The sequence below is a fragment of the Achromobacter sp. ACM05 genome (assembly GCF_019218915.1).
Classification (GTDB): Bacteria; Pseudomonadota; Gammaproteobacteria; order Burkholderiales; family Burkholderiaceae_B; genus Achromobacter; species Achromobacter animicus.
The window spans coordinates 1-53803 of record NZ_JAHUWQ010000001.1 but is presented as its reverse complement, the minus strand read 5'-3'; the positions used below and the strand labels follow the sequence as shown (position 1 = coordinate 53803).

Below are 53803 nucleotides of genomic sequence, written 5' to 3'. Positions count from 1 at the left end.
GGCCTGGTGCTGGCCAAGTTCGACGCATCGGGGCTGCCGGTGCTGTACGCCAACGCCGAAGAGCTGGCCGAGCACGAAGCTTACGTGGCTGCGCTGGACAAGAGCGTGGGCGGCGAGAGCATCTGGCGCAAGCTCGATGCGCCTATGGCGGCGTCCGCCTGAAAGTTTTCCCGAGGCGACTTGCACACGTTCAAAAATTCGTGCTATTATTTCGCCTCTTTCGGGGTGGTTAGCTCAGTGGTAGAGCACTGCCTTCACACGGCAGGGGTCACTGGTTCGAACCCAGTACTACCCACCAAAGACCTTCTAGGGCTTCACAGCCTTTGAAGAGCCCCAAAAGACAACGCCCATGTCGTAGCAGTAATGCAGCAGTAATTAGCGATATCGGTTTTGTTCTTCGGGCAGTCAGTATTTCGGGCAGTAATGCTCAAGCAAAAAGCCAACCTTCATCGGTTGGCTTTTTTGTTTTCGATTCATTAATCTTCTTCTGATCTGTCGCAATCGGCCAGCTTTCGGTTGCGCCAAGCCTGTTCCACGCCTGTCTATCATCGATAAAACGGCGAATGACTGCCGAGCAAAACAGGAGAAGGCCATGGGTCCGCATACCAACACCATGCTCATCATCATTTGCACCGGCGTGGCGCTCATGTTGATCGGCTTCGGGTTTCGTGACCGCAATCTCGGCATGACCCTGATGGGCCTGGGCCTTGTCACCGCGATCGGCGCGATCATCTACAAGGCATACATCACCTTTTACTGACCGCTGATAACTGACCGCGGGCCCTGCCGGCGGTTTTCAGCTTTTCTGCGCCTGCTGGCGGGCCACCCGCGCGAGCAGCGTGTCGAGCTGGTTCGCGAACGCCTTGCGGTCGGACTGGCTGAACGACGACGGGCCGCCCGTGTCCACGCCGCTGGCGCGCAGTTCTTCCATCATGTCCCGCATCACCAGCCGTTCGCGGATGGTTTCCGGCGAATAGCGTTCGCCGCGGGGATTGAGCGCCATCGCGCCTTTTTCCAGCACCTGCGCAGCCAGCGGAATGTCGCCGGTGATGACCAGGTCGCCTTTTTCCGCCCGCTCCACGATATGCGCGTCGGCCACGTCAAAGCCGCGTGGCACCTGCACGGCCCGGATCAGCGGCGACGGCGGCGTGTAGAGCGCCTGGTTGGCCACCAGCGTCAGGGGCACCTGCCAGCGCTGCGCGGCGCGGAACAGGATGTCCTTGATGACGGCGGGGCAGGCGTCCGCGTCGACCCAGATGTGCATTGCGCTTACTTGCTCAGCGCTTTCTCAAGCGCCTCGGCCACGAGGTCGTTGGTCGACACGCCGCGTTCGGCGGCGGCGGCGCGCAGCTTGTCGGCCTGCGTCTGCGACAGCTTCAGCGGGAAGGGCACCAGACCGGCGGCCTGATCCAGCTTGCGCTGCTCGCGGCGGTCGGGCACTTGGGACGAGGCGCCAAAACGGTCGGGCGTCGCCGATTGCTTGAGTTGGCCGGCCAGCTTGAGGGCCTGGTTCTTTTGAAGATCGAATTTGTTCATCGGAATTCCTGATAGGGAGCGCCATCATAGACGCAACGCGCGTCAGCGCGGTTTGCCGTGCTCCAGTTGGGCGATACCTTCCTCGGCGCCGTCGTGCAGCGGCACGCTCAGGCCGAGCCGGGCGGTGGCCGCCGATACCTGCGAGCCCTGCGTCGAACCGGCCGCCAGCAGGTCCTGGCCGGCCTGGTAGACCGCGCGCACGACCACAAGCGCTTCGTCGCGCGTGAGGTCGGTGGTGGTCAGCATCAGCGCCGCCACGCCCACCGTGGGGATGCGTTCCTGCTGATTGGGATACGTGCCGGCCGCGATGTCCAGCGGCATCAGCACGCTGTCGCCGGCCGTGAGGGTTTTGATCGCCTCGGCATCGAGCGGCAGCAGCTTGAGCTGCGCGGGAATCAGCGCGTCGCGCAGCGGCGTGGCCGGCACGCCGATCACCTGGGCGGCGGCGTCGACCGCCCCGGATCGCAGCAGCGGCAGGGCGGCAACAAACGGGGTGTCGGACACTTGGTAATCGCGCCCGGCCTGCAGGCCATGCGCTGCCAGCACAGTTTGCAGGGTAGCGCGCACGGCTGACCCTTCGGGACCCAATGCGATCGTCTTGCCCTTCAGATCTCGCACGCCACGCAGAGCGGGATCGTCGCGCACGACGATGTGGACCATCTCCGGATACAGGCTGCCCAGCGCACGCAGGCCGGGAAACGGCCCCTGACCCGCGAAGGGACCCGTGCCCTCGTAGGCCATCTGCGCGGTATCGGCCTGCGCCAGGCCGACGACGGCGTCGCCGCTGCGCAGCAATGCGATGTTGTCGGCGCCGCCTCCGGTGATGAGCGGCGACACCCGGATCTGGCGCGCGCGCGCCACGTCGCTCAGGGCGCGCGAAAAGGCCAGGTACTCGCCGCGGTCCGGACCGCCGGCCAACGGATAACCCTGCTGGAGCCGGGAAAGCCGGCCATTGATGCGCGCGACCGAGCGTTCCAGCTCCTGCTGGACCACATGCTGGGCCGTGCTGGACGCGCTGTAGGTTACCGAGTGGGTGATCTGGTCGAGCGTGTCCAGCAGCTGGCGCGTGACGGGCGGCGGCGCCCCGGTATCCAGTGACGGCGCCTCGGCCGCCTTGAAGCCTGCGGGCGTCACCAGCTTCCACGCGCCGTCCGCTTCGCGGTAGATGGCGCTGGCGTGGGCAATGATGCGATCGCCGGCCTTGTTGCCGCCGGACTTCACGCCGCTGATGCTGCGCGGACCGGCGCCCAGCAACGTCACCAGCGACGCCGCGCCGGGCTGATCCCATGCGCCCAGCGAAATGTCGCGGGTCAGTTCCAGGTCGATGTCGTAGTACACGACGCGCCGGGTTTCGCCCGCCGGGGCGGTGCTGTCCGTGGCCGACCCCATGCGCTTGAGATCCGCGATGCGGAACAGGTCCTGCCCATAGGTCGCATCCAGGCTGCGCGTGACGTCCACGCGCAGGGCGTCCGCGTCGGGCGCGCGGCCGCACGCGGCCAGCACCGCGCACAGCAGGACCATCAAGAGTCTTTTGAACATGGCTACATCCCTCCCACGAACGGCAAGGAAATCAGCGAACTCAGGACGATCACGTTCAGGATGTCCACCAGGAAGGCGCCGGTGACGGGGACCACGATGAAGGCTTCCGGCGCCGGACCGTGGCGGCGCGTGAGCGCCTGCATGTTGGCGATGGCGGTGGCGGTGGCGCCCAGCGCGAAGCCGCAGAATGCCGCGGACATGATGGCGGCCTCGTAGTCGCGCTTGAGCAGCCGGAACACCACCCAGGCGGCATACAGCGCGCAGACCAGCGTCTGCACCGCCAGCATCAGCGCCAGCGGGCCGGCCAGACGCGCGACGCTGGACAGGTCCAGCGTCATCATCGTCATGCCCAGAAACAGCGATAGCGAGATCGTGCCGATGATGTCGGTGGCGCGATCGTCGAGCCGGATGCCCACCAGCGGCCCTGCATTGCGGATGAGTACCCCGGTCGCAAGGCACCACAGGAAGTTGGGCAGGCTGACCGGGGCATCTTCCACCAGCGCTGCCAGCATGCCGCCGACGACCAGGCAGACGAACGCGGCGGTCATGGACAGGATGAAGGTACCCGGGGTGGGCGGCTGATGCGTTTCATTCAGGTCGGCGGCCTGGTGGCCTTCGGCCGCGGTGTGGTCCAGGCTGCCCGACACTTTGTGGCGGCGCATGATCCATTCCGCCACGGGGCCGCCCACCACGCCGCCCAGCACCAGTCCCAGCGTCGCCGCCGTCATGGCCAGCGGCATGACGTCCTGGATGTTGTTGAAGTCGGCAAAGCGCGTCGCGTAGGCCGCGCCGGTGCCGTGACCGCCCACCAGCGTGATCGTGCCGCCCAGCAGACCCATGAGCGGATGCATGTCCAGCAGCCATGCCATGCCCAGCCCCACGGCGTTCTGCAGGACCAGAAACGGAATCAACGCGAGGAGAAAGGCGATGAGACGGGGCCCGCCGCGCGCCAGCAGCTTGAGGTTGGCGGTAAGCCCGATGCAGCCGAAGAACAGCAGCAGCAGCGTGGGCTTGATGCTGGTCTCCAGCGAGACGGCGACGCCGCCCCAGGTGGACAACAGATAGGCCAATACGGCGAACAGCAGGCCGCCTACGATGGGGTCCGGAATGCTGTAGCGCGCCAGGACGCCGATGCGCGTGGTCATGACCCGTCCGATGACGAGCACGAGGCAGCAGGCGAGGAGGGATTGGACGGGCGAAAGGGAGATCATATGAACCTTCGCGCCCCGCCGGGGCGCAGCAAGACTAGCTGTTCAAACCCGATGTTCAAGCCCGCTGTTCAGGCCATCTTCCGCCGCATCGTTCGCGGACTGCGAAGCTATCTTACGTCCAGGCCAGTGCACCTGTACACGGGGTGGGGGACGCCGTCAGGCGCGCAACGGGCGTGCGGCGGGGAAGGGAAAGGCGCGGGACATGTAACTGGCGCCCTCGCCGTAGCCCGCCAGTTTTTCTGCGATACCCGGCGTTTGCGGCGCGAACGGCGCGTAGCCATGACGCAACCAATAGCCGGCCGCCGATGCCAGGGACACCAGGCTGGCGCGCGTCAGGCCGTTGTCCATGGCGCTTGCGGCGGCGGCGCCCACCAGCGCCTGACCCACGCCCGTGCCTTGCGCCGCCGGCACGACCGCGCAGTCATGCAGAAACCAGTGATCGGCCCGCGCCGGCAGCGCGGCTAGCGGCACGTCCAGGGCGGGGGGCAGGCCCGCGTCCCACGGGTAGGAAATCAGGTAGCCCAGCAACCCGCCCGAAGACATTGGCGTGCCGGGCTGGGCAACCCAGCAATATTGCGGCGCAAGCGCGAGACGGTTCAGGAAGAAGCCGGCGCCTTCCAGCAGGAACTGAGGATAGGCAAGGGCCTGGGCCTGCAGGATGGCGTCCACATCGCTGGCCCGCATGGGACGGACTTGGTATTGCATGACAACCCGAAGACTGGAGATGCCCGCCATTCTAGCGGCCAGGTGCGGGCCGGCATTTCATGAAAATTCGACGAGCCCCTGCGCATACTGCACCGCATCGTGTCCCGCATTCCATCATTGCAGAACCCCATGCACATCCAGTTCCGGTCCGACCCGCCAGCGCCGCAGGTGCTGGCAAAATCCCTGCCGCTCAGGTCCGTGTGGCCGCCGCAGGCCGCCGACGTGCCGTATGACATCCGCGTCACCTGCGTGATTCCGTGCCTGAACGAGTGCGAGAACCTGCGCGTGCTGCTGCCGCTACTGCGCAACCGCCTTTCCGCGCTGTGCACCAGCTGGGAGATCATCGTGGCCGACGACGGAAGCACCGACGGCACGGACGCGCTGATGGCCGAATGGACCGAGCACGAAGGCTTTCGCCACGTGCAGTTGTCCCGCAATTTCGGCAAGGAGGCGGCGCTGAGCGCAGGTCTGGAAGCCGCCAGCGGCAACGTGGTCATCTGCCTGGACGCCGACCTGCAGCATCCGCCCGCGTTGATCGAGCTGATGTTGGCGCGATGGGCCGCGGGGGCCGAGATGGTGTACGCCGTGCGGCGCGACCGCGCCGACGAATCCTGGCTCAAGCGCTCGGGCGCGCGCTGGTTCTATCAGTTGCTCAGCAACGCACGCGGCGTGCAGGTGCCAGCGCACGCCGGCGACTTCCGGCTGATGGACCGCAGCGTGGTCGATGCGCTGATCGCGCTGCCCGAGCGCACCCGCTTCATGAAGGGCCTGTATGCCTGGGTCGGCTTCAAGGGCGAGGCCGTGCCCTACACGCCGGACGAGCGCATGCACGGGACCAGCACCTATAGCGGGCTGCGCCTTTTTCGCCTGGCGCTTGACGGCCTGACGGCATTCACGACGTGGCCGCTGCGCATGGTCAGCCTGGTGGGCGTGGCGTTTGCCGTGCTGGCGCTGGCCTATGCGGCCTTTCTCGTGGGCGATTACCTGATGTCCGGCAACGCTGTCTCCGGGTGGACGACCATCGTCACCGCGGTGCTGTTCTTTGCGGGCGTCAATCTGATTTCGTTGGGCGTGGTGGGCGAATACGTGGCCCGCATCTTCGACGAGGTGAAGGGCCGTCCGCTGTTCGTCGTGCGGCGCAGCCGCGGCCGACCCGCTGGCAAGGCGCAGGGCTGATGATGGCGGACTACAGCACACCGGCGCGCTCCGAATGGACCCCGCCGGCAGGACGGTTCTTGCTGGCCGTCGGCATCTGGCTGGCCTGGCTGGCGTGGATGCGGCCGCTGACCTTGCCCGATGAAGGGCGCTATGCCGGCGTGGCCTGGGACATGCTGCGCAGCGGCTCACACGCCGTGCCGCTGCTGGACGGCATGCCTTACTTCCACAAGCCGCCGCTGTACTACTGGCTGACCGAGCTGTCGTTCTCGATGTTCGGCGTGCATCCGTGGGCGGCGCGCGTGCCGTCTTGGCTGGCCGCCTGGGGCGCCGCCGCCGGGTTGTACGTTTTCGTGCGGCGTCATCGCGATGCGTTTGCCGCCACGCTGACCGTGCTGGCGCTTTGCACCATGCCGTTCTTCTATGGGGGCGCGCAGTTTGCCAACCTGGATATGCTGGTTGCGGGCCTCATCACGCTGTGCGTCCTGGCCGCCGCTGAAACCGCGCTGCGCGTAGAACGCGGTGAAGGGGCGCGCGGGATGTCCGTCGCTGCCGCGGCGCTGGCCGCGCTGGCCGTGCTGGCCAAAGGGCTGATCGGGTTGGTGCTGCCGGGCGCCATCCTGCTGCTCTGGCTGGTCTGGGAACGGCGGTGGCGCGGGCTGGCGGCGCTGCTCTGGCCGCCGGCGCTGCTGGTGTTCGTGGCCGTCGCCGCGCCGTGGTTCGTGCTGATGCAGGTGCGGTATCCCGGCTTCTACGACTATTTCTTCGTCTATCAGCATTTCCAGCGCTTCGCCGCCAGCGGCTTCAACAACGCCCAGCCGTTCTGGTTCTACCTGCCGGTGCTGGCTGGCCTGAGCCTGCCGTGGTCATTGTGGGGCGGCGGCATCCTGCGCCGCGCCTACTGGGCACCCGGTCCCGCGCGCAGCCTGCGGCGCCTGGCGGCGGTGTGGTTCGCCGTGGTGGTGGTGTTCTTTTCATTGCCGCATTCCAAGCTGGTCGGCTATGTGTTGCCGGCGTTGGCGCCGCTGGCCTTTCTGCTGGCCGAGGTCATCCTGTCGGCATGGCGCGGCCAGACCGGCGTGATGACGCCGCGGCTGGTGCGCATCAGCGCCGCCGTCGCGGCGGGAATCTGCGTCATCGCGGTGGGTGTTGCGGCGTTCAATGCCCGAGGCAGCGCCGCGCCGCTGGCCACGCTGGTGCGGCAGGAGGCGCGGCCGGACGACACCTTTGTCTCGCTGCACGCCTACCCCTTCGATCTGGCGCTGTACGCGCGTGCGCCACGGCCCACGTGGGTCGTGGACGACTGGCTCAATCCCGAAGTGCCGGTGCGCGACAACTGGCGCAAGGAACTGTACGACGCCGCCAGGTTCGATCCGGTCACCGGGGCGCAGGTGCTGGTCAGCGCGGCCCAGTTCAATGCCCGTTTGTGCGCGGCGCCCGAGGGCTCGCGGTTCTGGGTGTGGGGCAATCATGGCGACGGCGCGGTCTACACGCCGCTGCAAGGCGTGAAGCCTGCCGTCGCCAGTGCCCGGCATGCAATGTGGTTACTGCAGGCGGACGCGGCGCTTAAGAACCGGCTTTGTGCCGGAACGCCCACAGCCGGCTAGCGATGAATGTCGCGAACGCCAGGCCGATCAGAATCAGCGCCAGCAGCGTGTCGTACGGCACGTCGGTGGCCTGCAACAGCCAGGCGTAGGCCGTTTCATTGATCAAGAAGCCGATCGCTGAAATGAAAAAGAAACGACGGGCCGCTACGGTCCAGGGGATGGGCGAATGTCGGAACGTGAGCCGGTAATGGCCGCTGAAGGACACCACGAAGGCGACCATCCAGCCGATCAGGTTGGCCGCCAGCGGGGGGGCGCCGAACGCTTCGACGCAGCCCACGGCAACGGCCCAATGCGTTGCCGCGGCGGCGCAACCGACGGCGATGAAAAGGCTGATTTGCCGGATGAGGGCGCGCATGTGGGATGTGGCGGACAGAAAGACGGAGAGGCGGCGATGAGCAAACGCGTCGTGGTGTGCGGTGATGATTTTGGCATGAATGCGGATGTCGACGAGGGCATGATTGCGCTGGCCGGCATGGGGCGCGTCAGTGCGGTCAGTTGCCTGACGCTGGGACCCACCTTCGCGGCCAACGCGCCGCGGCTCGCCGCGTTGGATGTGGACATCGGCCTGCACCTGAATCTGTCGGAAACGTTGAGCGCGGGCGCCGAACCGATGCCCGCGTTGGGCGCGCTGATCCTCAAGGCCTACGCCGGCCTGCTCGACGCGGCGTGGGTCGAGGCGCAGCTTGTCCGGCAGTTCGATGCGTTCGAGGCGGCGTTCGGCCGGGCGCCGGACTATGTGGATGGACACCAGCATGTGCATCAGCTGCCCGGCATCCGCCAGCGCTTGCTGGCATTAATGGCGCGACGTTATGGCACGCAGGCGGGCGCGCAGGCGCCCTGGCTGCGCCAGACCGCGCCCGGCATGCAGTGCGGGATGCCGCTGAAGGAGTCGGTGAAGGCGCGCGTGATCGGCGCGTTGGGGGCGTCGGCGCTGGCGCGCGAGGCCCGTTCAAGCGGCTTGCGGACCAACAGGCGGCTGCTGGGCGTCTATGCGTTCGACGGCGGCAAGCGCCGCTACGCGCACTTCTTGCAAACCTGGCTGTTCAACGCGCGCGAAGGCGATCTCGTCATGTGTCATCCGGCACTGGGCAGCGAGCGGGGCAGCGCCATGGCTCGCCAGCGGCGCGCCGAATTCGACGTGCTGGCCGATCCGAAGCTGGGTGAATGGCTGCGCGCCAATGGCGTCAGCATCACGCGCCTGGCATTGACGCACGCGGAGCCCTTGTTGCCCGTGGCGGCGCGCGCTATCCCTGCGTAAGGCTTTCCAGCAGCCAGGCGCCCGCTGGTCCCAGCGCGCGGCGGGTGGACCAGACCGCGTCGACATGGATGTGGCGCGGCCAACCCGGCACCTTCAATTCCACGAGCTGGTCGCGGCCGAAGCGCTGGATCATCCAGCGCGGCAGTTCGGTCCAGCCGAAGCCCAGGCTGGCCATTTCCAGCAGCATCAGATAGCCCGGCGCCGACCACGTCGAATGGGCCGGCGTGGCCTCCTTGTCGTCCAGTTCGTAGGTGCTCAGTCGCAGCTCGCGTTCGGTCTTCAGCTGATCGGACGTGACCGACGGCAAACTGGCCAGCGGATGCGAGCGCCCCACGCACAGGACGATTTCGGAGCGTTCCGCCAGGCACGCGTGGGCGACGTCCGGCGGATAGCTTTCCTGCGCCGCCATCAGCCCGACGTGCGCGCGGCCCTGCTGCACCAGCGCCACCACGTCCTCGTATTCCGCGATCAGGCATTCGAAGCGCAGCGCCGGATAGCGCGCGTCGATCTGGCTCAGCATGGCCTCGAACGTGCGCGACTGGAACGTGTCGGATAGCACGACCGTGAGCCGGGGTTCCAGGCCTTCGGATAATTGGCTGGCGCTGCGGTTCAGGCGATCGTTGGCGGCCAGCACCTGCAAGGCCTGCCCCAGCAGCACCTTGCCGGCGGCGGTCAGGGAAGGCTGGCGCTGACTGCGGTCGAACAGCGCGACGTTCAGGTCCACCTCGAGATTGGCGATGGTCTCGCTGATGGTGGACTGGCTCTTGCCCAGCTTGCGGGCCGCAGCCGAGAACGAGCCTTCAGAGGCGACCTGGGCGAAGGCGGCGAGGGATTCGAGTGAGTGGCGCATAAGTAGCCCGGCGGTAGGTGTATCGGTTTTTCCGATGGATATTATCTTTTTCGTACCGGAAATGTCGCGGACAATGCGGTCACTCTTCAGCAATCGACCGCAGGTGGGTCATGACCCAAGCCAAGAAAACCCTAAAAGAACGTTTCATCCACGCCTTCTTGTTCGAAATTATCGCCATCGGCCTGTGTGCGCCCGTGGCCGCGTGGGCCATGGGCAAGTCGCTGTTCGAAATGGGCGTGCTGACCGCGGTCATCGCCTGGATCGCGCTGGTCTGGAACATGATCTACAACGCTGGCTTCGACCGTGTCGAAAACCGCTTCGGCTGGACCCGTACGTTCCGCATCCGCGTACTGCACGCGTTCGGCTTCGAGTTCGGCCTGATCCTGATCGTGATTCCGCTGGCGGCCTGGTGGCTCAACATCAGCCTGTGGGAAGCCTTCGTGCTGGACATCGCGCTGGTGCTGTTCTATCTGCCCTACGCGTTCTTCTACAACCTGGCGTACGACCGCAGCCGTCCCCGCGTGATCGCGTGGCTGTCCCGCCGCAGCGGCGCCGCTGCCGCCGGCGTCTGACGCCTCGTCAACCCTTCTTGCGCTCGTATGCCTGGCTCGCGTCCTGCATGAAGGTTCTGACAGCGGTCTCATACTGTGTGCCGCTGCGGAAGGCGCCCGAATGCGAGGCGCCTTCTATTTTCACCAGCCGCTTCAATTCGGGCGCCACGTTGCGGGCAGCGGCAAAGAGTTCGTCGCTCATGGTATGAGGCACCACGCGGTCGGCCGTGCCGTGCATGAACAGCATGGGCGTGTGCAGCTGGGCCAGCTTGTCCACGGATGCGAACGGCTGCGTGACGAGCAGGCTGGCGCCGGGCACGTTGCCCCAGCGCAGCGTGGCCAGCATGGCGCCGATGCTGGTGAAGCTGGATTCCACGATCAGGCCCGCGAAGTCCGGTTGCTCGGGACGTGAGGCCAGATCGATGGCGATTGCGCCGCCCAGGCTATGGCCGTACACAAAGCGGCGCGCCGGATCGGGCTGCAGGCGCGCCAGTTCCTTCAGGCCCGCCATGGCGTCCTCTAGCGCGCTGTCTTCGGAGGGCAGACGCGGCGTGGACGCACCGAAGCCGCGGTAATCGATCGCCAGTATGGAATACCCCATACGGCTCCAGCCGTCGATGCGGAACGCGCTGCCATTCAGGTTCCAGCGCGCGCCGTGCAGATACAGCACGGTGGGGGCGCCTTTTTTGGGGCTGGCCAGATACCAGGCGCGGATCTTGTCGCCGTTGTCGAGCGTCAGGTCGTAGACCTGCGTTCCCGCGGCAGGGTCCCGCCACCAGGATTGCGGCTCGGACTGTGGCGAAAAAATGGTCTGGCGCTGCCAGGAATCCAGTTGAGAGCAGCCGACCACGCCGGCGGCGGCAAGCACGGCGGCGGCAAACAGGCGGCGGGCTGAGAGTCGGGGCAGGGCGGGCATGAATGATCTGACCCGGCAAGTCGGGCCGGGTTCCGGCATCAGCATACTCCGGCGCGGGCGCCGGAAGTTTGTCCCGATGTTTGCCGGTCCGGGCGCGGCCCGCCATCAGGCGGCGCCCGGGTGGACCTCGCGCGTCAACGCCAGCCATGCCTGCGCGGCATACGACAGATAACCGCCACGGCGCCACACCAGGACCATCTCCCAGTCCGTCCCCGAATCACGCAAAGGCACGCGAGCCACGCTCGCATGCAGTTCCTCGTTGGCCTTCATGCGCGGCAGAAACGCCACGCCCAGCCCCGCCGCCACCAGCGCCACGATGAAATCGATCTGACCGCTGCGCGCGGCGATGGTCGGGACGAACCCCGCCCGTTGGCACGCGTCGTGGATGATGCGGTTCAGGGCAAACCCTGTTTCGAACAGCACGAAGGGCGAGTCGCGCAGGTCGTGCAGCCCCACCGACTCGGCGCGGGCCTGTGGGTGATCGGCGGGCATCAGCGCCACCAGCGGTTCGCGTGCGACGGGCTGCCATTCGAAGTGGTCCGGCACGGGCTTGAGCGATCCCGCCAGTTCGATTTCACCGGCCATCACCATTTCTTCAAGCCGGCGGCTGCCGTGTTCGACCAGGCTGATCTCGATGCGCGGATAGCGGCTGCGAAAGCGCGCGAACATCGGCGCAAACAGCGAACTGCTGCCCAGCGGCGGCAGGCCCAGGCGCAGCACACCCCGTTTCAGGCCCTTCAGGTCATCCAGCTCGGCGTTCAGATCGTCGCGTTCGGCCAGCATGTTCAGGGCGCGCCGATACACGATCTCGCCCGCGGCCGTCAGCCGCAGCGGCTGCGCCTGCCGGTCCAGCAAGAGCATGCCCAGCTCGTCCTCCAACTGCCGAACGGCCTTGCTGATCGTGGGTTGGGTCGCGTGGATCACTTTGGCCGCCTGGGAGAAACCGCCTTGCCTGACGACCTCCACCAACGCGCGCAACGTTCGCAGTTCCATCGCTATGCCAGTTTGGAATAAATGGGATTCATCGAATTCATTTTATCTATGCGCCCACGAAGCGTAAAACAAGGGCTTGCCGCTGGATCTTCGTCTCATGCCCCGCTTTCGCTATTCCGTCCTCATCCGCAGCGCGCTGCGCCGCAGCCGTTTGCTGCAGATTGCATTGATCGTCCTTTTTTCCGTGCTGGGCCAGGCGATGGCGCAGGCCTCAGGGCTGCCGGTGCCGGGCGGCGTTATCGGAATGGCGCTGGTGCTGGTCCTGCTGGCGACGCGGCGGTTGCGCGTGCGCAACGTGCAGCGCGGGGCGAGCTGGCTGCTGGGGGAAATGCTGCTGTTCTTCGTGCCGGCGGTGATGTCGTTGCTGGACCATCGCGAGTTTCTCGGCCTGCTCGGCGTGAAGCTGCTCGCCGTGATCCTGCTCGGCACGGCGCTTGTCATGGCCGGCACGGCGCTGACGATCGATCTTTGCTATCGCTGGATGAACCGCCGTGCGGCCTGAATTCAACCTGCTGTTCTGGCCGGCGGCCACCGTCGCCGCGTATGTCTGCGCGCGCCTGTTCTACCGCCGCTTCGCCTATTGGTGGACATCCACCCTGGTCGTCGCGCCCGCGCTTCTGCTGACGCTGGCCATCCTGCTGCATACCGGCTATCGCGACTACATGTCCGGCTCGCACTGGCTGATGGCCATGCTGGGCCCGGTCATCGTGGCGTTCGCGCTGCCGCTTTACGAGCAGCGGGCGCTGATCCGGCGGTACTGGCCGGTATTGGCCGCGGGCGTGGCCGTGGGCAGCGGCATCGCGGGCATCAGCGCGTGGTTTCTGGGCAGCCTGCTGGACTTGCCGCCGGACCTGCGGCTCAGCCTGCTGCCGCGCTCGGTCGCCACGCCGTTCGCGATCGCGGTGTCTTCCCACGTGGGCGGGGTGCCTGACCTGACGGCGGTCTTCGTCATCGTCACGGGCGTCTTCGGCGCTGCCATCGGCCAGCTCATGTGCCGCTGGCTGCCGCTGCGCTCGGCGCTGGCGCGCGGCGCGCTGTTTGGCATGGGCGCACATGGCGCCGGCACGGCCAAGGCCCGCGAGCTTGCCGCCGAAGAAGGCGCGGTCGCGGGCCTGGTGATGGTGATGGCTGGCCTGTTCAACGTGCTGGTCACGCCGGCCGTCGTGGTGGGATTGCTGGCCTGAGCCGCTGTTCAGTGCAGCAGTTCCAGCGCGACCGGATACAGCGAGGCGACGAGCAGAAGAGCCATGCCCACATTGAAGGCGCGGATCGCGGCGGGCCGGTGCAGGACGCGGCGCAGGGCTGTACCGAACGTCACCCAGATGCCGATGCTGGGCAGGTTGACGATGCCGCAGACCAGCGTCGCGATCACCAGATTGGCAAAGAATCCGTTTTGCGGCGTATAGGTAGCCACCACGCCCACCGCCATCACCCAGGCCTTGGGATTGACCCACTGGAAGGCGGCGGCCTGCAGGAACGTGAACGGTTTGCCGCGCGCCTCGCCCTCGTCCAGCGGACCCGAGGTGGCGATCTTCCACGCGAGGTAAAGCAGATAGGCCGCGCCGGCATACTTCAGGATGGTGTAGAGGACAGGCGTCTGCTGAAACACCGAGCCCAGGCCCACACCGACCAGAAAAATCATCAGCGTGAAGCCCAGATTCACGCCCAGCAGGTGCGGCACGCTGCGCCGGAATCCGAAGTTCAAGCCCGACGACGCCAGCATCACGTTGTTGGGGCCGGGCGTGATCGAGCTGACCAGAGCAAACAGCGCCAGCGGACCCAGGAGGGAAAGCGAGGCCAGCGGGACGTCGGCCCAATTGGCGGGAAACAGGTTCATGTCGGGGTCCTTACGATGGCGCGGCGTCCGCCGGCAATAACGGCGATCACGGCGGCGGCAAACACGAACGTCGTCGCCTCCACGGTTTCGCCAAACAGCAAAGCAGCGGCCACGACGGTAAGGAAGGGTTGCAGCAATTGCACTTGTCCGACCCGGGCAATTCCGCCGGCGGCCAAGCCGCGATACCAGGCGAAAAATCCCAGGAACATTGAGCCGAAAGCCAGGTAGGCGAAGGCGGCAACCACATCGGAACTGGGCCAGTGGGGCTGCTGCGCCGCCATCCAGCCGACGGGCAGGGCAACCACCGGTGCGCTGATGGTCAGCGCCCAACATATTGTGCGCCAACCGCCCAGCGTGCGCGAGGCCCGCGCACCCTCCGCGTACCCCATTCCGCCCAGCACCACCGCCACCAGCAGCCACAGGTAGCCGGCCGTCAGCGTGCCTTCGCCCTGGCGCAGCGCATAGGCGGTGACCAGCGCGGCGCCGGCGACGGCCCAGCCCCAGAAGGCGGCTGACGGACGCTCGCCGCTGCGCAGGGCGGCAAACGCGGCGGTGGATAGCGGCAGCAGGCCGTTGAAGACAGCGCCCTGCGACGAGGGCACCGTCTGCATCGCCATCGACGAGGCCAGCGGCCAACCCACGACGATGCCCAGCGCCGCCAGAATCACGCCCGGCCATTCCTGCCGGTTGGGCCGGCGGCTTCGCGTGAGCCACAGCAGGGCGATGGCAGGCAGGGCGGCGATGAGCGCACGGCCCAATCCGACCAGCAAGGGCGACAACTCGGCCACCGCGACGCGGGTCATTGGCAGGGTCAGCGAAAACACCAGCACGCCCAGGAAACCATAGCCGTATCCCTCCCAGAGGGAAGTCGAGGCGGCGGAGGCGGCCGAAGGCGTGGGATAAAGCGCGGGACGGGACATGACGGCACCGTAAAAAGTGACATGGCCGCAGCGCCTGCGGTTGCAGGTTTGCGGCATTGCTGTCACTCTACGCACAGCCGTCAGTACAGTACCGGTACACCTTCGCAGTCACTTTAATCACTGGCCTGGTCAAATCTCCATGACAGTTGCTCACTCCCCCTCATCTTCCCCGCCTTGGCAGCCCGTGCGCCAGGCCGATGCCACGCTGGTGGCGCAATTGGCCGACGGCCTGGCCCGCCGCATTGACGAGCAAGGCCTGCGGCCCGGCACGCGCCTGCCGTCCATCCGCAAAATGGCCGAACAGTCGGGCGTCAGCCGTTTCACCGTGGTCGAAGCCTACGACCGCCTCGTGGCGCGCGGGCTGGTGCAGTCGCGCCGGGGCGCGGGGTTTTTCGTCAAGGCGCGCAGCGGCCCGCTGACGGCAGTGGCCGCGGCCGCGCCCAGCACGCTCGCGCCGCCCGCGCGAGTCGACATCGCGTGGCTGCTGCGCAGCATGTTCCGGGAATCGACCGCGCCGGGCATGCCGGGCGGCGCGGGCCTGCTGCCCGCAGACTGGCTGGATCCCGACATGGTGGCGGGGGCCGTGCGCGCCGTGGGCCGCTCGGTGCGCGCCAACCTCGTCAGCTACGGCAGCCCCCAGGGCTTCGCGCCGCTGCGCCAGCAGATTGCCGCAGTCCTGCAGAACGAGGGCGTGCCCGCCCATCCCGAGCTAAACCTGCTCACGACCAACGGCGTCACCCACGGGCTGGACCTCATCGCGCGCCATCTGGTCAAGCCGGGCGATACCGTCCTGGTCGAGGACCCGGCCTGGTTCGTGATCTTCGGCCGGCTGGCGGCCTTTGGCGCCCGCCTGATCGGCGTGCCGCGCGGCCCGGACGGCCCCGATCTCGACCTGCTCGAGCAACTGGCCGCGCAGCACAAGCCCAAGCTCTTCATCATCAATGGCTCGGTCCACAATCCCACCGGCCACACCCTGTCCGCGGGAGCGGCCTACGGCATTCTGCGCATCGCCGAGCGCCACGATTTCATGGTGGTCGAAGACGACACCTACGGCGAGCTGCATCCGGGGGGCGCCATCAAGCTCGCCGCGCTGGACCGGCTTAACCGCGTCATCTACGTGGGCGGCTATTCCAAGATGCTGGCGGCCAGTCTTCGTGTCGGCTATTTGGCCGCCAATTCCGAACTGCTGCAGAAGCTGGCCGACCTGAAAATGCTGGCGGGTCTGACCTCGCCCGAACTCGGCGAGCGCGTCGTGCACCGCGTCCTCATGGAAGGGCAGTACCGGCGGCATATCGAGCGCGTGCGGCACCGGGTCGATGACGCGCGCCAGCGGTGCATGAAAGGGCTGCTGAAACTGGGCCTGACCATCCCGCACGAGCCGCACGGGGGCATGTTCGTCTGGGCCGATTGCGGGCGCGATTCCGAGGTGCTGGCGCGCGAAGCCGCTGACCGCGGCCTGCTGCTGGCGCCCGGCACGTTGTTTTCGCCGACGCAGGCGCCGTCCACCATGCTGCGCTTTTCGGTATCCGTTGCCGACCACCGGGGAATCTGGGCCGAACTGGAAAAACTTTTCGCGCAGAACGGGTCCTACAATCAATAATTCCGAGCAACATCGCCAGTCACCGAAGGAACCGTCATGTCCGCACCCATCAAGCCTCTCACCCAGAACTTTGCCGTCGCCCCGCAACTGGGTCCCGACGACATGGCCGACGTGGCCGCCGCCGGCTACAAGAGCGTCATCATCAACCGCCCCGATTTCGAGGGCGGTCCTGACCAGCCCACCGCCGCCGACGTGTCGCGCGCCGCGCAGGAAGCCGGTCTGCAGATCGAATACCAGCCCGTCGTGGGAAGCGCCATGACGGCCGCCGACGTCGCGCGCTTTGCGGAACTGCTGCGCACCCTGCCGGGCCCGGTCCTGGCATACTGCCGCACCGGCACCCGCTGCACGAACCTGTTCGCGGCTGCCCAGCAGTTGGGATAAACCCGGCCTTGACCCTCGTCAAGGCCGCCGGTTCGACGGATGTGGACCCGGCGGCTTTCCGGTAGCATAAAGATTCCTTTAAAACAGGAGCAGGCAAGATGTTCAAGAAGATCCTGATTCCCACCGACGGTTCTCCGCTCTCGGCGCAAGCCGCCAACGCAGGTATCTGCTTCGCGCGCTCGGTTGGCGCCGAAGTCGTCGCCCTCTACGTGACGCAGCCGTTCGCGGCCACCATCGGTTTTGACGGCATGGCCGCAGCCTATGCCATCACCGACGAAGACTACGAAAAGGCCTCCGCCGAGCAAGCCGACAAGTACCTCAAGCAGATCATCGACCGCGCCGACACTGCCGGCGTCAAAGCCGATGCGCGCGCGGTGTCCAACTTCAACGTCGCCGACGGCATCGTTCAGGCCGCCACCGACGCCGGCTGCGACCTGATCTTCATCGGCAGCCACGGCCGCAGCGGCCTGTCGCGCCTGCTGCTGGGCAGCGTCACCGCCAAGGTGCTGTCGCTGGCCACCACCGCCGTGCTGGTGTATCGCGTCAAGGAAGACAAGAAGTAATTGCGCGCCAAAGTGGTGCGCGCTGCGCGCCGCCGCATGCGCCACGGCCCCTCCGTCGGAGGGGCTTTTTTATGCGCCGCGCATGCGCTTATACGTTGGTATGGCGGGGCCAAACTCATTGCCTTCGCAAAGACCCTTCAGAAGCCCGTTTCAGGCTTGTATCTTGCCGCACGGCGCGTAATATTTACGCATCTTCATCCAACCGTAGGAAGAGGCCATGACCCGCAAGACGCGCATCGAGCTTTATCGCAATATCGGCATCAGCGCCCATATTGATGCAGGCAAAACGACGACCACCGAGCGCATCCTCTTCTATACCGGCATCACCCACAAGATCGGCGAAGTCCATGACGGCGCCGCGGTGATGGACTGGATGGAACAAGAGCAGGAACGCGGCATCACCATCACGTCGGCCGCCACCACCGCCTTCTGGAAAGGCATGGCGGGCAACTACCCCGAACACCGCATCAACATCATCGACACGCCGGGCCACGTCGACTTCACCATCGAAGTCGAACGTTCCATGCGCGTGCTCGACGGCGCCGTCATGGTCTATGACGCCGTGGGCGGCGTGCAGCCGCAGTCCGAGACCGTCTGGCGCCAGGCCAACAAGTACCGGGTGCCGCGCCTGGCCTTCGTCAACAAGATGGACCGCGTCGGCGCGGACTTCCTGCGCGTGCAGCGCCAGATCGCCGAGCGCCTGAAGGGCGACGCCGTGCCCATCCAGCTGCCGATCGGCGCCGAAGACCACTTCGAAGGCGTGATCGACCTCGTCAAGATGAAAGGCATCATCTGGGACGACGCCAGCCAGGGCGTGAAATTTCAGTACGTGGATATCCCCGCAGCCATGCAGGACGAGGCGCAGAAGTGGCACGACAAGATGGTGGAAAAGGCCGCCGAGGCCAATGAAACCCTGCTTGAAAAATACCTGTCCGGCGAAGCCCTGACCGAAGCGGAAATCAAGGAAGGCCTGCGCGCCCGCACGATCGCCAACGAGATCGTGCCGATGCTGTGCGGCAGCGCGTTCAAGAACAAGGGCGTGCAGGCGATGCTGGATGCAGTCATCGACTACATGCCGTCGCCGGTGGACGTGCCCGCCATCAAGGGCCACGACCAGCGCGACAACGAAATCGAGCGCCACCCGACCGACAACGAGCCGTTCTCCGCGCTTGCCTTCAAGATCATGACCGATCCGTTCGTGGGGCAGCTCGTGTTCTTCCGCGTGTATTCCGGCGTGGTGAAATCCGGCGACTCGGTCTACAACCCGATCAAGGAAAAGAAGGAACGCCTGGGCCGCATCCTGCAGATGCATGCCAACGAGCGCCGCGAGATCACCGAAGTCTACGCGGGCGACATCGCCGCGGCCGTGGGCATCAAGGACGTCACCACCGGCGACACGCTGACCGATCCGTCGCACATCATCATCCTTGAACGCATGGTCTTTCCCGAGCCCGTCATCTCGCAGGCCGTGGAACCCAAGACCAAGGCCGACCAGGAAAAGATGGGCATCGCGCTGGGCCGTCTGGCGCAGGAAGACCCGTCGTTCCGCGTGCGCACCGACGAAGAGTCCGGGCAGACCATCATCTCCGGCATGGGCGAGCTACACCTGGAGATCCTGGTCGACCGCATGAAGCGTGAATTCAACGTGGAAGCCACGGTGGGCAAGCCGCAGGTGGCGTACCGCGAGACCATCCGCAAGGCCTGCAACGAGGTCGAGGGCAAGTTCGTCAAGCAATCGGGCGGCCGCGGGCAATATGGCCACGTGGTGCTCAAGCTTGAACCGCAGGAAGCGGGCAAGGGCTACGAGTTCGTCGACGCCATCAAGGGCGGCGTCGTGCCGCGCGAGTTCATTCCGGCAGTGGACAAGGGCATCCGCGAAGCGCTCAACGCCGGCGTGCTGGCAGGGTACCCGGTTGTGGACGTGAAGGCGACGCTGTTCTTCGGCTCGTACCACGACGTCGACTCGAACGAAAACGCCTTCAAGATGGCCGGTTCGATGGCATTCAAGGAAGGCATGCGGCGCGCCGATCCGGTGCTGCTGGAACCCATGATGCAGGTCGAGGTCGAGACGCCCGAGGACTTCACCGGCAATGTCATGGGTGACCTGTCGTCGCGCCGGGGCATGGTGCAGGGCATGGAAGACATCGCGGGCGGCGGCGGCAAGGTCGTGCGCGCCGAAGTGCCGCTGGCCGAGATGTTCGGCTATTCGACGTCGCTGCGGTCGCTGACGCAGGGCCGCGCGACGTACACGATGGAGTTTAAGCACTACGCCGAAGCGCCGCGCCAGGTGGCGCAGGAAATCATGGCGGCGCAGGGCGCGGGCCGCTGACTTCCCTGCGGCTGGTTTTCCGGCCGCAGCGTTTCAGGCAATAGCGTTTCAGGCGGCGGCTGCGGCCGTCGCCGGGCGCAGCCGCGACGCGGCCAGCTTCACGCCCAGCAGGATCATCGCAAAGCCGTATGCATGAAAGAGCTGCGGCGCCTCGCCCAGTAGCGGCCAGGCCAGCAGCGCGGCGTAGACGGGCACCAGAAACATCGACAGGCCCGCGGTCGCGGGGCCGGCCACGCTGATTAGCCGGCCGTACACGTAATAGGCGCCCAGGCTAGGCACCACCGCCAGAAACAGCAGCACCGCCGCCAGGCGCGGGTCCGTCCAGGCAGGCGCCATGCCGGCGGCCGCTTCAATGCCCGCGAACGGCGCCAGCGCCAGCGCGCCACCCAGCATCATGGTCGCCAGCCGCGCGCTGTCGGGCACCGCCGGCAGGGTCAGACGCTTTTGCAGCACCGTGTAGAACGCCCACCCGGTGGCCGCCAGCAGCACCCACAAGTCGCCTTGTCCGAACGCCAACCGGGCCAGCACATTGGCGTCACCGCGTGTCAGCACCACCAGCACACCGCCCAGCGCCAGCGCAAGGCCGGCCGCGCGCGGCGCGGACAGCGGCTTGCGCCAGATCACGGCTTCCAGCAGCGTCACCAGCAGCGGGCTGCACGAAAAGATCAGCGCGATATTGGTGGCGCTGGTGGTCTGCGCGCCGATGTACTGCGGCGCCACCGCCACGCCCATGCCCAGCACGGCCAAGGGCAACAGCGCCGGCAAGCCGCGCCACAGCGCCCGGCGATGCGTGCGCAGCGCGGGGAGGGCGAACGGCAAGAGGATCAGAAGGGCAATCAGCCAGCGGCCGAACGCGAGGAAAACGGGGGGAAGGTTGGCGTCGTGCGCCCAGCGGGCTGCGACCATGTTTGAAGCGAATAGCGCCGGAGCGCTGAAGAGCATGACGGCGCCGGACAGGCCGAGACCGGGTTTTGCGGGTGCTGCTATGTTGGGCATGATTTCCGGCCGCGCGGATCGGCGCGCGGGCTTGCTGCGTGGGAACTGCCGGCGCACCCGCCGGGTTGTGCCGCAGCGAAAGCGCCGAATCGGGGCGTGCGGGATGGGTGCGCGCCTTGGGGAAAGTCTACGTGCCCACGCGCAAAATAGGTTTCCTGATTCCCGCCTGTTTGCGGCAATCTGAAGAATCTTCTTTCTGTAAAATCCGCCTTCGCAGGGATTCTGTCTTCATATATCGCCCACGATGCCCACATTGCCCAAACTCGATGAAACCGACCGCAAGATCCTCCGCGCGCTGCGCGCGGACGGTCGGCTGACCAATCTGAAGCTGGCCGACATGGTCGGCCTGTCGCCGACGCCGTGCTGGAACCGGGTCAAGGCTTTGGAAGAGGCGGGCGTGATCGAAGGCTATGCGGCCTTGCTGAACCAGAAGGCGCTCGGGCTGCCGGACACGGTAATGATCGAAGTCACGCTGGAGCACCACGACGACGACACGCTGGCGCGCTTTGGCGAAGAGATCAGCCGCCTGCCCGAAGTGGTCGAGGCGTTCCTGGTGACGGGCGAATACGACTACCTCATCAAGGTCGCCGTGGCGGGCACGGAGGGCTACGAGGAATTCCTGCGCAAGCGCCTGTACAAGCTGCGCGGTGTGCGGCACAGCCGCTCCACCTTTGTGCTGCGCCGCTTGAAGCACACGCCGTCTGTCGAACCCTGAAGGGTGCGTCCGTTATCCGCCGAGGAATTCCTGAATGGCGCCATTGAAGGCCCGCGGATTGCCCAGGTTCATGCCGTGCGATGAGCCCACGATATCCAGGCGCTGGGCTTGCGGCAGCCACTGCGCCAGCGCATCCAGCACGGCCGGATAGGGCGCCGGACTGAGCGCGCCGCCGATCAGCAGCACCGGCATGGTCAGGCTGCCGATCTGCGCGGGCGTCAAGGCGTCGGGCTGCTCGTCCACTTGCGCGAAAAGCGTGCCCACGTTGTCGCGCACCATCTCCTTGAACCACGGCACCATGCGCTGCCACGTGTCGGGTCCGGTCACGGTGTCCACGAACAGGGCCAGCCCTTCTTCGACGTCGCCCTGCCGGATGAGCGTCAGGGCGCGCTGGCGAAAGCCGCCGCGTTCATCCTTGCAGCCCGGCAGCGACAGGCCGGGGTCCGCAAGAGTAAGACTGCGCAGCGAGTCGGGCTGGCGCAGGGCGGCTTCCAGCGCGACGCGCCCGCCGCGCGAATGGCCTACCAGATGGGCCGGGCCGCCGGCCACCGTGTCGATGAATTCCAGCACGTCGCTGGCATGCTGCTCGACCGAAAATCCACCGCCTTCGCCGTCCCAGGTCTCCGGCCAATACCGGCGCAGGCACACGGCCAGCACCCGGAAAGAACGCCCCAGCGGCGCCATTTGCGACTTCCAGTAGCGGGCGTCGGACAGCGAGCCATGCACCAGCACCAGCGGCGTGCCGCTGCCGTACTCGGTGTAGGACATGGCGTAACCGCCGATGGACGCGGTTTGCAGGGGCAGAACGGGTTCGGAACGCATGTGGATCGGGAGGTGAAGCCAGGCACGCATTCTAGCCCGGCATCGCGTCGCAGCGGGCGTGCCGGACGCTGATACACTCGTCTGCGGCGCGCCGGCGGGAGTCCGCCCGCGCGCCTGTTTCTTGAACGGAGTTTTCAACGATGTCGCCAGAATCCATCGCCGCCTTGCCGGAATCCGCCCAGCGCGTTGCGCGCCTGCTGGTGGACATGGGGCACGACAAACCCGTGGTGGTGCTGCCCCAGTCGGGCAAGACCTCGGCGGAAGCGGCTGCGGGCCTGGGCTGCGAAGTCGCCCAGATCGCCAAGTCCATCATCTTTCGCCGCGCCACCGACGACGCACCGGTGCTCGTCATCGCCAGCGGCGCCAATCGCGTGGACGAAGCCAAGGTCGCGGCGCAGGTCGGCCCGCTGGCCAAGGCCGATGCGCGTTTTGTGCGCGACATGACCGGCTACGCCATCGGCGGCGTCTGCCCCATCGGCCACGCGGTCAAGCCCGTGATGCTGCTGGACGCGGATCTCTTCAATTACGAAAGCCTGTGGGCCGCCGCCGGCCACCCGCACACCGTGTTCAACCTGACGCCCGCTCAGCTGGCGGACATGACCGGCGCGCCGGTTGCGGACGTGGCGCTGCGAGCCTGAAGGCCCCGGTTTGATCTTTGGGTCTGGGATTCGGATTCGAGCACGGGGCCGGAGACCCCGGCCTGCGCTGCGGCACTGCGCTGCGGCCCGCCCCGGTCAGCCGGGGTGCGCCTGAAGCCCGTCGATCAGCACCTGCCGCCGCCCCTGCGAGCACGATTCCACGCGCGCCTGCACGCCATAAACGGCGGCCAGCGAATCCGGCGTGATGACGTCCGCCGGCGCTCCCGCGGCGTGCAGACGCCCCTCGTGAATCATCACTGCCTGATCCGCGTGCTGCAGGGCCACGTTCAAGTCGTGCAAGACGATCAGGCTGATCAAGCCATGCTCTCGCGTCTCTTGCCGCAGCAGCCGCATGACGTGGAACTGATAGTTCAAATCGAGGGCCGATAGCGGCTCGTCCAGCAGCAGCACGCGCGGATGGCGGATCAACGCCTGCGCCAGGCCCACCAGTTGCTTTTGTCCGCCGGAAAGGGCGTCCAGATAGTGCAGCGCCAGATGCGCAATGCCCAGCCGCGCCAGCAGTTGGTCGATGGCCTGTAGATCAACGGGCCCCGCCGCGGCGTCGCTGGCGCGCGCCGCGACCAGTACCGATTCGAACACGCGCAGGTGAACCGCCGCGGGCAGGCTCTGCGGCAGATACACCACGTGGCGCGCGCGCTCGCCGTGGTCCAGCCGGGTCAGGTCCAGCCCGTCCAGCCCCGCGTTGCCCGTCCGGGGCCGCACCAGACCCGCCAGAGCCTTGAGCAACGTCGACTTGCCGCTGCCGTTGGGTCCCAGCAGCGCCGTCACCTTGCCCGGCGCCAGCGGGGGGATCGACAGGTCGTGCAGGACGTCTTCGCGCCCGTAGCCCACCGTCAGCGCTTGCACCGTCAGTCCGGAAGATTGGGTCGTGTGTGCCGGTGTTGTCATGGCAATTGGCGGCGCAGCACGACGGACACGAAGAAGGGGATGCCGACCAACGCGGTCACGATCCCCACGGGCACCACCACGCCGGGCATCAGATTCTTGGAGGCAATGGACGCCAGCGACAGGATCACGGCGCCCACCAGCGCGCTGCCCGGCAGATAAAAGCGGTGGTCTTCGCCGAACAGCCGCCGCGCAATGTGCGGCGCGACCAGCCCGATGAAACCGATGGTTCCCACGAATGCCACGGCCAGCGCGGACAGCAGGCTCACGCGCGCCAATGCCGACACGCGCACGCGGCGCACGTCCACGCCGAAGCTCGCGGCGCGATCCTCGCCCAGCCGCAACGCGGTCAGCTTCCACGATTGCCGCATGGCCAGCGGCAGCGCCACCGCAAACGCCAGCGCCAGCACGCCCACGGTCGTCCAGCTTGAACGCGCCAGACTGCCCATCGTCCAGAACACCAGGTTCTGCAAGGCTTCGGCGCTGGCCGTGAACTGCACCAGCGACACCAGCGCATTGAAGGTAAACACCATGGCGATGCCGAACAGGACGACGCCAGAGGTGTTCATGCCGCCCCAGCGGGCCACGGCATCGAGCAGCAGCGCGGCCAGCAGGGCAAACAGAAAGGCGTTGGCGGCAATCAGCCAGCCGGCCGGAATGCCGGGCAATCCGAACTGAAGCACGATCGCCAGCGACGCCCCAAAGGCGGCCGCCGACGACACGCCCAGGGTGAACGGGCTGGCGAGCGGGTTGTTCAGAATGGTCTGCATCTCGGCGCCGGCCAAGCCGAGCGCCATGCCCACCAGCGCGGCCATCAGCGCGGACGGCAGGCGGATGTCCCAGACGATCACGCGATAGGTCGGGTCGGCGTCGCCCGGCGCGGCCAGCGTCTGCCAGAGCGCGCGCCAGGGCAGGCCGGACGGGCCCACGGTGAAGTCGATCAGCAGCGCAAATAGAATCGCCGCCAGCAGCAGGGCGATGAGCCCCGCCCGGCGGCGAAGAATGTGGCGGTAAGCGCCTGCCGCGCTTGCGGCGTGCCGCATTACTGCAGCAGTTGCAGCCGGCTCTTGGCCGTGGTGGCGGCCGGCGTGGTCGGGTAGTCGCGAACAATGCGCTGCAAGGTGGTCTTGGCGCCGGCGCGGTTGTTCAGTTCGATCTGGCTGCCGGCGATGATCAGCAGCGCGTCGGGCGCACGGGCGTTATCCGGCGACTTCTGGACCATGGCGTTCAGTTGCTCGATGGTGCCCTTGAAGTCCTTCAGCGCATAGCGGCTGCTGCCCTGGTAGAACTGGGCGCTGGGCGCGAGCTGGCTGTTGGGATAAAGCGCGGTGAAGGCGGCCAGCGATTCGGCCGCTTCCTTGTATTGGCCCTTGCGGAACAGGTCCATCGCGCCGTCATAGGCGGTCTGTTCCTGGGGATCGCCGGCGGAGGCTCCCGGCGGATTGGCGCTGCCCGGGGCGGTGCCCGGCTTGGCGCTCGGTTGCTGGCGCGATACCAGTTCAAGCTGGTCGCGCAGTTGGGCGATTTCCTGCTGCAACGACTGGATCTGGTCGGCCAGTTGCAGCTTGGCGCGTTGGCTTTGCTCGTTCTGCTGCTGCACCTGCTGGCGCAAATCCAGGATGGCCTTGCGGGCTTCATCGTCGGAAAAAGCGTGAGCGGGGGCCGTGAGGGCGGCAAGCGCCAGGCCAGTGGCCACAATCAGGGGACGCAGGGACAGAACGTAATCGCGCATGAATATTCCCGGGTATAAAAACAAACGTCGGGACGGCCGGCTGGCCGTCCCGACGCGAGGTAGGGCTCCAGACTAAGCGAAAATCTTAGCGCAGATAGTTGATATCGGCGCGGCGGTTTTCAGCAAAGTCGGCTTCAGTCGTACCCGTCGAGCGCGGCTTTTCCTTGCCGAAGCTGATGGTTTCGATCTGGTTGTCGCTGACGCCCAGCAGGGTCATCATGCGACGCACGGCGTCGGCACGACGCTGGCCGAGGGCCAGGTTGTACTCAGCACCGCCGCGTTCGTCGGTGTTGCCTTCGATCTTGATCTTTTGCTGTTGGTGCGAAGCCAGATACTTGGCATGGGTTTCGACCAGGCCACGGTATTGGTCCGACACGGTGTAGCTGTCGAAATCAAAGTACACCGAGCGCTGTTGCGCCAGGATGCTTTGGGGGTTGAAAGGATCAAGGATTTGGCCAGAGGCCGAAGATCCTTGGCCAGCGCCTCCACCCTGACCCGCTTTATCGTCGAGAGGGACGGAGCTGCAAGCTGCCAGGGCGGCAGCCAGAGCGGCGATGGTTAGGCTTTTGGCAATGCGCGACTTCATGATAGTTCCTTTGCAAAGAGAGTCACACGTGTTATCGGGTAATGAATGGGCCCCAAGTCGGTTCACGTATTTCCCCGTTCAGTACCGAAAGCGTTTGTCGCACGCGTCCATCGCTTGACACACCTGCCAGCACGCTACGGCCATTTTGGATGGCGGCGTAGAGCACTTGCATTCCGTTGGGCGCAAAGCTGGGCGACTGATCGTCACGACCATCAGTCAGCAAGGCTTCGGCACCAGTGGACAAGTTCAGAGATGCGATTCGAAACGCGCCGTCTCGTCTTGCAACGTACAGCAGCGTCGATCCATCGGGGGAAATTCGGGGTGAGATGTTGTAACCACCATTAAACGTGAGACGGCGTGCTTCGCCGCCTGTCGAGCCGGTCTGATAGATTTGCGGCCCGCCGCTGCGGTCACTCGTAAAGATAATGGAAGCGCCGTCGGGCGTAAAGCTCGGCTCGGTGTCAATCCCGGGAGAACGCGTAACTCGGCTCGGATTCGAGCCATCGGCCGCATTAACGACGTAAATTTGCGACAAACCGTCACGCGTCAGGGCGACAGCCAGCTTGCTGCCATCAGGCGACCAACCGGGGGCGCTGTTGTTGCCCTTGAAGTTGGCGACCGGTGCGCGGGCGCTGGTGGCCAGCGTGTGCACGTAGACGACGGGTTTGCCGGACTCGAAGCTCACGTAGGCGAGCTTGGCGCCATCGGGCGACCAGGACGGCGAAATGATCGGCTCGCGCGAGCGCAGGGCAACCTGCGGATTCTGGCCGTCGGCGTCAGCCACCTGCAGTTCGTACGTGGAACCCTTCTTCAGCACGTAAGCGATACGGGTCGAGAACACGCCGCGAACGCCGGTGATCTTTTCGTAGATGCGGTCGGCGATCTGGTGGGCCACGCGGCGCAGTTCCTGTTCGGTGCCCGAGAAGGCCACGCCGTCCAGCTGCGACTTCTTGACCGTGTCGGCCAGGCGATAGCGCACGTCGTAGCGGCCATCGGCGCCGCGGGTAATGCTGCCGTAGGCGATGAAATCGGCGCCCTTGCCGCGCCAGTCGTCGTGGGCGATCGGGGAATCGACGTTCAGGCCGGAGCCGGCCGCGTTGATCAGGCGGAACTGGCCGGTGCGGGTAAGGTCGGCGCGGATGACTTCGGCCAGCGCGCGGCCGTGGGTATCGTCAACGGCGAAGTCGGCGATAGCCACGGGGTATTGCGTGGCGCCGGTGCCGGAGATATCGACACGCAATTGTGCGTGGGCGGGCTTCACGGCCATCAGGCAGGCAAGCGCCACCATCAGCAGTCCGATTCCATACGCTCTCCAGAGCGCGAGAGTGGGTACTCGTCGACTATAAGCGGGAGTCATGTTCGTCAATCTCCTGTCAGTCATACATTCTGTAGACAACGTCAATAATGGGTTCGTAGCGGCCCGTCGAGGGCTTCGGGAACGGGTTGCAACGGCGGATGCCCGTCTCGACCGCGCGGTCGAAGCCGGAGTTGCCAGAAGAACTGGTCAACGTAACGCCATTCACCTTCCCGTCAGAACCTAACTGTACCCGGTATTGGGCGGTCGGATTTCCCGAGCCGCTGCGGGGCGGGGGCGGATACGCCACCCCGGGTTGCACGCAGGCGCGGACCTTGGCGCCGTAGCCGCTGTCGCGTCCGCCGCCCGCCTGATTGCGCTCGGCGGTGCCGCCCGGAATGCCGGCGGCGCCCAGGGCGTCGTTGCGGAACGCGTCCTTCAGCGCCTTGTCGGCGGCGGCCTTCTTGGCGGCGGCAGCCTTCTCGGCAGCCGCCTTTTCGGCGGCAGCTTTTTCAGCCGCAGCCTTTTCGGCAGCGGCCTTTTCCGCGGCAGCCTTTTCAGCAGCCGCCTTCTTGGCGGCTTCTTCCTTGGCCTTCTTCTCGGCAGTCGCCTTTTCAGCAGCGGCCTTCTCGGCTGCGGCCTTTTCAGCGGCGGCCTTCTCGGCGGCAGCTTTCTCCGCAGCCGCCTTCTGGGCGGCAGCCTTTTCAGCCGCGGCCTTTTCGGCAGCCGCCTTTTCGGCGGCCTGGCGTTCCTGTTCCAGGCGCTTCTTTTCCTTCAGTTCGGCCTGCTTGCGCTCTTCCTCGAGACGCGCCTTTTCCTTGGCGGCCTCGGCGGCTTCGCGTGCTTTCTCTTCCTGCTCGCGCTTTTTCTTGGCTTCCTGGATGGCGATCTCGGGATCGACTTCCTCGGTCTTGGCCTGAACTTGCGGTTCGGGCTCGGGAGGCGGCGGCGGGGGCGGCGGAGGAGGCGGCTCAGGCGTCTTTTCCGGCTCCGGCTCGGGCTGGGGCTTGGGTTGCGGCTTGGGCGGTTCGGGCTGGGGCGTGGGCGGCGGCGAGACGGGCGAATTGCCGTCTGCCCAGAGCTGCACCTGGACGGGGCCAGGGTTCTCGGTATGCCAGTTCACGCCAAAGATCAGGGCAACCAGCAGCAGCAGGTGCACCGCCACAGCCAGAATCAGCGAATTCCGGTTGTCGTTGTTGGGCGGGGTGGCCGGCGGGCCGCTGCGGTGTCGAATTATGGGTGGCGTCATGTGCGGTGCATGCCGGCCAGGCCGGCGGAGGGCGGCGCGTTAGCGTTTCTTGGCGGGGACGGGCTGGGAGGCGGCGCCGGACTGGTCCACCAGCAGGCCCAGGCGGGTGATGCCGTTGGTGCGCAGCTCGTCCATGACCTTCACGACCGTCTCGTAGGGCACCTTGCCGTCGGCGGCGATCACCACCGGCGTTTCCGCGGTAATGCGCGAACGCACCTGCGCGACCAGTTCGGGGCGCGCGATGTCCTGCATGGTGGCGCCGGCTTCGCGCATGCGCAGCGCGATCTTGCCGTCTTCCGAAATCTGGACTTCCAGGGGCTTGACCGGCACGTCGGAGGCGGCGCCCACCGACGGCAGCTGGATCAGTCCGGGCGTGATCAGGGGCGCGGTCACCATGAAGATGACCAGCAGCACCAGCATCACGTCGATGTACGGCACCACGTTGATGTCGGCCTTCATGCGGCGGCCGGACCTGCCGCGCGAGCTTACCGAGGGCATTAGCGCACCTGCCGTTGCAGAATGTTCAGGAATTCATCGACGAAGCTGTCGAAGCGGATCGAGATGCGGTCGATGTCATTCGTGAAGCGGTTGTAGGCAACCACGGCCGGGATGGCGGCGAACAGGCCGATCGCGGTGGCGATCAGCGCCTCGGCAATGCCGGGGGCCACCGAGGCCAGCGTGGCCTGCTGCATGTTCGACAGGCCGATGAAGGCGTGCATGATGCCCCAGACCGTGCCCAACAGGCCGATGTACGGGGACACCGAACCGGCGGACGCCAGGAAGTTGAGGTGGGATTCCAGCGAGTCCATTTCGCGCTGGTAGGCAGCGCGCATGGCGCGGCGCGGGCCGTCCAGCACGGCCGTGGCATCGCCGCTGGCGTTGCCGCGGCGGGCCTTCAGGAATTCGGTCATGCCGGCATCGAAGATGCGGGCGAGGGCGCCTTGCTCGTCGCGGCGCGAGGCCACGGCCTGCTGCAGCATCGACAGGTCGCCGCCCGACCAGAAGTCGTCTTCGAAGCGGCGCGTCTGGTCATGGGCCCGCTTGATGGCCATGCGCTTGGCGAAGATGTAGGTCCAGGACATGATCGAGATGCCCAACAGCATCAGCATGATGAGCTGGACCGGCACGCTGGCGTGCGAAATCAGCGAAAGCAACGACATGTCGTTGGTGACTTGCATGGTTATTCCTGAATGAATTCCAGTTTTGCGCGAATGTCAGCCGGCAACTCCGCCGGCCGCATGTGAACGGCATCGACGCAACAGACTTGGATGTTGCCTTCGGCAAGCAGTTCCCCGTTGCGCTCCGCGCGCTGCGCGAAGTGTATCGAAGCGCGGCCCAGTTTGGTGACTCGGCTGCGTATGGTAAGCAAATCGTCCAGTCTGGCCGGTTTGCGGTAGGACATGTCCAGGGCGCGGACAACGAACAGCCGTTGCTCGCTGGCGGCCAGTCCGGACTGGTTGACGCCAAGGTCCCGCAGCCATTCGGTGCGGGCCCGCTCCAGGAATTTCAAGTAGTTGGCGTAGAAAACCACCCCGCCGGCATCCGTGTCTTCGTAGTAGACGCGGACTTGCAGGGTGGATTCGGCGGACTTCGGGTCGGTCACGGTACTCAACAGATGATATGCGGGTCGGGACGCGGAAAGTCCGTAGTGGCTACAAGGTTAGAGCGTGTCGAGCTTGGTCAGCACGGCTTCAAGCGCGGACTCTACCGGAATCTTGGCCGCTTCGGTTTCCCGGCGGGCCTGCAATTCCACCACACCATCGTTCAGGCCGCGTTCTCCAACTGTTACACGCAGCGGCGCACCGATCAGTTCCCACTCGGCAAACATGACGCCGGGGCGGGCATCGCGGTCGTCCAACACGACATCAACGCCGCGCGCCAGCAGGGATTCATAGAGCTTTTGCGCGGTGTCACGCACCGTTTCACTTTTGCCCCAGCCCACCGGGCAGATCACGACCTCGAACGGCGCGAGCGCTCGGGGCCAGATGATGCCGCGCGCGTCGTGGTTCTGCTCGATGGCGGCGCCCACGATGCGGGTCACGCCGATCCCGTAGCAACCCATTTCCAGGACGGCGGGCTTGCCGGTTTCGTCCAGGAAGGTGGCCTTCAGGGCTTCGGAGTACTTCTTGCCCAGGTAGAAGACGTGGCCCACTTCGATGCCGCGCTGGATCGACAGCGTGCCCTTGCCGTCGGGCGAGGGGTCGCCGGCGACCACGTTGCGCAGGTCGGCCACGAGTTCGGGCTCGGGCAGGTCGCGGCCCCAGTTCACGCCCTGGGTGTGGAAATCTTCGCGGTTGGCGCCGCACACGAAATCGGCCATGTTGGCCACGGTGCGGTCGGCGATGACGTGGACCGGCTTGACCGTCTTGACCGGGCCCAGGTAGCCGGGCTTGCAGCCAAAGTATTCGACGATCTCGGTTTCGGTGGCAAAGCGGAAGCCCGACAGGCCCGGCAGCTTGCCCGCCTTGATTTCATTCAGTTCGTGGTCGCCGCGCAGCAGCAGCAGCCAGATGTCGACCTTGCCCTTTTCGCCGTCGGTGGCCAGGACGATCGACTTGATCGTGCGCTCCAGCGGAATGTCCAGCAGCTTGGCCACGTCCTCGCACTTGGCGGCGCCCGGCGTCGCGACGTCTTGCATCGTCTGGGCGGCAGCGGCACGGGTGGCGTACAGGCTGGGCGCCTCGGCCAGCTCGATGTTGGCGGCGTAGTCCGAGTCCGCGTTGTAGACCAGCAGGTCTTCGCCCGTGTCGGCGATCACCTGGAACTCATGGCTGCGCGTGCCGCCGATGGAACCCGTATCGGCCGCTACCGCGCGGAACTCCAGGCCCAGGCGGCCGAAGATGCGCATGTAGGCGGCGAACATGGTGTCGTAGCTCTTCTGGGCGCCGGCTTCGTCACGGTCGAAGGAATACGCGTCCTTCATCGTGAACTCGCGGCCGCGCATCAGGCCGAAGCGCGGACGGCGCTCGTCACGGAACTTGGTCTGAATGTGATAGAAGTTCAGCGGCAACTGGCGGTAGCTGTGGATTTCATTGCGCGCGATGTCCGTGATGACTTCCTCGGACGTCGGCTGCAGCACGAAATCGCGCTGGTGCCGATCCTTGATGCGCAGCAGTTCGGCGCCGTACTGCTCCCAGCGGCCGGATTCCTGCCAGAGTTCGGCCGGCTGCACCACGGGCATCAGCAGCTCGATGGCGCCCGCCGCGTTCATTTCTTCGCGGATGATCGCCTCGACCTTGCGGATGACCTTCAGGCCCAGCGGCATGTAGGTGTAGATGCCGCCCGCGAGCTTGCGGATCATGCCGGCGCGGGTCATCAGCTGGTGGCTGGCGACTTCCGCTTCGGACGGGGCTTCTTTGAGGGTGTTGATGTGGTAGTTGGATGCGCGCATGTTTAAAGGTGGCAGCAGATACGTATAATCGACCGTAATTGTATTGAATTCGGTGGGGGTGGCCCATGCTTGACCGCGAAGGCTACCGCCCCAATGTCGGCATCATTCTCGTCAACACTAGAAACGAGGTCTTTTGGGGCAAGCGTATCAGGGAACATGCGTGGCAGTTCCCCCAGGGCGGCATCAAGTATGGCGAAAGCCCGGTGCAGGCCATGTATCGCGAACTCCATGAAGAGGTGGGCCTGAAGCCCGAGCATGTCCGTATTTTGGGGCGTACACGCGATTGGTTACGTTATAACGTGCCCGATCACTTTGTCCGGCGTGAGTGGCGTGGCCACTATAAAGGACAAAAACAGATTTGGTTCTTGTTGCGCCTGGTGGGACGTGACAGTGATGTTTGCTTGCGCGCGACGCAGCATCCGGAATTCGACGCCTGGCGCTGGAGCCAGTACTGGGTTCCGCTGGATGCCGTCATCGAGTTCAAGCGAGACGTCTATACCCAGGCGTTGAACGAGTTGTCGGCTATCCTCTTTCGGCGCCATCACGAAACCCGCTACCTGCGCCAACGGGTGCATGGTCAGCGGGCTGCAGAGAATTTGCCCGAAGGAACGGACGGTCATGCGCATATTGTTGGTTGAAGACGAACGGGACATGGCGTCCTGGCTGATGCGCGCGCTCGCCCAGAGCGGGTTTGTGCCCGATCACGCGGCGGACGCGCGCACGGCCGAAGCCTTCATGGCGGGCACCGAATACGATGCCATCGTCATGGACTTGCGCCTGCCCGACAAGCATGGTCTGGTCGTCCTCCGGGAAATGCGCAACCGTGACGACCGCACGCCCGTCCTGCTCCTGACCGCGCAAGGTGCGCTGCAGGACCGTGTGCGCGGTCTGAACCTGGGCGCCGACGACTTCCTGACCAAGCCCTTCGCCCTCGAAGAACTCGAAGCGCGCTTGACCGCGCTCGTGCGCCGCAGCCGCGGCCGCCAGCATCCGCGCCTGCAGTGCGGCTCGCTGTCCTACGACAGCGAAAGCCGTGCGTTCACGCTGGACGGATCGCTGCTGTTCCTGACGCCGCGCGAACACGCCGCTCTGGCGGCGCTGCTGACGCGCAGCGGCTACCCGGTGGACAAGTCGCAATTGTTCGGCAAGGTCTTCACGCACGACAGCGAAGCCAATCCGGACGCCATCGAGGTCGTGCTGCACCGCCTGCGCAAGAAGCTGGCCGGCAGCGACGTGCGCATCGTGACCGTGCGCGGGCTGGGCTACATGCTGGAAAGCGTCGCCAGCGAGTCCGCGGAACCCTAAGTGAGCCTGCGGATTCCCGGACTGCCGCGCGTCGGCATCCGCGCGCTTCTCATCATCCTGCTGCTGCCCGGCGTGGTGGTGCTGCTGGTCATCGACAGCCTGAACGACTACCGCACCCTGGCCGAGATCACCAACGAAGCCTACGACAGCGCGCTGGTGGAACCCGCGCGGGTGCTTGAAAGCAGCCTGGAATTCACGCCGGACGGCAACCTGCAGGTTGCCACGCCGCTCTACGCGCAGGTCATGCTCGAATCGCGGGCGGGCCTGCGCAAGTATTTCCGCATCGAGGAAATCGATCCGCCCTTGCCCGACGGGGCGCCCGTGCCCCAGACGCAGGGCAAGACGCTGCTGGGCATGCCGGAGATGCCGCGCCCGCCGTCCTGGCCCCGGTCCAACGGCCAACCCATCTTCTACGACAGCGTGTACCGCAACGATCCCGTGCGGGTCGTTTCCGTGGTGCGCGATCTCTATTACCAGGGCCAGCATCGCCAGGTGCTGGTGGTCGTGGCCGAAAGCACCGGCAAGCGCATCGAGGCCGAGAACAATGCGCGGCGCCAGGAGATCCTGCGCGATTCACGCATGCTGGCGCTGGTCGTGCTGCTGGTCTGGTGGGGCGTGTCGTGGGCCTTGAAGCCGCTGCGCCGGCTGCAGGCCGACATCCGCGGACGCCGGCCGGACGACCTGACGCCGCTGGACGCCTCGCGCGTGCCCAGCGAAGTCGCTCCGCTCGTCGAAGCCGTCAATCACCACATCGCCCGCTACCGGCGGGTGCTGGACGAGCAATCGAACTTTCTTGCCGACGCCTCGCATCAATTGCGCACGCCGCTCGCCATCATGCTGACGCAGGCGCAATACACGCTGCGCGAACGCGATCCCGCGCGCGTGCGCGAGGGACTTCGCGCCATCGTCGACCAGCTCGGGCGCACGCGCCGGCTGACTGAACAGCTTTTGTCGCTGGCGCACGCAAACCAGGCCGGCCAGACCCCGCGCCAGTTGCTCGACATGAACGCGGTCTCGCGCGAAGTCGTCCTGCAGTACCTGCCGCTCGCGCATGAAAAACAGCAGGATCTGGGCTGGGTGCAGGCCGATGCCGAAGACGGCCAGGAGACGCCGGTGCCGGTGTCCGGCAACGAGGCCGAGCTGCACGAAGCCTTGTCCAATCTCGTGCACAACGCGATCCATTACGCGCCGGTCGGCGCTCAAATCACGGTCTCCGTCTGCCGTGTCGACAACAGGGTCGAGGTCGCCGTGTCCGACAATGGGCCGGGCCTTGATCCCGTCATGCGCACGCGCGCCTTCACACGGTTCGAGCGCGTGGGTACGGACAAGCCGGTGACCTCTTCCGGTTCCGGCCTGGGCCTGGGCATCGCGCGCGCCTACGCCCGGCGCAACGAGGGTGACATCGAACTGCGCGATGGCGAGCCCAACGACCAGGGCGGCGTCGGCCTCGCGTCGGTGCTGTGGCTGCCGCTGGCGCCCACCGTGTCGCAGTATCCGCGGCCCGCCGAGGTCCAGCTCAAGGGCGATCAATAACCGGGCGGTCAATAACCGGGCGATCAATAAGGCGGCGCTCCCCAGCGCCTTCCTCGACGCTCAATCCATCAAGGTCCGCTTCCCCACTACCCGCTTTTTTCGCGCCTTTGCGCATGCCGATCAGGGATAACCCCCGGATTCAGGAATGCGACAGCGCATAGAAAGCGGATTAGCAGCTTCCTTCCGTAATCTGCGATCCGGCCTGTCGTCAGGGGCCGGGCGCTGTCCGCTTCGTGCAGCGCATGAAAGGCCGGCGCTGTCCGGCACAAGGAAGGAGGACGGAAGTGAAAAAGACAATCAACAGAAAGGACTATTACGGCGGCGCGCTGATGGTCCTTATCGGCATGGCCGCGATCTATGGCGGCACCGACTACCACATCGGCTCGCTCAGCCACATGGGTCCGGGATTCTTCCCCGCGGCGCTCGGCGGCCTGCTGGCGCTCACCGGCCTGCTGATCGCGATGTCGGCGCGCTCGGCCGAACCCTCGGCCCCGGCGCCCGCCGAAGGCCATCCCACCGGCATGCCGGACATCCGCGGCAGCGTCTGCATCCTGCTCGGCATCCTGGCTTTCCTGCTGCTGGGCCATTACGGCGGCCTGCTGCCCGCCACGTTCGCCATCGTTTTCATCTCGGCGTTGGGCGACCGCAAGAACACGATCAAACAGGCCATCCTGCTGTCGATCGCCATGTCCGCGATCGCGGTCGTCGTTTTCTGGTGGGCGCTGCAACTGCAGCTTCCGCTGTTCCGCTGGGGTTGATGCGCCATGATTTCTCAAGCTTTGGTAGACCTTTGGTACGGCTTCGGCGTCGCGTTCCAATGGCACAACCTGATGTGGTCGTTCTTCGGCGTGCTGGTGGGCAACCTCATCGGTGTGCTGCCCGGCATGGGCGCGCTGTCCGCGATCTCCATCCTCCTGCCGCTGACCTACGTCATGCAGCCCGTGCCCGCCATCCTGATGCTGGCCGGCATTTTCTACGGCTCGCAGTACGGCGGCGCCATCGGCGCCATCCTGCTCAACCTGCCTTCGCACCCGCCGCACGCGGTCACGTGTCTTGATGGTTATCCATTGACCAAGCAGGGCAAGGGCGGGACAGCGCTCGGCATCACGATGATCTGCTCGTTCTTCGCGGCATCGGTCGGTATCATCGTCATGATCTTTGCCTCGCCGCTGCTGGTGGAAGTCGCGTTCAAGTTCGGCCCGACCGAGATCTTCTCGATCATGCTGCTGGGCCTCTTGGCGGGCGCCACCATGTCGCGTGGCTCGCCGCTTAAAGGCGTGGCGATGACGCTGTTCGGCCTGATGTGCGGCGTGGTCGGCACCGACGTGAACACCGGCACGATCCGGTTTTCGTTCGGCCTGCTCGACCTGTCCGACGGCCTTGAACTGGTCGCGATCTCGATGGGGCTGTTCGGCGTTGCCGACTTCCTGATGAGCGTGAACCGCATGACCATCATCGGCAGCGGCGCCAAGCTGCGACTGCGCGACATGCGGCCCAGCAAGCAGGAGCTGAAGACCGCCTTCTGGCCCATGGTGCGCGGCACGGCCGTCGGCACGCTGTTCGGCGCCATGCCCGGCACCGGCCCGACCATCACCACCTTCGTCGCCTACGCGCTGGAACGCAAGGTCTCCAAGACGCCCGAGAAGTTCGGCACCGGCATGATCGCCGGCGTGGCATCGCCCGAAGCATCGTCCCATTCGAAGACGCAGGTCGACTTCATCCCGACGATGAGCCTGGGCATTCCGGGCGACGCCGTGATGGCGCTGATCCTGGGCGCGCTGCTGATCCAGGGCATCCAGCCCGGCCCGCAGCTCATCACCGAGCATCCGGACATCTTCTGGGGCCTCATCGCCAGCTTCTGGGTCGGCAACGTGCTGCTCATGGTGCTGAACGTGCCGCTCATCGGCGTGTGGGTCAAGCTGCTGCAGGTGCCGTACCGCTACCTCTTTCCCTCGGCGTTGTTCTTCATCGCGGTGGGCGTGTACAGCACGCAGAACAGTCTCTTCCAGATCTGGGAAGTGCTGGCATTCGGCGTGATTGGCGCGGTCCTGATGACGCTGGAGTTCTCGGTGGCGCCCATCCTTCTGGGCTTCGTGCTCGGCCCCATGGTCGAAGAGAATTTCCGCCGCGCGCTGCTGCTGTCGCGCGGTGACCTGGCGGTGTTCGTCGAACGTCCGATCAGCGCATGGTTCATCGGCGCCAGCGCCTTGCTGATCGCGCTGCAGGTATGGGCCTTCCTGCGTCGCAACAAGGGCAAGAACAAGCCTCAGCTGCCGCAGACGGCCTGATCCCTCGGCTTGCTTCTGGCACACGCGGCCCGGCTTTTGCCGGGCCGTTTGATTTGTACGGCGGCATCCCTCATGCTTGGGGTTTTCATCGCCCGCGCACTGCCACCATGCACATTCTCTTTGCTTGTCCCCATCACGATCCTGACGCCTGGGTGCCTCGCCTCGAGGCCGCCATGCCCGGTTGCCGTATTTCGGTTTGGAATCCCGACGGCCCGCCGTCTGGTGCCGAGGTCGCGCTGGTCTGGCGTCCGCCGGCCCAGCTCTTCCAGCACGAAACCGGTTTGCAAACCCTCTTCAATCTGGGCGCGGGCGTCGATGCCTTGCTCAAGATGCCGGAGATCCCGGCCCACGTTCGCATCGTGCGTCTCGAAGACGCCGGCATGGCCGTGCAGATGGCCGAATACGCGCTGTATGCGCTGCTGCGCGTCTCGCGCGATTTCGAAGCCTTCGACCAGGCGCAGGCACGCCAGCATTGGGACACCCGCGAGGGCACCCGGCAGGCGGACTGGCCCGTGGGCGTTCTCGGGTTGGGGCAGGTCGGTGCGCGCGTTGCGCAAACCCTGGCCGAATTCGGCTATCCCGTGGCCGGCTGGTCGCGCTCGCCGCGCGAGATCCCGGGTGTTGAATCCTTCGCTGGCGAGGCCGCCTTGCCGGCCTTCTTGGGCCGCACGCGTTTTCTGGTCAACGTGCTGCCGCTGACGCCCGACACGCAAGGCATCCTCAACCGCGAAACGCTGTCGCAGCTGCTGCCTGACGCGCATCTGGTCAACGTGGGACGCGGCGAGCATCTGGTCGAAGACGATCTGGTGCAGATGCTCGAAGAGGGCGAAATCGCGGGCGCCACGCTCGACGTCTTCCGCACCGAACCGCTGCCGAAAGACCACCCGTTCTGGCACGACCCGCGCGTCCATGTCACGCCACATATCGCCGCGCGCACGCTGCGCGACGAAAGCATCGAACAGATCGCGGGTAAGGTCGCGCAACTGATGCGCGGCGAATCCATCACCGGCGTCGTGGAGCGCTCGCGCGGCTACTGAGGCGCGGGCGTCACGGCTTTCTCCAGCCGCTCGTACATCGAGGGCAGGCGCTGCGACAGGAAATCCAGCAGCGTCCGAACGGCGGGCATCATGCCCCGCCGTGACGGATAGATGCAGTGCACGATGCCCTCGGGCGATTGCCATTGCGGCAGCACCGGCACCAACTGCCCGCGGCGCAGTTCCTCCTGCGTGGCGATCGACGGCAGCAACGCGATGCCGCGTCCGCGCACGGCCGCTTCCGTCAGCACGATGAAGTCGTTGCACGACAGTTGCGGCTTCAGTTCGATCTGCACCTCCTCGCCCTTGTCATTGCGCAGCGGCCATCGCACTTCGTTTTGCGGATCGCTGAAGCTCAGCGTCACGTGCGACGCCAGGTCCTGCGGCGTATCCGGCGCGCCGTGGCGCTGCAGATATCCCGGACTGGCCACCAGCGTGCCGCGCGCCGTGCCCAGGTGCCGGACAACCAGTTCCGCGTCTGTGTCGAGCTTCGTGCGCACCCGCAGCGCCAGGTCCACGCCTTCGCGGATCAGGTCCACCCGCCGGTTGGTCACCAGCAATTGCACCGAGATCGCGGGCCATGCATCCAGGAATTCCGGCAGCAGCGGGGCCAGCACGTCCTGCGCGATCGACACGGGGCAGCTCACGATCACCGGCCCGGTCGGCTCCGCCTGCAACTGCCGCATCGCGTCGTCCGCCGCGCGCGCCGATGCGGCCATCTCCCGGCAGTAATGCAGATAGCGCTCGCCGGCGGACGTCAGCCGAAGCCGGCGGGTGGTGCGCTGTAGAAGACGCACCCCCAGGCTTTCTTCCAGGTGGGAGATACGGCGGGATAGACGGGATTTCGGAATGTCCAGCGCGCGCGCTGCGGCGCTGAAGCCTCCTTGCTCGACGACTTGCGAGAAGTAGTAGAGGTCATTGAGATCTTGCATGATTGTTCTATGTTTGGAACGAACAGTTCATCATACCCGTATTTATGTATTCAATCGGTCCTACTACAGTGTCGCCATGCACAACGGATCTGCCAACGCCGCCCAAGCGGCAAGGCCCCGCCCGATCATCCTGACGGGTGCGGCGCTGACAGATCCAGACCGTCCACCCCGGGCGGGCCCACTGGAGATATCTGCAATGAAAACCCTGGTCATCCTTTCCTCGATTCTCGGCGAACGTTCCAACAGCAAGCAATTGGCCGATCACCTGATCGCCCGCATCAAGGCGTCGAACCCGGCCTCGGCCATCAAGGTTCGCGACATCGGCGCGCAACCCATTCCTTATTTCGACGGCAACACCGCTGGCGCCCTGTTCACGCCCGCTGAATCGCGCTCGGTCGAGCAACAGCGTCTGGTCGAACTGAGCGACTCGCTAGTCGCCGAAGTGATGGAAGCCGATCGCATCGTCTTCGCCGTGCCCGTGTACAACTTCAACCTGCCGGCGCAGTTCAAGTCCTACCTGGATCACCTGGCGCGCGCCGGCGTCACGTTCCGTTATACGTCGGAAGGCGTGCCCGAGGGGCTCGTCAAGGGTAAACAGGTGCTCGTGCTGACCGCGCGCGGTGGCAAGGCGGAAGGCACGCCGTCCGACACGATGACGCCTTACCTGCGCCAGATGCTGGCGTTCCTGGGAATGACCGAAGTCACCTTCATCGCCGCGGAAGGCATGGCCATGGGCGAAGTGGCCGCGCTGGAAGGACTGGCCCTGGCCAAGCAACGCATCGACGCGCTGCTGCCGGCTGCCAGCGAAGCCTCGCTCGCCGCCTGACCCGGCGGCGCTGCCGGATCAAACAAAAAGGCGAGCCGGAAGGCTCGCCTTTTGCATTGGGCCAGGACGGCTGGCTTAGTCGCGCAGACGCTTGATGAGGCTGGACGTGTCCCAGCGTCCGCCGCCCAGTTTCTGGACGTCGCCGTAGAACTGATCCACCAGCGCGGTCAACGGCAGGCGCGCGCCGTTGTTGCGCGCCTCCGCCAGCACCAGGCCCAGATCCTTGCGCATCCAGTCCACCGCGAAACCGAAGTCGAACTTGTCGTCGACCATGGTGCCGCCGCGGTTCTCCATCTGCCAGCTCTGCGCCGCGCCCTTGCTGATCACGTCCAGCACCTGCTTCATGTCCAGCTCGGCCGCCTGGCCGAATGCGATCGCTTCCGACAGGCCCTGCACAATGCCGGCGATGCAGATCTGGTTGACCATCTTGGCAAGCTGGCCGGCGCCCGGGGGGCCGACCAGCGTGACCGCGCGGCCAAAGCACTGCGCGACGGGCTGGATGGCGTCAAACACCGCCTGCTCGCCGCCGCACATGACTGTCAGCACGCCGTTGACGGCGCCTGCCTGACCGCCCGAGACGGGGGCGTCCACGAAGTTCAGGCCCAGCTCCTTGGCTTTCGCGTGCAGTTCGCGCGCCACGTCGGCGGAAGCCGTGGTGTGGTCGACGAACACGGCGCCCGGCGCCATGCCGGCGAACGCGCCGTCAGGACCCAGCACGACGCTGCGCAGGTCGTCGTCATTGCCCACGCAGGCAAAGACGATCTGCGCGCCGGCAACGGCTTCGCGCGGGGTGGCCGCGCTATGGCCGCCAAACTCGGCGACCCAGGCCTGTGCCTTCGCGGGTGTCCGGTTGTAGACAGTGACGTCATGCCCGGCGCGGGCCAGGTGACCGGCCATGGGCAAGCCCATCACGCCCAATCCGAGGAAAGCGACTTTCTGGGCTACGGCTGCGTCGTAGCTCTTGGTACCGATCGTTGCCATGCAATGGACTCCGCTGAATAAGGGTAGGTCTGTTTCAGGACACTAACCTTAACGCAATCAAAAGCCGGCGGCGAGTCCATCTCTGCGGCTATCGCTGGCGCTGACGTAGCCGTCCACGGCCGGGTCGCCCAGCCGCCAGATGAATTGCCCCGATCCAAAGTCCATGTACGGATCGTCCATGCCCTGCAGCACATGGCCGCGCTCGCGCAGCCCCTGCGCAAGGGCAGGGGACACCGTCGGCTCCAGGTCCACCTCCAGGCCCTGGTTCCACTTCCAGCGCGGCGCATCGCACGCGGCCTGCGGCTGCTGGCGGTAGTCCAGCATGCGCACCAGCGCCTGCATCTGGCCCTGCGGCTGCATGTTGCCGCCCATGACGCCAAAGCTCATCACCGGCGCGCCATCACGCATCAGAAAGCCCGGAATGATCGTGTGGAACGGCCGCTTGCCGCCCGCGACCACGTTGGCGTGTTCGGGATCGGCGCTGAAGCAATGGCCACGGTTCTGCAGGCTGACGCCCGTGCCCGGCACCACGACGCCGGATCCGAATCCCATGTAGTTCGATTGGATGAAGCTGACCATCATGCCGTTGCGGTCGGCGGCGGTCAGGTAGACCGTGCCGCCTTGCGGCGCGTGGCCGGTCGCGAAAGTCTGCGCGTGTCGCGGATCGATCAGTCGCGCGCGCTCGGCCAGGTAGTCGGCCCGCAGCATCTCTTCGGGGGCGACCCGCATGTGGCGCTCGTCGGCCACGTGCGCATAGACGTCGGCAAACGCCAGCTTCATCGCTTCGATCAGCAGATGCTGCGTCTCAGGATGATCGATCGGACGCGCCGCCAGATCGAAGTTCTGCAGGATGCCCAGCGCAATCAGCGCCGCGATGCCCTGGCCGTTGGGCGGAATCTGATGCAGCGTATGGCCGCGGTACGCCTGGCTGATCGGCGTGACCCACTCTGGGGTGTAGTCGCTCAGATCTTTCAGCGTCAGGGCCGCGTCGTGCGCTTGCGCGTGTGCCACCAGCTTGTGAGCGGTCTCGCCTTCGTAGAAGTCGCGCCCGCTGGTTGCAGCAATGCGCTTGAGCGTCGATGCCGCGCCTTGCAGCACGAAATGTTCGCCGATGTGCGGCGCACGGCCGCGCGGCAGGAAGTGGTCGGCAAAGCCGGGCTGCGGTTGCAGCACGTCAGCCTGCGCGGTCCACTTCTGATGCACCATCGGTGTGATCGCAAAGCCGCGTTCGGCGTATTCGATGGCGGGCGCCAGGATGTCGGCGAAAGACAGGCGGCCCAGCTTTTCGTGCAACGCCGCCCAGCCGGCCACGCAACCCGGGACGGTCACGCTGTCCCAACCCCTCGCCGGCACCGCGCCCTGATGCTTGCGCCGGAAGTAGTCCACGTTCCAGGCGGCAGGCGCCGGTCCGGAAGCGTTAAGTCCATGCAGCTTGGCGCCGTCCCAGATGATGGCAAAGCAATCCGAACCCAAACCGTTGCTGACGGGTTCGACCATCGCCAGGGTTGCCGCCGCGGCAATGGCCGCGTCCACGGCATTGCCGCCTTGCGCCAGGATGCGCAGGCCGGCCTGCGCAGCCAGTGGCTGGGAGGTGGCGACGACGTTGCGGGCAAAGACGGGCGTGCGGGTACTCGTATACGGATTCTTCCAGTCGAAATTCATGTCGAATCATCGCGTGGGGTAAACCCGTAGCTTAACGTAGATGAAATCGGCTATGTACGATTTGTTGCTGTAGGTAATTTTCAGTAGTCTTCAGCCGGATGGCGCAGGCGCGCCCAAATGAAAAACCCCGGGACGGGCCCGGGGTTTTGAAGGTCAGCGCCGCGGCAGGGCGGCGGCTGTGCCTTAATCTTCTTCGACGAAGGTTTCTTCGCGCTTCTTGCGGATGGCCGGCAGGGCCACCAGGATCACCAGGAACACGGCGACGGCCAGCAGGGTAGCCGACAGCGGACGCGTCACGAAGGTGGAGAAGTCGCCGCGCGACAGCAGCAGGGCACGGCGGAAGTTTTCTTCCATCATGGGACCCAGCACCAGGCCCAGCAGCAGCGGGGCGCCTTCGCACTTCAGCTTCGACCACACATACCCGATGATGCCGAACATGGCCGTGGTGAAGATGTCGAACGGGTTGTAGTTAAGTGAATACACACCGATCGTGCAGAACACCAGAATCGCCGGGAACAGGATGCGGTACGGCACCTTGAGCAGCTTGACCCACAGGCCGATCAGCGGCAGGTTCAGCACCACCAGCATCAGGTTGCCGATCCACATCGAGGCGATCAGGCCCCAGAACAGCTCCGGGTGGCTCGTCATGACTTGCGGGCCGGGCTGAATGTTGTGGATCGTCATGGCGCCCACCATCAGCGCCATCACGGCGTTGCCGGGGATACCAAGCGTCAGCAGCGGAATGAACGAGGTCTGAGCTGCAGCGTTGTTCGCCGATTCCGGACCTGCCAGGCCGGCCGGGTGGCCCTTGCCGAAGCGTTGCGGATTCTTCGAGATCTTCTTTTCCAGCGTGTAGGACGCGAACGAGGACAACACCGCGCCACCACCCGGCAGGATACCCAGGGCCGAACCCAGCGCCGTGCCACGCAGCACGGCGGGAGCGGCTTCCTTGAATTCCTGCTTGTTCGGATACAGCGTGCCGATCTTGTCGGTGATGTCGACGCGGTTTTCCTTCTGCTCGAGGTTGGTCATGATTTCGGCAAAGCCGAACACGCCCATGGCCACGATGGCGAAGTCGATGCCGTCTTGCAGTTCCGGCACGCCGAAGTCGAAGCGGGCAACACCCGAGTTGACGTCGGTACCGACCATGCCGAGCAGCAGGCCCAGGATGATCATCGCGATTGCCTTGGGCAGCGAGCCCGAGGCCAGCACCACGGCGCCGACCAGGCCCAGGCACATCAGCGAGAAGTATTCGGCAGGACCGAACTTGAACGCGACTTCAGCCAGGGGAGGCGCAAAGGCAGCCAGCAGCAGCGTGGCAACGCAACCGGCAAAGAACGAACCCAGCGCGGCAATTGCCAGCGCGGCGCCCGCCCGGCCGTTGCGGGCCATCTGGTGACCGTCCAGCACGGTCACCACCGCGGACGTTTCTCCTGGCAACGCCACAAGAATCGCCGTCGTGGAGCCGCCGTACTGGGCGCCGTAGTAAATACCCGCCAGCATGATCAGGCCGGCCACCGGGGGCAGCACGTACGTGATCGGCAGCAGCATTGCGATGGTCGGAACGGGGCCGATGCCCGGCAGCACGCCGATCAGCGTCCCCAGAATGCAGCCCAGCAGTGCGTAAAGCAGGTTCTCGGGCGTGAACGCCACCGAGAAACCCATCATCAGGTTGTCAAACAATTCCATGACCGGTTGCTCCTCAGTTCATGCCCAGAAACGACGGCCACAGCGGGAAAATCAGCCCCAGCCCCTTGATGAATGCCAGGTACGTGAACACCACCAGGAAGATGCCGTTGGCAACGGCGACCTTGAGGTTGAATTCATGGCTGGCAAGACTGCTGACGACCACCAGCACGAACACCGAGATGTACACGCCCAGCAGCTTGAGGATCACGCCATACAGCACGACGGAGCCCACCACCAGGAAGACGATGCGCCAGTCGAACTTGTCGACGTGAGTTTCATGGGCTTTCTTGGACAGCGAGCCAAGCAGCACGATGGCGCCAAGCAATGCGAGAACAATGCCTAGCCAGAAAGGAAAGTACCCTGGGCCCATTCGGGCAGCAGTACCCATTTGGTAGCTGCTGGCCTGCCAGGCGAATCCCAGTCCGAGAGCGATGAACATCACCCCCGACCAGAAATCCTGTCGATTGCGTAGCTGCATGATTGGTTGGCTCCTGTTTACAGCATGTAGATAAAAGAGGTTTGTAGCCGGATGGACGCTCGCCGAAAGGCGAGTGACAGGCACAAAAAAGGCACTTCGGGGTGCCATTAATTATTCTGAAAGCGACGTCGTGGTTTCTTGAAAGGCCGAATGGTAATGGACGCCCGCCACGCTGCAAACCCTGTAAGGTCTGTGAAAGGCTGGGGTTTTCCCTAGAATTGGGGAACTCCCGATCCCCGTTTGTAACGCGGTCAGAAGTTTGAGGGCTTTTTGAAAGCTAAGTGAAAGTTTATAGAAAGATTCACGAAAGCCGGATCGGCCGGATGCGGCAATTTCGACGGATGGGGACTTTTCTTGGCAGGCAAGAGCCGGTAACCTTCGCGCGCCAAAACCCAACCGTATTTCCTACTGAATATTGCCGGGTTTCTCACCTTGCGTGAAGAGGCCCGGTCCAACCCAGGATGGTTTACGATAGCGCCCATGCTGCAAGATCTAGACCAACTCGCCGCCCGAATCGGGCAACTGGTGCAACGCACCCGCCAACTCCACGCCGAGCGTGACGCGTTGCGTCTCCGCCTGAACGACTTCGAAGCCGAGCAGCGTGTGCTCAAGCAGCGCGCTGCTGATCGCGAGGCCGAGGTCGTCACGCTGCAAAGCAAGCTTCAAGATAACGACGGCGCCGTCTCGGCCATGCTCGAGGACGCCAAGCGGGCAGAAGCCGCGCTGCGCGAGCAACTCGCTCGCGAAACCGCCGAACGCCAAGCGCTCGAATCGCGCTTCGCCGCCCGCGAAAGCGAACTGCAGGGCAACCTGCAATCGCGCGACACAGAACTACAGCGCTTGCGTGTGGCCGCCGCTTCGGCCCGCGAGCGCATCGACGCCGTCCTGGCCCGCTTGCCGGGTGCGCCGTCCGGAGAGCAACACTAAATGGAACGTGTAGACGTATCGATCCTCGGCCGTGAGTATTCACTTGCGTGCTCCGCCGAAGAAAAGCCCACGTTGCTGGCTGCCGTGCGCCATGTCGATCAGCTCATGCTGCGCATCCAGGGCACGGGCAAGGTTTCCAGCAACGAACGCATCGCTGTGATGGCTGCATTGCAGATCGCTGGCGAGCTGCTTGCAATGAAAGCGCCGGACGGTCCGCTGGGCGGTTTGGCGGTCGGCGACTTCAAGCGTAGAATTGAGGACATGAACGCAGTACTCGATGACGCCTTGTCGGGTCAGGAAAAACTGCTCTAACGTTCATAAGCTGCATTCAAGATTTTCAAGTTTGTCCCTGCCGTGTTCGTGACTAGGCCATACATTCTCTGAACCTATGTCTTTTTGGCATATTGGTTGCGGGAGTGCAGAGCTGGAGTGATTGTCTCTTGCAGACGAACCCGATGCTCTTCGGAACGCGACCACCTTGAACCTCAGGGTTCGAGATGCCGGCCTTGACGGCACAGGCGGGGCATCTATCCCAGCGGACCTGCCATGGAGCAGGTCCGCGTCGGGTGCCTCTCGGCAATTCCCCTTCGTCCTCCCACATAGGACCAGTCCATGTTCAAACATCCCGTTTTTTCGCTCACCAGGCTTGGTGCGGCGTGCGCAGCCGTGGCCGCCATCGCTGTGGCCCAACCCGTTTTTGCTCAGGCTCAGGCGCCCGCACCGGCGGCCGCTGCCGAGTCCGCCGCGAACCGTTCGCCGGAGCTGACCTTGCAAGCGATGGCGTCGTCCGAGGTCAAGCAGGACACCGTCCGCATCGCCCTGTCCGCCGAAGTCGAAGCGCCGGATCAGCCGACCGCCGGCCAGAAGCTGACCGCTGCGCTGGAAGACGTGGTCAAGCGCGCGCGCGACACCAAGGACGTGGAAGTGCGCACCAGCAACTTCAACGTCTGGCCCAACATGAACAACAAGGGAAAGATCGCCTCGTGGCGCGGCCAGGGCGAGATCGTGCTGGAATCCAAGGACTTCGCGGCTGCCGCGGCCCTGGCGTCCAAGCTTTCCGACAAGACCGCCATTTCCAACATCAGCTTCTCGCTGTCGGATGCCGCGCGTGAAGCCGAAGAGCGCAAGCTTCTCAAAGAAGCGGCGCAGGCCTTCAAAGACCGCGCATTGGCCGCGGCCAACGCGTTCGGTTTCTCCGGCTACCGCCTGTCCAAGCTGGATCTCGGCGGCTCCGGGGCTCCCGCGCCAATGCCGCGCATGATGGGCGCGGCCATGGCGAAGGGCGGTTCCTTCAGCAGCGCCGACGTCAGCGTTCCCCTTGAAGCAGGGAACGTGACGGTCAGCATCGCCGTCAACGGGACGATCGTTTTGCAGTAAGGCTGAACATGATGGCGCCCAAGGCGACCATCGGCAGGGACAGCCACTGTCCCATGCTCAATCCACCCGCGAGCAGACCCAGGAAGTTGTCGGGCTCGCGGGTGAACTCCACCAGGAAGCGGAACGTTCCATAACCCATCAGGAACAATCCGCTCACCTGTCCCAGCGGGCGCGGCTTGCTCGAAAACCACCACAGCAGCGCGAACAGCACGATGCCTTCCAGGCCCAGCTCATAGAGTTGCGAGGGATGGCGGGGCAGGCCGTCGCCGCTGTCGGGAAACACCATCGCCCACGGCACATCGGTGGGACGGCCCCACAACTCGCCATTGATGAAGTTGCCCAGCCGGCCGAAACCCAGGCCCAGCGGAATCAACGGCGCGATGAAATCGCTGATTGCAAAGAACGGCAGGCCCTTCTTGCGCGCAAACAGCAGCATCACCAGGATCACGCCGATCAGGCCGCCGTGGAAAGACATGCCGCCCTGCCACAGGTACAGCACTTCCAGCGGATGCGAAAGGTAATAGCCTGGCTTGTAGAACAGCACATATCCCAGCCTTCCCCCCAGCACCACGCCCAGCACGCTATAGAAGATCAGGTCTTCCAGGTCCCGCACGTTCAGCGATGTGGTGTGCCCGCTCTTGATGCGATGCCGGCCCAGCAAATACACGAGCGCGAAGCCCGCCAGGTACATCAGCCCATACCAATGAATGGCGAGCGGCCCGATCTGCAGGGCGATGGGGTCGATTTTTGGATATTCCAGCATGTTCTGCCCGACACAATAAAGTTGAATGATAATAACCGGCGAGCACTGAAGATTCGCATGCCAAGCGAGCCAGCTTCCCCGGGTGCGTTCGCCATGTCCGCGCCCCGACGGCCGACAGGAGACACTGACCATGCCGCACAACGAACGTTCCCGCCACATTACCGAAGGCGTCGCGCGCGCACCCAATCGCGCCATGTACTACGCGCTGGGCTACAAAGAAGCAGATTTCCAGAACCCCATGATCGGCGTGGCCAACGGCCATTCGACGATCACGCCCTGTAATAGCGGCCTGCAACGGCTGGCCGACGCCGCCATCGACGCGATCCGCGCGTCACGCGCCAATCCGCAGGTGTTCGGCACGCCCACCATTTCCGATGGCATGTCCATGGGCACCGAAGGCATGAAGTACTCGCTGGTGTCGCGCGAGGTCATCGCCGACTGCATCGAAACCGCCGCGCAAGGCCAGTGGATGGACGGCGTCGTCGTCATCGGCGGATGCGACAAGAACATGCCCGGCGGCATGATCGCCTTGGCGCGCACCAACGTGCCGGGCATCTATGTTTACGGCGGCACCATCAAGCCAGGCCGCTACAAGGGCAACGATCTCACCATCGTGTCCGTGTTCGAGGCCGTTGGCGAATACACCATGGGCCGCATGCCCGAAGAAGATTTCAAGCAGATCGAGAAATGCGCGATTCCCGGCTCGGGCTCCTGTGGCGGCATGTACACCGCCAATACGATGAGCTCGGCATTCGAAGCCATGGGCATGAGCCTGCCGTATTCCAGCACGATGGCCAACGAAGACGAGGAAAAGGTCACATCGGCCGCCGAGTCCGCGCGTGTGCTGGTCGACGCGGTCAAGCGCAATCTGCGCCCGCGCGACATCATCACGCGCGAAGCCATCGAGAACGCGGTGTCCGTCATCATGGCCACGGGCGGCTCCACCAACGCGGTGCTGCATTTCCTGGCCATCGCGCACGCCGCTGAAGTGCCGTGGACCATCGACGACTTTGAACGCATCCGCCGGCGCGTGCCCGTGCTGTGCGACCTGAAGCCGTCCGGCAAGTACGTGGCTACCGACCTGCATCGTGCCGGCGGCATTCCGCAAGTCATGAAGCTTCTGCTCAACGCGGGCCTGCTGCATGGCGATTGCATCACCATCACGGGCAAGACCATCGCGGAAACGTTGGTCGACGTACCCGACGTGCCGCGCGCGGATCAGGACGTCATCATGCCGATCGATCGCGCGCTCTATCCGCAGGGGCACCTCGCTATCCTGAAGGGAAATCTCTCGCCGGAAGGCTGCGTCGCAAAGATCACTGGGCTGAAGAACCCCGTCATCACGGGACCCGCACGCGTGTTCGATTCCGAAGACGACGCGATGACGGCCATCATGGCGCAGCAGATCCGCGACGGCGACGTCGTCGTCATCCGCTACGAAGGCCCGAAGGGCGGTCCGGGCATGCGTGAGATGCTGGCGCCCACGTCCGCGCTTGTGGGGCAGGGGCTGGGCGAAACCGTGGGTCTCATCACAGACGGCCGTTTTTCCGGCGGCACCTGGGGCATGGTGGTGGGCCACGTCGCGCCCGAAGCGTACGTGGGCGGTCCCATCGCCCTCATCCAGGAAGGCGATTCGGTTACCATCGATGCCCACAAGCTGCTGCTGCAGCTCAACATCAGAGACGAAGAGATGGCGTCTCGTCGCCAGGCCTGGGTCCAGCCCAAGCCGCGTTATACACGCGGTGTGCTTGCCAAGTTCGGCAAGCTCGCCAGCACCGCCAGCCGTGGGGCAGTAACCGATGCGTTTGAAGATTAGTCTGTTGTTGGCCGCGGCCGGCGCCCTGGGCGCTGGCGCGGTGCATGCGCAAACCACTGGCCTGGATCTGGCCAAGAGCAAGGCCTGCATGGCCTGTCATCAGGTGGAAGCCAAACGGGTCGGGCCGCCCTTGAAGAGCGTGGCGGAACGATACGCGGGGCAGGGCGACGCCATGGTGGATTACCTGGCGGGCAAGATCCGCGGCGGTGGCCGCGGCGCCTGGGGCGCGGTGCCCATGCCCGCCCAGACCCACGTCACGCCTGAAGACGCCCGTGCTTTGGCCGAATGGATCTTGTCGCTGGCGCCGGCAAAGCAGTAGCCTTATTCTTATGCCCCGGCACCAAGCCGGGGGCGCCGGCCGCGCGCAGCGGCCGTCTACAGCAAAGGAATCGTCATGGCAGAACAACCATCACCGGGCAATGAAGTCGCCGTACTTGGCGGCGGTTGCTTCTGGTGCGTCGAAGCAGTGTTTGTCGATCTGCGCGGGGTCAAGAGCGTCTTGCCGGGCTACGCGGGCGGACACGTCGACAATCCCAGCTACGAACAGGTCTGCGGCAAGGACACCGGCCACATCGAAGTCGCGCGCATCGAATTCGATCCGGCCGAACTCTCTTACAGCGATCTGCTGCGCGTCTTTTTCGCCACCCACGATCCCACCACCCCGGGTCGCCAGGGCAACGATATCGGCCCGCAGTACGAGTCCGCCATCTTCTGGCAGAACGAGTCGCAGCGCGCTCAGGCCGAAGCCGTCATCGCCGAGGTCGAGGCGCAGAAAGTCTACGATGCGCCCATCGTGACCAAGCTGCTGGCGCCGGCGCATTTCTGGCAGGCCGAGGACTATCACAGCAATTATTTCGCCTTGCATCCCGAGCAAGGCTATTGCCAGTTTGTGATTGCGCCCAAGGTCGCCAAATTCCGTAAGCAATTCCAGGATCGCCTGAAGCGCTGAGCGGCGGCAATCGTTTCGCGTGACTGAAGGCCCCGTACGGCGGAAAGCGTTCCGCCGATCAAAGCGGGGCCTTCTCGCATGTGGGGCTTTTTTCCACGCGTGCTTTTCCCGATGCGTCGCGAGTCAGATTGACGATCGCCCAAAGAAAAACCCCGCTTCGCAGCGGGGTTTTGGGCAAGCTTGGTAGACGCACGCCTGGCGCCCGTCTGCAAGCCTTATTCCACGGTCTTCACAACGCCACGGCGCATCTGGTCCAGCTCGATGGATTCGAACAGGGCTTTGAAGTTGCCCTCACCGAAGCCGTCGTTGCCCTTGCGCTGGATGATCTCAAAGAAGATCGGACCGATCTGGTTTTCGGTGAAGATCTGCAGCAGCAGTCCGCCGTCCGGCGCGCCATCCAGCAGGATCCGGTTCTTCTGCAGGCGATCCACGTCTTCGCCGTGGTTCGGCATGCGGCGATCCAGCAGTTCGTAGTAGGTCTCCGGCGTGTCCAGAAACACGACGCCCGTCTCGCGCAGCGCTTCTACCGTCGCATAGATGTCATCGGTCGCCATGGCGATGTGCTGGATGCCTTCGCCGCGGTACAGATCCAGGTATTCCTGAATCTGGCCTTTCTCGTCGGTGCCTTCCTCGTTGATGGGAATGCGGATATTGCCGCAAGGCGACGTCATCGCCTTGGACTTCACGCCCGTCACCTTGCCTTCGATGTCGAAGTAGCGCACCTCGCGGAAGTTGAACAGGCGCTCGTAGAACTCCGACCATTCGGCCATGCGGCCCTTGTGCACGTTGTGCGTCAGGTGGTCGACCAGCGTCAGGCCCGCGCCGCGCCAGTTGACGTCGGTCTGCGCATTGGCCGGATCCAGCGGAATGAAGTCCACGTCGTAGATGCTGATGTCGCCAATGCCGCCGTGGCCTTCCTTGCCGGCCCAGCGGTCCACCAGATAGATCAGCGAATCGCCAATGCCCTTGATGGCAGGAATGTTCAGTTCCATCGGCCCGCTATGGGAATCAAAGCCCCACGCGCCAAGTTCCAGCGCACGCTTGTAGGCGGCGTTGGCGTCCTGCACCCGAAAGCCAATCGCACAGATCGACGGGCCATGCAGGCGAGCAAATCGTTGAGCGAAGGAATCGGGCTCGGCGTTGATCAGGAAGTTCACGCCGCCTTGGCGGTACAGCGTCACATCCTTGTGGCGATGCTTGGCAATGGCCTTGAAGCCCAGCAACTCAAACACCTTGCGCAGCGCGGCGGGGTCCGGCGCGGCATATTCAATGAACTCGAACCCGGCGGTGCCCATCGGGTTGTCCCAGGGTTGGAAAGCGCTGCTCATAAGTCTGCTCCCTTGCATGTTTTGTGAGGACGACTTGTTCTTCAAGTCTAGACGCAGATTGTAGGTACGAAGACTGGGCAGACAATTGCAAAGATGGCGCGAAAGGCGGTGACTTGAGCAATAATATTGCTCATTTTCGAATCGGAGGGGTTGAAGATGTCCGGAATTGAGCTAGACAGGACAGATCTAAGGATTCTGGCTGAACTGCAGCGCGACGGACGCCTCAGCAATCAGGAGTTGGCGGACCGCGTTTCGCTGTCGCCCAGCCCCTGCCTGCGCCGAGTGCGGCGTCTTGAAGAGCAGGGCTTCATCAAGAAATACGTGGCGCTCATCGACGCGGCCAAGGTGGGCCTCGGGCTGCTCGCGTACGTCAATATCCGCCTGAACAAGCACAGCGGATCCAGTCACGCACCCATGAGCGACTTCGCACGCGACGTCCAGCTCTGGCCGGAAGTCGTCGAGTGCTACGCCATGTCCGGCGACATGGACTATCTGCTTCGCATCCAGGTCGCCGATCTGGCGCACTTCTCGCGCTTCGCCATGGACACCCTCATGCGCCACCCGGCGGTGGTGGACATGCGTTCCTTCTTCGCGCTCCAGCAGATCAAGGAAACGACGGAGCTTCGTATATAGACTCAATGAGCGGGGCGGCTGCCGCCGTCGAAGCCATCCCCGTGCCTTCTATATATATGGAGGCGAGCCCGCACGCTATATATAGATAGGTATCGAAGAATGCCGGCTCAGCGGCGTGCCCGCGACTGCGTCCCCAAAAAGAATCACATTTCTGCAAAATGGGTGTCATGCTGATCGCACACGCCAAATTTCTGTGCTATAGTCTCGCTCCTTCGCTGCTCCAATAGTTTTGAACAGCGAAGCCAAGCAGGTGCAACAGGTTTGTGGGTTTCCCCGGCCTGCCGCAAAGGCAGTCAGAAATGAGGCCAAGCGGTTATTGCAAAGATCGGCGCAAATCAGGCAGAAGCCAGTTGCAAGATCTGCAAAAATTGTGCTATAGTCTTGGGCTTGGCTGGTGATGACGAATCAGGGTTTACCCGAATCGATGTTTCAGCCACCTGTGCGGTAACCAGCCTTCGGGTTTCCCGAAGCCGCTTGAAAGTTGAGCGGGGTTGCAAGATGCGGTGCAAATCAGGCAGAAGCCAGTTGCACAATCTGCAAAAGCTGTGTTATAGTAGAGGGCTTGGCGGTTGCCGAAAAATTAGGGTTTACCCTGACGTTTCGATAGTCGCTAAGCGCTGAGAAATCAGCGCCTCGATTTTGAAGTTAAGTAGTACAGAATTTAGCAGTACAGAATTTAGCAGTGCCGCTCTTTAACAATTAAACAACCGATAAGTGTGGGCGCTTGATGCGAGTGCAGCGGTTTGGGTTTCGGCCTGAATCGCAAGCACAAGAAATCAAGTGCTCACTAGAAGTGAAGTACCTTAGACGTCAAGTTTAAGAACATACCTCACTTCCTTTGAGTAGCGACGTATGACCTGGTTTGGATTTATCCGGACCAAGAATACGAAACAAATACAGAGATTAAACTGAAGAGTTTGATCCTGGCTCAGATTGAACGCTAGCGGGATGCCTTACACATGCAAGTCGAACGGCAGCACGGACTTCGGTCTGGTGGCGAGT

The 53803-nt window shown here is 64.9% G+C and carries 58 protein-coding genes, 1 tRNA gene, 1 rRNA gene and 1 other RNA gene (1 of these 61 cut by a window edge); 31 read left to right on the top strand and 30 right to left on the bottom strand.

Features of this window, described 5'->3' with window-relative positions; genetic code table 11:
* The 3 genes from dnaQ to KW836_RS00295 form a co-directional block, all read left to right on the top strand.
* Positions 1–162: the 3' portion of a DNA polymerase III subunit epsilon gene (gene dnaQ / locus KW836_RS00305; RefSeq protein ID WP_218342150.1), read on the top strand. 564 nt of this gene lie to the left of the window's left edge; only the last 162 of its 726 coding nucleotides appear in the window; its start codon lies beyond the left edge, outside the window; it ends in the stop codon at positions 160–162.
* Positions 163–223: 61 nt separating this feature from the next.
* Positions 224–298, top strand: a tRNA-Val gene (locus KW836_RS00300).
* Between the two features lie 294 nt (positions 299–592).
* On the top strand, positions 593–760 hold the full coding sequence (locus KW836_RS00295) for a hypothetical protein (RefSeq protein ID WP_175125403.1): 168 nt from the start codon (positions 593–595) through the stop codon (positions 758–760).
* Between the two features lie 36 nt (positions 761–796).
* Here KW836_RS00295 and KW836_RS00290 read toward each other — a convergent pair whose 3' ends face one another.
* The 5 genes from KW836_RS00290 to KW836_RS00270 all read right to left on the bottom strand — a co-directional run bounded on the left by KW836_RS00290 (position 797) and on the right by KW836_RS00270 (position 4970).
* The gene (locus KW836_RS00290) at positions 797–1264 is read right to left on the bottom strand and encodes a YaiI/YqxD family protein (RefSeq protein WP_218342148.1); all 468 of its coding nucleotides are present in this window, start codon (positions 1262–1264) and stop codon (positions 797–799) included.
* Between the two features lie 5 nt (positions 1265–1269).
* Positions 1270–1536, bottom strand: coding sequence for a hypothetical protein (locus KW836_RS00285; protein WP_218342146.1), 267 nt, complete (start codon positions 1534–1536; stop codon positions 1270–1272).
* Positions 1537–1578: 42 nt separating this feature from the next.
* Complete coding sequence (locus KW836_RS00280; RefSeq protein WP_218342144.1) at positions 1579–3075, bottom strand: TAXI family TRAP transporter solute-binding subunit; 1497 nt, start codon at positions 3073–3075, stop codon at positions 1579–1581.
* 2 nt (positions 3076–3077) lie between these two features.
* A complete protein-coding gene (gltS, locus tag KW836_RS00275) occupies positions 3078–4286 on the bottom strand; it encodes a sodium/glutamate symporter (protein WP_175186380.1) in 1209 nt (402 codons plus the stop codon).
* A gap of 156 nt (positions 4287–4442) precedes the next feature.
* A complete protein-coding gene (locus KW836_RS00270; protein ID WP_218343230.1) occupies positions 4443–4970 on the bottom strand; it encodes a GNAT family N-acetyltransferase in 528 nt (175 codons plus the stop codon).
* Positions 4971–5120: 150 nt separating this feature from the next.
* On the opposite strand from KW836_RS00270, the gene KW836_RS00265 reads away from it, so the two are divergent.
* Both KW836_RS00265 and KW836_RS00260 read left to right on the top strand, forming a co-directional pair.
* Positions 5121–6167: a glycosyltransferase family 2 protein gene (locus KW836_RS00265; protein WP_175139075.1), complete on the top strand. Its 1047-nt coding sequence runs from the start codon at positions 5121–5123 to the stop codon at positions 6165–6167.
* 2 nt (positions 6168–6169) lie between these two features.
* The gene (locus KW836_RS00260) at positions 6170–7753 is read left to right on the top strand and encodes a glycosyltransferase family 39 protein (protein ID WP_218343229.1); all 1584 of its coding nucleotides are present in this window, start codon (positions 6170–6172) and stop codon (positions 7751–7753) included.
* Here KW836_RS00260 and KW836_RS00255 read toward each other — a convergent pair.
* Complete coding sequence (locus KW836_RS00255) at positions 7713–8108, bottom strand: GtrA family protein (RefSeq protein WP_218342142.1); 396 nt, start codon at positions 8106–8108, stop codon at positions 7713–7715. The two genes, KW836_RS00260 and KW836_RS00255, sit on opposite strands and share 41 nt — an antisense overlap.
* Positions 8109–8144: 36 nt before the next feature.
* Here KW836_RS00255 and KW836_RS00250 point away from each other — a divergent pair, with 36 nt between their 5' ends.
* Entirely contained in the window at positions 8145–9011 is an 867-nt protein-coding gene (locus KW836_RS00250; protein ID WP_218342141.1) for a ChbG/HpnK family deacetylase, read from the top strand.
* On the opposite strand, the gene KW836_RS00245 is transcribed toward KW836_RS00250, so the two are convergent.
* Positions 8998–9861, bottom strand: coding sequence for a LysR family transcriptional regulator (locus KW836_RS00245; RefSeq protein WP_218342139.1), 864 nt, complete (start codon positions 9859–9861; stop codon positions 8998–9000). The two genes, KW836_RS00250 and KW836_RS00245, sit on opposite strands and share 14 nt — an antisense overlap.
* Before the next feature lie 110 nt (positions 9862–9971).
* Here KW836_RS00245 and KW836_RS00240 point away from each other — a divergent pair, with 110 nt between their 5' ends.
* The gene (locus KW836_RS00240; RefSeq protein ID WP_191578168.1) at positions 9972–10433 is read left to right on the top strand and encodes a multidrug/biocide efflux PACE transporter; all 462 of its coding nucleotides are present in this window, start codon (positions 9972–9974) and stop codon (positions 10431–10433) included.
* Positions 10434–10440: 7 nt separating this feature from the next.
* Here KW836_RS00240 and KW836_RS00235 read toward each other — a convergent pair whose 3' ends face one another.
* Positions 10441–11328 (bottom strand): alpha/beta hydrolase, encoded by an 888-nt coding sequence (locus KW836_RS00235; RefSeq protein WP_218342138.1) that lies wholly within the window; start codon positions 11326–11328, stop codon positions 10441–10443.
* 105 nt (positions 11329–11433) lie between these two features.
* Positions 11434–12321: a LysR family transcriptional regulator gene (locus KW836_RS00230; protein WP_175125380.1), complete on the bottom strand. Its 888-nt coding sequence runs from the start codon at positions 12319–12321 to the stop codon at positions 11434–11436.
* Positions 12322–12418: 97 nt separating this feature from the next.
* Between KW836_RS00230 and KW836_RS00225 the strand changes: the two genes are divergently transcribed.
* Positions 12419–12823, top strand: coding sequence for a CidA/LrgA family protein (locus KW836_RS00225; RefSeq protein ID WP_218342136.1), 405 nt, complete (start codon positions 12419–12421; stop codon positions 12821–12823).
* Positions 12813–13505, top strand: coding sequence for an LrgB family protein (locus tag KW836_RS00220; protein WP_218342134.1), 693 nt, complete (start codon positions 12813–12815; stop codon positions 13503–13505). The genes KW836_RS00225 and KW836_RS00220 overlap by 11 nt, the downstream gene beginning before the upstream one ends.
* 8 nt (positions 13506–13513) lie before the next feature.
* On the opposite strand, the gene KW836_RS00215 is transcribed toward KW836_RS00220, so the two are convergent.
* Both KW836_RS00215 and KW836_RS00210 read right to left on the bottom strand, forming a co-directional pair.
* Positions 13514–14158, bottom strand: coding sequence for a LysE family translocator (locus KW836_RS00215; protein ID WP_175139069.1), 645 nt, complete (start codon positions 14156–14158; stop codon positions 13514–13516).
* Positions 14155–15078, bottom strand: coding sequence for a DMT family transporter (locus KW836_RS00210; RefSeq protein WP_218342132.1), 924 nt, complete (start codon positions 15076–15078; stop codon positions 14155–14157). The genes KW836_RS00215 and KW836_RS00210 overlap by 4 nt, the downstream gene beginning before the upstream one ends.
* A 139-nt stretch (positions 15079–15217) precedes the next feature.
* Here KW836_RS00210 and KW836_RS00205 point away from each other — a divergent pair, with 139 nt between their 5' ends.
* The 4 genes from KW836_RS00205 to fusA all read left to right on the top strand — a co-directional run bounded on the left by KW836_RS00205 (position 15218) and on the right by fusA (position 19951).
* Positions 15218–16678 (top strand): PLP-dependent aminotransferase family protein, encoded by a 1461-nt coding sequence (locus KW836_RS00205; RefSeq protein ID WP_255595037.1) that lies wholly within the window; start codon positions 15218–15220, stop codon positions 16676–16678.
* A 36-nt stretch (positions 16679–16714) separates the two neighbouring features.
* Positions 16715–17059 carry a TIGR01244 family sulfur transferase gene (locus KW836_RS00200; RefSeq protein WP_062838528.1) on the top strand — a complete coding sequence of 115 codons (345 nt, stop codon included), beginning with the start codon at positions 16715–16717 and terminating at the stop codon, positions 17057–17059.
* Positions 17060–17157: 98 nt separating this feature from the next.
* Positions 17158–17622: a universal stress protein gene (locus tag KW836_RS00195; RefSeq protein ID WP_175125369.1), complete on the top strand. Its 465-nt coding sequence runs from the start codon at positions 17158–17160 to the stop codon at positions 17620–17622.
* A gap of 217 nt (positions 17623–17839) precedes the next feature.
* Positions 17840–19951 carry an elongation factor G gene (fusA, locus tag KW836_RS00190; RefSeq protein ID WP_175139067.1) on the top strand — a complete coding sequence of 704 codons (2112 nt, stop codon included), beginning with the start codon at positions 17840–17842 and terminating at the stop codon, positions 19949–19951.
* Between the two features lie 48 nt (positions 19952–19999).
* Here the strand turns inward: fusA and KW836_RS00185 are convergent, their stop codons facing one another.
* On the bottom strand, positions 20000–20893 hold the full coding sequence (locus tag KW836_RS00185) for a DMT family transporter (protein WP_218343228.1): 894 nt from the start codon (positions 20891–20893) through the stop codon (positions 20000–20002).
* A gap of 298 nt (positions 20894–21191) precedes the next feature.
* Here KW836_RS00185 and KW836_RS00180 point away from each other — a divergent pair, with 298 nt between their 5' ends.
* Positions 21192–21662, top strand: coding sequence for an Lrp/AsnC family transcriptional regulator (locus tag KW836_RS00180; protein WP_175125365.1), 471 nt, complete (start codon positions 21192–21194; stop codon positions 21660–21662).
* Positions 21663–21674: 12 nt separating this feature from the next.
* On the opposite strand, the gene KW836_RS00175 is transcribed toward KW836_RS00180, so the two are convergent.
* Positions 21675–22484, bottom strand: a complete 810-nt coding sequence (locus KW836_RS00175; protein WP_175125363.1) for an alpha/beta fold hydrolase — start codon at positions 22482–22484, stop codon at positions 21675–21677.
* 140 nt (positions 22485–22624) lie between these two features.
* Between KW836_RS00175 and KW836_RS00170 the strand changes: the two genes are divergently transcribed.
* Complete coding sequence (locus KW836_RS00170; RefSeq protein ID WP_175125361.1) at positions 22625–23122, top strand: YbaK/EbsC family protein; 498 nt, start codon at positions 22625–22627, stop codon at positions 23120–23122.
* A 96-nt stretch (positions 23123–23218) separates the two neighbouring features.
* On the opposite strand, the gene KW836_RS00165 is transcribed toward KW836_RS00170, so the two are convergent.
* From KW836_RS00165 to KW836_RS00120, 10 genes are all read right to left on the bottom strand, one after another.
* Positions 23219–24031, bottom strand: a complete 813-nt coding sequence (locus KW836_RS00165) for an ABC transporter ATP-binding protein (RefSeq protein ID WP_218342130.1) — start codon at positions 24029–24031, stop codon at positions 23219–23221.
* A complete protein-coding gene (locus KW836_RS00160; protein ID WP_218342128.1) occupies positions 24028–25071 on the bottom strand; it encodes an iron ABC transporter permease in 1044 nt (347 codons plus the stop codon). The genes KW836_RS00165 and KW836_RS00160 overlap by 4 nt, the downstream gene beginning before the upstream one ends.
* Positions 25071–25760, bottom strand: a complete 690-nt coding sequence (ybgF, locus tag KW836_RS00155) for a tol-pal system protein YbgF (RefSeq protein ID WP_056564227.1) — start codon at positions 25758–25760, stop codon at positions 25071–25073. The genes KW836_RS00160 and ybgF overlap by 1 nt, the downstream gene beginning before the upstream one ends.
* Positions 25761–25845: 85 nt before the next feature.
* On the bottom strand, positions 25846–26346 hold the full coding sequence (gene pal / locus KW836_RS00150; RefSeq protein WP_056564223.1) for a peptidoglycan-associated lipoprotein Pal: 501 nt from the start codon (positions 26344–26346) through the stop codon (positions 25846–25848).
* Positions 26347–26377: 31 nt separating this feature from the next.
* Positions 26378–27703 (bottom strand): Tol-Pal system beta propeller repeat protein TolB, encoded by a 1326-nt coding sequence (tolB, locus tag KW836_RS00145; RefSeq protein WP_218342126.1) that lies wholly within the window; start codon positions 27701–27703, stop codon positions 26378–26380.
* A 16-nt stretch (positions 27704–27719) separates the two neighbouring features.
* Positions 27720–28889: a cell envelope integrity protein TolA gene (gene tolA / locus KW836_RS00140; RefSeq protein ID WP_218342125.1), complete on the bottom strand. Its 1170-nt coding sequence runs from the start codon at positions 28887–28889 to the stop codon at positions 27720–27722.
* A gap of 39 nt (positions 28890–28928) precedes the next feature.
* Positions 28929–29387, bottom strand: coding sequence for a protein TolR (gene tolR, locus KW836_RS00135; protein ID WP_105237338.1), 459 nt, complete (start codon positions 29385–29387; stop codon positions 28929–28931).
* A complete protein-coding gene (gene tolQ / locus KW836_RS00130; RefSeq protein ID WP_056564211.1) occupies positions 29387–30067 on the bottom strand; it encodes a protein TolQ in 681 nt (226 codons plus the stop codon). The genes tolR and tolQ overlap by 1 nt, the downstream gene beginning before the upstream one ends.
* Positions 30068–30069: 2 nt before the next feature.
* Complete coding sequence (gene ybgC / locus KW836_RS00125; protein WP_056564208.1) at positions 30070–30492, bottom strand: tol-pal system-associated acyl-CoA thioesterase; 423 nt, start codon at positions 30490–30492, stop codon at positions 30070–30072.
* Between the two features lie 57 nt (positions 30493–30549).
* Positions 30550–32280, bottom strand: a complete 1731-nt coding sequence (locus KW836_RS00120) for a proline--tRNA ligase (RefSeq protein ID WP_175125352.1) — start codon at positions 32278–32280, stop codon at positions 30550–30552.
* 65 nt (positions 32281–32345) lie between these two features.
* Here KW836_RS00120 and KW836_RS00115 point away from each other — a divergent pair, with 65 nt between their 5' ends.
* The 6 genes from KW836_RS00115 to KW836_RS00090 all read left to right on the top strand — a co-directional run bounded on the left by KW836_RS00115 (position 32346) and on the right by KW836_RS00090 (position 38443).
* Positions 32346–32918, top strand: coding sequence for an RNA pyrophosphohydrolase (locus KW836_RS00115; RefSeq protein ID WP_056327909.1), 573 nt, complete (start codon positions 32346–32348; stop codon positions 32916–32918).
* Positions 32899–33585, top strand: coding sequence for a response regulator (locus KW836_RS00110; RefSeq protein WP_056327910.1), 687 nt, complete (start codon positions 32899–32901; stop codon positions 33583–33585). The genes KW836_RS00115 and KW836_RS00110 overlap by 20 nt, the downstream gene beginning before the upstream one ends.
* Positions 33586–35118, top strand: coding sequence for a sensor histidine kinase (locus KW836_RS00105; RefSeq protein ID WP_218342123.1), 1533 nt, complete (start codon positions 33586–33588; stop codon positions 35116–35118).
* A gap of 329 nt (positions 35119–35447) precedes the next feature.
* Positions 35448–35876, top strand: coding sequence for a tripartite tricarboxylate transporter TctB family protein (locus KW836_RS00100; RefSeq protein ID WP_175139138.1), 429 nt, complete (start codon positions 35448–35450; stop codon positions 35874–35876).
* Positions 35877–35882: 6 nt separating this feature from the next.
* Positions 35883–37406, top strand: coding sequence for a tripartite tricarboxylate transporter permease (locus KW836_RS00095; RefSeq protein WP_175139058.1), 1524 nt, complete (start codon positions 35883–35885; stop codon positions 37404–37406).
* A 107-nt stretch (positions 37407–37513) separates the two neighbouring features.
* Positions 37514–38443: a glyoxylate/hydroxypyruvate reductase A gene (locus KW836_RS00090; protein WP_175139057.1), complete on the top strand. Its 930-nt coding sequence runs from the start codon at positions 37514–37516 to the stop codon at positions 38441–38443.
* Here the strand turns inward: KW836_RS00090 and KW836_RS00085 are convergent.
* Positions 38437–39372 (bottom strand): LysR family transcriptional regulator, encoded by a 936-nt coding sequence (locus KW836_RS00085; RefSeq protein ID WP_175125345.1) that lies wholly within the window; start codon positions 39370–39372, stop codon positions 38437–38439. The genes KW836_RS00090 and KW836_RS00085 overlap by 7 nt on opposite strands.
* A 196-nt stretch (positions 39373–39568) precedes the next feature.
* On the opposite strand from KW836_RS00085, the gene KW836_RS00080 reads away from it, so the two are divergent.
* The gene (locus KW836_RS00080; RefSeq protein ID WP_218342121.1) at positions 39569–40198 is read left to right on the top strand and encodes an FMN-dependent NADH-azoreductase; all 630 of its coding nucleotides are present in this window, start codon (positions 39569–39571) and stop codon (positions 40196–40198) included.
* Positions 40199–40273: 75 nt separating this feature from the next.
* Here KW836_RS00080 and KW836_RS00075 read toward each other — a convergent pair whose 3' ends face one another.
* The 4 genes from KW836_RS00075 to KW836_RS00060 all read right to left on the bottom strand — a co-directional run bounded on the left by KW836_RS00075 (position 40274) and on the right by KW836_RS00060 (position 45008).
* Positions 40274–41179, bottom strand: a complete 906-nt coding sequence (locus tag KW836_RS00075; RefSeq protein WP_175125340.1) for an NAD(P)-dependent oxidoreductase — start codon at positions 41177–41179, stop codon at positions 40274–40276.
* A gap of 57 nt (positions 41180–41236) precedes the next feature.
* Positions 41237–42841, bottom strand: coding sequence for a gamma-glutamyltransferase family protein (locus tag KW836_RS00070; protein ID WP_218342119.1), 1605 nt, complete (start codon positions 42839–42841; stop codon positions 41237–41239).
* A gap of 183 nt (positions 42842–43024) precedes the next feature.
* The gene (locus KW836_RS00065; protein ID WP_218342117.1) at positions 43025–44530 is read right to left on the bottom strand and encodes a tripartite tricarboxylate transporter permease; all 1506 of its coding nucleotides are present in this window, start codon (positions 44528–44530) and stop codon (positions 43025–43027) included.
* A gap of 13 nt (positions 44531–44543) precedes the next feature.
* Positions 44544–45008 (bottom strand): tripartite tricarboxylate transporter TctB family protein, encoded by a 465-nt coding sequence (locus tag KW836_RS00060; protein WP_063956077.1) that lies wholly within the window; start codon positions 45006–45008, stop codon positions 44544–44546.
* A 480-nt stretch (positions 45009–45488) separates the two neighbouring features.
* Here KW836_RS00060 and KW836_RS00055 point away from each other — a divergent pair, with 480 nt between their 5' ends.
* The 4 genes from KW836_RS00055 to KW836_RS00040 all read left to right on the top strand — a co-directional run bounded on the left by KW836_RS00055 (position 45489) and on the right by KW836_RS00040 (position 47312).
* Positions 45489–45935 carry a hypothetical protein gene (locus KW836_RS00055; protein WP_175125332.1) on the top strand — a complete coding sequence of 149 codons (447 nt, stop codon included), beginning with the start codon at positions 45489–45491 and terminating at the stop codon, positions 45933–45935.
* Positions 45936–46247 (top strand): cell division protein ZapA, encoded by a 312-nt coding sequence (locus KW836_RS00050; protein ID WP_076518838.1) that lies wholly within the window; start codon positions 45936–45938, stop codon positions 46245–46247.
* Between the two features lie 31 nt (positions 46248–46278).
* A non-coding RNA gene (gene ssrS, locus KW836_RS00045) (6S RNA) lies at positions 46279–46464 on the top strand.
* Positions 46465–46547: 83 nt separating this feature from the next.
* On the top strand, positions 46548–47312 hold the full coding sequence (locus KW836_RS00040; RefSeq protein ID WP_218342115.1) for an SIMPL domain-containing protein: 765 nt from the start codon (positions 46548–46550) through the stop codon (positions 47310–47312).
* On the opposite strand, the gene lgt is transcribed toward KW836_RS00040, so the two are convergent.
* Positions 47287–48075 (bottom strand): prolipoprotein diacylglyceryl transferase, encoded by a 789-nt coding sequence (gene lgt / locus KW836_RS00035; protein WP_056327922.1) that lies wholly within the window; start codon positions 48073–48075, stop codon positions 47287–47289. The genes KW836_RS00040 and lgt overlap by 26 nt on opposite strands.
* Positions 48076–48205: 130 nt before the next feature.
* Between lgt and ilvD the strand changes: the two genes are divergently transcribed.
* From ilvD to msrA, 3 genes are all read left to right on the top strand, one after another.
* Complete coding sequence (gene ilvD, locus KW836_RS00030) at positions 48206–49891, top strand: dihydroxy-acid dehydratase (protein WP_218342113.1); 1686 nt, start codon at positions 48206–48208, stop codon at positions 49889–49891.
* Positions 49875–50210 carry a c-type cytochrome gene (locus KW836_RS00025; RefSeq protein WP_175125326.1) on the top strand — a complete coding sequence of 112 codons (336 nt, stop codon included), beginning with the start codon at positions 49875–49877 and terminating at the stop codon, positions 50208–50210. Before ilvD ends, KW836_RS00025 begins: the two co-directional genes overlap by 17 nt.
* A 75-nt stretch (positions 50211–50285) precedes the next feature.
* The gene (msrA, locus tag KW836_RS00020; RefSeq protein WP_218342111.1) at positions 50286–50840 is read left to right on the top strand and encodes a peptide-methionine (S)-S-oxide reductase MsrA; all 555 of its coding nucleotides are present in this window, start codon (positions 50286–50288) and stop codon (positions 50838–50840) included.
* A gap of 215 nt (positions 50841–51055) precedes the next feature.
* Here the strand turns inward: msrA and hppD are convergent, their stop codons facing one another.
* A complete protein-coding gene (gene hppD, locus KW836_RS00015) occupies positions 51056–52168 on the bottom strand; it encodes a 4-hydroxyphenylpyruvate dioxygenase (RefSeq protein WP_175186401.1) in 1113 nt (370 codons plus the stop codon).
* 156 nt (positions 52169–52324) lie between these two features.
* Here hppD and KW836_RS00010 point away from each other — a divergent pair, with 156 nt between their 5' ends.
* A complete protein-coding gene (locus KW836_RS00010; RefSeq protein ID WP_056566859.1) occupies positions 52325–52801 on the top strand; it encodes an Lrp/AsnC family transcriptional regulator in 477 nt (158 codons plus the stop codon).
* A 905-nt stretch (positions 52802–53706) separates the two neighbouring features.
* Positions 53707–53803, top strand: a 16S ribosomal RNA gene (locus KW836_RS00005); the annotation flags it as partial.

What these genes read in the sequence shown, in the direction of transcription:
- KW836_RS00295 (WP_175125403.1), top strand. Translation starts at nt 593, where the DNA reads ATGGGTCCGCATACCAACACCATGCTCATCATCATTTGCACCGGCGTG.
- KW836_RS00290 (WP_218342148.1), bottom strand. Translation starts at nt 1,264, where the DNA reads ATGCACATCTGGGTCGACGCGGACGCCTGCCCCGCCGTCATCAAGGAC.
- KW836_RS00285 (WP_218342146.1), bottom strand. Translation starts at nt 1,536, where the DNA reads ATGAACAAATTCGATCTTCAAAAGAACCAGGCCCTCAAGCTGGCCGGC.
- KW836_RS00280 (WP_218342144.1), bottom strand. Translation starts at nt 3,075, where the DNA reads ATGTTCAAAAGACTCTTGATGGTCCTGCTGTGCGCGGTGCTGGCCGCG.
- gltS (WP_175186380.1), bottom strand. Translation starts at nt 4,286, where the DNA reads ATGATCTCCCTTTCGCCCGTCCAATCCCTCCTCGCCTGCTGCCTCGTG.
- KW836_RS00270 (WP_218343230.1), bottom strand. Translation starts at nt 4,970, where the DNA reads ATGCGGGCCAGCGATGTGGACGCCATCCTGCAGGCCCAGGCCCTTGCC.
- KW836_RS00265 (WP_175139075.1), top strand. Translation starts at nt 5,121, where the DNA reads ATGCACATCCAGTTCCGGTCCGACCCGCCAGCGCCGCAGGTGCTGGCA.
- KW836_RS00260 (WP_218343229.1), top strand. Translation starts at nt 6,170, where the DNA reads ATGGCGGACTACAGCACACCGGCGCGCTCCGAATGGACCCCGCCGGCA.
- KW836_RS00255 (WP_218342142.1), bottom strand. Translation starts at nt 8,108, where the DNA reads ATGCGCGCCCTCATCCGGCAAATCAGCCTTTTCATCGCCGTCGGTTGC.
- KW836_RS00250 (WP_218342141.1), top strand. Translation starts at nt 8,145, where the DNA reads ATGAGCAAACGCGTCGTGGTGTGCGGTGATGATTTTGGCATGAATGCG.
- KW836_RS00245 (WP_218342139.1), bottom strand. Translation starts at nt 9,861, where the DNA reads ATGCGCCACTCACTCGAATCCCTCGCCGCCTTCGCCCAGGTCGCCTCT.
- KW836_RS00240 (WP_191578168.1), top strand. Translation starts at nt 9,972, where the DNA reads ATGACCCAAGCCAAGAAAACCCTAAAAGAACGTTTCATCCACGCCTTC.
- KW836_RS00235 (WP_218342138.1), bottom strand. Translation starts at nt 11,328, where the DNA reads ATGCCCGCCCTGCCCCGACTCTCAGCCCGCCGCCTGTTTGCCGCCGCC.
- KW836_RS00230 (WP_175125380.1), bottom strand. Translation starts at nt 12,321, where the DNA reads ATGGAACTGCGAACGTTGCGCGCGTTGGTGGAGGTCGTCAGGCAAGGC.
- KW836_RS00225 (WP_218342136.1), top strand. Translation starts at nt 12,419, where the DNA reads ATGCCCCGCTTTCGCTATTCCGTCCTCATCCGCAGCGCGCTGCGCCGC.
- KW836_RS00215 (WP_175139069.1), bottom strand. Translation starts at nt 14,158, where the DNA reads ATGAACCTGTTTCCCGCCAATTGGGCCGACGTCCCGCTGGCCTCGCTT.
- KW836_RS00210 (WP_218342132.1), bottom strand. Translation starts at nt 15,078, where the DNA reads ATGTCCCGTCCCGCGCTTTATCCCACGCCTTCGGCCGCCTCCGCCGCC.
- KW836_RS00205 (WP_255595037.1), top strand. Translation starts at nt 15,218, where the DNA reads ATGACAGTTGCTCACTCCCCCTCATCTTCCCCGCCTTGGCAGCCCGTG.
- KW836_RS00200 (WP_062838528.1), top strand. Translation starts at nt 16,715, where the DNA reads ATGTCCGCACCCATCAAGCCTCTCACCCAGAACTTTGCCGTCGCCCCG.
- KW836_RS00195 (WP_175125369.1), top strand. Translation starts at nt 17,158, where the DNA reads ATGTTCAAGAAGATCCTGATTCCCACCGACGGTTCTCCGCTCTCGGCG.
- fusA (WP_175139067.1), top strand. Translation starts at nt 17,840, where the DNA reads ATGACCCGCAAGACGCGCATCGAGCTTTATCGCAATATCGGCATCAGC.
- KW836_RS00185 (WP_218343228.1), bottom strand. Translation starts at nt 20,893, where the DNA reads ATGCTCTTCAGCGCTCCGGCGCTATTCGCTTCAAACATGGTCGCAGCC.
- KW836_RS00180 (WP_175125365.1), top strand. Translation starts at nt 21,192, where the DNA reads ATGCCCACATTGCCCAAACTCGATGAAACCGACCGCAAGATCCTCCGC.
- KW836_RS00175 (WP_175125363.1), bottom strand. Translation starts at nt 22,484, where the DNA reads ATGCGTTCCGAACCCGTTCTGCCCCTGCAAACCGCGTCCATCGGCGGT.
- KW836_RS00170 (WP_175125361.1), top strand. Translation starts at nt 22,625, where the DNA reads ATGTCGCCAGAATCCATCGCCGCCTTGCCGGAATCCGCCCAGCGCGTT.
- KW836_RS00165 (WP_218342130.1), bottom strand. Translation starts at nt 24,031, where the DNA reads ATGACAACACCGGCACACACGACCCAATCTTCCGGACTGACGGTGCAA.
- KW836_RS00160 (WP_218342128.1), bottom strand. Translation starts at nt 25,071, where the DNA reads ATGCGGCACGCCGCAAGCGCGGCAGGCGCTTACCGCCACATTCTTCGC.
- ybgF (WP_056564227.1), bottom strand. Translation starts at nt 25,760, where the DNA reads ATGCGCGATTACGTTCTGTCCCTGCGTCCCCTGATTGTGGCCACTGGC.
- pal (WP_056564223.1), bottom strand. Translation starts at nt 26,346, where the DNA reads ATGAAGTCGCGCATTGCCAAAAGCCTAACCATCGCCGCTCTGGCTGCC.
- tolB (WP_218342126.1), bottom strand. Translation starts at nt 27,703, where the DNA reads ATGACTCCCGCTTATAGTCGACGAGTACCCACTCTCGCGCTCTGGAGA.
- tolA (WP_218342125.1), bottom strand. Translation starts at nt 28,889, where the DNA reads ATGACGCCACCCATAATTCGACACCGCAGCGGCCCGCCGGCCACCCCG.
- tolR (WP_105237338.1), bottom strand. Translation starts at nt 29,387, where the DNA reads ATGCCCTCGGTAAGCTCGCGCGGCAGGTCCGGCCGCCGCATGAAGGCC.
- tolQ (WP_056564211.1), bottom strand. Translation starts at nt 30,067, where the DNA reads ATGCAAGTCACCAACGACATGTCGTTGCTTTCGCTGATTTCGCACGCC.
- KW836_RS00120 (WP_175125352.1), bottom strand. Translation starts at nt 32,280, where the DNA reads ATGCGCGCATCCAACTACCACATCAACACCCTCAAAGAAGCCCCGTCC.
- KW836_RS00115 (WP_056327909.1), top strand. Translation starts at nt 32,346, where the DNA reads ATGCTTGACCGCGAAGGCTACCGCCCCAATGTCGGCATCATTCTCGTC.
- KW836_RS00110 (WP_056327910.1), top strand. Translation starts at nt 32,899, where the DNA reads ATGCGCATATTGTTGGTTGAAGACGAACGGGACATGGCGTCCTGGCTG.
- KW836_RS00100 (WP_175139138.1), top strand. Translation starts at nt 35,448, where the DNA reads ATGGTCCTTATCGGCATGGCCGCGATCTATGGCGGCACCGACTACCAC.
- KW836_RS00095 (WP_175139058.1), top strand. Translation starts at nt 35,883, where the DNA reads ATGATTTCTCAAGCTTTGGTAGACCTTTGGTACGGCTTCGGCGTCGCG.
- KW836_RS00090 (WP_175139057.1), top strand. Translation starts at nt 37,514, where the DNA reads ATGCACATTCTCTTTGCTTGTCCCCATCACGATCCTGACGCCTGGGTG.
- KW836_RS00085 (WP_175125345.1), bottom strand. Translation starts at nt 39,372, where the DNA reads ATGCAAGATCTCAATGACCTCTACTACTTCTCGCAAGTCGTCGAGCAA.
- KW836_RS00080 (WP_218342121.1), top strand. Translation starts at nt 39,569, where the DNA reads ATGAAAACCCTGGTCATCCTTTCCTCGATTCTCGGCGAACGTTCCAAC.
- KW836_RS00075 (WP_175125340.1), bottom strand. Translation starts at nt 41,179, where the DNA reads ATGGCAACGATCGGTACCAAGAGCTACGACGCAGCCGTAGCCCAGAAA.
- KW836_RS00070 (WP_218342119.1), bottom strand. Translation starts at nt 42,841, where the DNA reads ATGAATTTCGACTGGAAGAATCCGTATACGAGTACCCGCACGCCCGTC.
- KW836_RS00065 (WP_218342117.1), bottom strand. Translation starts at nt 44,530, where the DNA reads ATGGAATTGTTTGACAACCTGATGATGGGTTTCTCGGTGGCGTTCACG.
- KW836_RS00060 (WP_063956077.1), bottom strand. Translation starts at nt 45,008, where the DNA reads ATGCAGCTACGCAATCGACAGGATTTCTGGTCGGGGGTGATGTTCATC.
- KW836_RS00055 (WP_175125332.1), top strand. Translation starts at nt 45,489, where the DNA reads ATGCTGCAAGATCTAGACCAACTCGCCGCCCGAATCGGGCAACTGGTG.
- KW836_RS00050 (WP_076518838.1), top strand. Translation starts at nt 45,936, where the DNA reads ATGGAACGTGTAGACGTATCGATCCTCGGCCGTGAGTATTCACTTGCG.
- KW836_RS00040 (WP_218342115.1), top strand. Translation starts at nt 46,548, where the DNA reads ATGTTCAAACATCCCGTTTTTTCGCTCACCAGGCTTGGTGCGGCGTGC.
- lgt (WP_056327922.1), bottom strand. Translation starts at nt 48,075, where the DNA reads ATGCTGGAATATCCAAAAATCGACCCCATCGCCCTGCAGATCGGGCCG.
- ilvD (WP_218342113.1), top strand. Translation starts at nt 48,206, where the DNA reads ATGCCGCACAACGAACGTTCCCGCCACATTACCGAAGGCGTCGCGCGC.
- KW836_RS00025 (WP_175125326.1), top strand. Translation starts at nt 49,875, where the DNA reads ATGCGTTTGAAGATTAGTCTGTTGTTGGCCGCGGCCGGCGCCCTGGGC.
- msrA (WP_218342111.1), top strand. Translation starts at nt 50,286, where the DNA reads ATGGCAGAACAACCATCACCGGGCAATGAAGTCGCCGTACTTGGCGGC.
- hppD (WP_175186401.1), bottom strand. Translation starts at nt 52,168, where the DNA reads ATGAGCAGCGCTTTCCAACCCTGGGACAACCCGATGGGCACCGCCGGG.
- KW836_RS00010 (WP_056566859.1), top strand. Translation starts at nt 52,325, where the DNA reads ATGTCCGGAATTGAGCTAGACAGGACAGATCTAAGGATTCTGGCTGAA.